This window comes from Microcoleus sp. AT3-A2 (genome assembly GCF_036705685.1).
Taxonomy (GTDB): Bacteria; Cyanobacteriota; Cyanobacteriia; order Cyanobacteriales; family Microcoleaceae; genus Microcoleus.
The window spans coordinates 1-57,671 of the sequence record NZ_JAUBVF010000014.1; the positions used below are offsets into that span (position 1 = coordinate 1).

Genomic DNA, 57,671 nt, shown 5'->3' on the forward strand with positions numbered 1-57,671 from the left:
CGATCGAACGTTCTCAACCAGAATCCGAACCGATTTTAGATACACCAAAGTCGATCGAACGTTCTCAACCAGAATCCGAACCGATTTTAGATACACCAAAGTCGATCGAACGTTCTCAACCAGAATCCGAACCGATTTTAGATACACCAAAGTCGATCGAACGTTCTCAACCAGAATCCGAACCGATTTTAGATACACCAAAGTCGATCGAACGTTCTCAACCAGAATCCGAACCGATTTTAGATACACCAAAGTCGATCGAACGTTCTCAACCAGAATCCGAACCGATTTTAGATACACCAAAGTCGATCGAACGTTCTCAACCAGAATCCCAACCAGTTGTAAAAAATCGGCCACTTAAAAAAAAGCCACAACCGAGTAGCGATTCTCAACCAGAACAGCCACCTGTTACCAAAAAGCGACAAATAGAAAGAAAAAAACAGGATAGCGACAGCAGCGAAACACCACCTGCAGGCGACTCAGAATGAACCAATTACCAATAGCCAATTACCCATTCCCAATTCCTAAATGTTAGTAATGATTAGTAATATTGTCGCAATTTACCGCAAAGAACTACAAAGCTATTTTGCCTCGCCATTAGCCTATGCCATCGCAGCAGTCTTTTGGCTAATCACCGGCTACTTTTTAATAGCCATCCTCCTAGCCCCCGACGGGTTAATTCCCCAAATCGGCCAGCGAGACCAAATGGGAATTACCGAACCTCCGATCGACGTAGCCTACGAATTCCTGCAACTATTCCTGCGAATAATGGGTTCCCTTTCCTTGTTCGTACTACCCGTACTCTCAATGGGACTTTACGCAGAAGAACGCAAACGTGGAACCTTAGAACTATTAGCCACATCGCCCTTAACAAACTGGGCCGTTGCTACTGGCAAACTCCTCGGTGTTTTAACATTTTATACCACGATGTTAGTGCCGCTGCTGTTCTGCGAGGCGATCGCCCTCAGTTCCTCAACCCCACCCGTACCCCCCGGAGTTCTTCTGCTAGGACACGGCGGCTTAATCTTACTAGCAGCAGGAGTATTGTCCCTCGGAATGTTTATTTCCTCCCTCACCGACAGCACAATTTTATCAGCCATCCTCACCTTCACTCTAGTATTATTTCTCTGGGTGATCGATGCAGTCGCCGTCAGTATCGGTGGCCCCTTCGGAACAGCATTAGGACATTTGTCGCTGCTAACAAATTACACCAATCTTGTCAAGGGAGTTTTCGACACCAGCAGTTTAATTATGTTTGCCAGTTACATCATTTTAGGAGTATTTCTGACCGCCCAATCCATAGATGCCTTGCGATATCAGCGTTCTTAAAAACATTAGGTAAGGCAGAGACAGAGAAGGTTATTTTTGCCAAAGTAAAGAGAAGTAAAGAGCAAAGGGAAGGTTATTTTTTCCCTGTTAATCATTCTACAAAATACCTCAAACAATGAGATTTATCAATCCCAAAATCGACTTTGCGTTCAAAAAAATATTCGGTTCCAGCGACAGCAAAGACATCCTGATTAATTTTTTAAACGCCATCCTTTATGAAGCACAGCCAATCATCGAAGACTTAGAAATAATCGACTCCCAACCAGAACCTCAAAATCTCGCAACCCAAGACACACACCTAGATGTCAAAGCCACAATTAACGGCGGCAGAATCGCCCTAGTTGAAATTCAACTGATAAACGTGCCTTCCTTTGGGAACAGAGTTTTGTACAACGCTGCCAGAAGCTACAGCCAACAATTAACAGGAAAAGAACGCTACGAAAGACTAAAAACAGTAATTTCCTTGAAAATTGCCGACTTTGAAATGTTTGAAAATCAGCCAGAATTTTTGTCGCGGTTTGTTTTTCAAGAAAAAGAGCAACAGTTTGAGTGTCCAGATACTGCAATAGAATTAGTATTTATCGAACTGCCAAAATTTACCAAGGAATTAGCAGAATTAGCAACAACAGCAGAGCAATGGATTTACTTTCTCGAAAAAGCCAGCACTCTGGAGACAGTACCAGAAACACTCAGTGCAGTTCCCGAAATTCAGAAAGCTTTTAGAATTGCCACCGAAGAAAACTTCACTCAGGAAGAATTAAATGAGTTGCAGAAGCAAGAATTGTGGATTCAAGACCAGCAGATTGCCATAGATGTAGCAAGAGAACAGGTGACAAAAACCGCTCAACTCTCGTTAATATTGCGTCAGCTAGTGAAGCGCTTAGGCACAATACAACCGGAAACCGAAAACTGCATCCGTCAATTAGGTATACAGGAATTAGAAGAACTAGGAGATGCCGTGCTGGATTTCAACAAGCCGTCAGATTTAACAGCATGGTTGCAGGCTAATGCGATATAGAATAACATCCTCAAACCGGAATTTTGTCACTCAATATTTACATTATGAAAATTAGCAAAACAAATTGGAAATACGTTTTTTTGCTGGGGCCCCTCCTCATCGCAGCGGGGGTAACAGCAGCATTTGTATCTGGAGTATGGGACCCCCTGACAGTCGGTTTAGTTATTGCCGGAGCAGTGACGATCGCACTTTGGCTGCTATATTTGAGTTACGAACAAAGCTTTTGGGGGCAGCGTTCCACTCAAGCCAGCACCAACGCGCTAATTGCTACCCTCGCCGTCTTTGTGATACTCGGAGTAATTAACTTCATAGCCGTTCGCTATCCCGTCCGCATCGACTTAACCGAAAGCCAACAATTTACCCTTGCCCCGCAGACTCAACAAATACTGCGAAACCTGCAACAAACAGTCAAAGTTTGGGTATTTGACCCCATCCAAAACCCCCAAATTAAAGAATTGCTGCAAAGCTACAAACGCGAGGGAGGCGAAAAGTTCCAATTCGAGTTTGTTGACCCTCAGACCCAACCGGGAAAAGCGCGGGAATTTAGTATTACCAGCATCGGAGAAGTTTACCTGCAATCCGGCGACAAAAAACAAGTTCTGCAAAAAGGTGGCACTGCTTTTGGTAGCGACCCAAATCAAGGGCTTTCAGAGATAAAACTTACCAATGGCTTAGAAGAAATCCTGAGCACTCGCGTTGCTACAGTTTACTTTTTGCAAGGCAAAGGAGCCCGCCCGCTACAGGAAGGTCAAGGCGGAATTCAGCAAGCTGAAAAAGCTTTGAAAGATAAATACTACAACGTCCAAACGCTGAATTTGACCGAACGCAAAGAAGTGCCAGAAGATGCAGATGCTTTAATCATTCCGGGGCAGGACAAACCGTTTTCCGATACAGAAATTAAAGCACTAAGAGCTTATCTCGATCGCGGCGGCAGTTTATTGTTAATGGTAGACCCGGCAATTGATACGGGATTGGGCAAATTGCTGGAAGAATGGGGCGTAAAACTAGACGCCCGTTTGGCCATCGATGCTTCGGGCACTGGTCAAAGATTTGGACTCGGCCCCACGGTTCCCACAGTCAGGCGCTACGGCGAACATCCGATTACTCAAAGTTTTGGCAACGGTATTTCATTTTATCCATTTGCGCGTGCTTTGGAAACCTCGCCAGTAGCAGGGATAGAGGAAAAACCGCTGATTTGGACGAGTCAGGAAAGTTGGGCGGAAAGCGATTTGACGACTAAGAAATTGGAGTTTGATCAGAAGACCGATAAACAAGGCCCGCTATTATTAGGTGTAGCTTTAGTTCGATCGTCCACTGACAGCACTCCCTTAAAGCCCTCACCTTCACCCACACCAACTTCGCCCTCGCCTTCACCCCAAGCATCGCCGACAGATTCACCATCGCCGACAGATTCACTATCTCCGACAGATTCACTATCTCCGACAGATTCGCCATCACCTTCACCCCAAGCATCGCCGACAACTTCGCCATCTCCGACAGATTCACCATCGCCGACAACTTCGCCATCTCCGACAGATTCACCATCGCCGACAACTTCGCCATCTCCGACAGATTCACCATCTCCGACAGATTCACCATCACCGACAACTTCGCCAACAGCTTCCCCAATCAGCTATTCGGTGATTGTGTCGCAAGAAGCAACGCCTCCAGCATTACCGACGACTTCGCCAACGCCCACAGCATCTCCCACAGCATCTCCCACAGCATCTCCAGAAAGTTCGCCAACACCCACAGCATCTCCCACAGCCTCTCCCACAGCATCTCCCAGTCCAACGGCAACTCCTTCTGTGCCTTCAACCTCTGGAAAAACATCGCGAATGGTAGTAATTGGCACATCTCAATTTGTGACTAACGGTTGGTTTGACCAACAACTCAATAGCGACGTGTTTCTCAATTCAGTCAGTTGGTTGAGTAAACCAGACCAGCAAAGCTTTTCTATCAGTCCGAAAAAAGCTACTAACCGGCGCATTAACATGACAGCCATTCAAGTAGGATTGCTGGTTTTAGCTTGGCTAATGTGGCCTTTACTCGGGCTGGGAATTGGCGGCGCTATCTGGTGGAAGAGAAGATAAGTTAGTTGACTGTTGACTGTTGACTGTTGACTGTTGTCAGTTGACAGTTGTCAGTTGTTATTAATAACAAACTCCCCAATTCCCAATGCCCAATTCCCAATTCCCAATGCCCAATGCCCAATGCCCAATTCCCAATTCCCAATTCCCAATGCCCAATTCTCAGTTATTATGAAATTGCAGAAAAATACATTAGTATTGATAGCCGTCGCGCTTAGCATGACTGGGTTGGTTGCTTTGTTCGAGATGCAAGTATCTCCGAAACAAGAAGCCGCTAAGGAAGAAAAACAGAAAATTTTTGCTTTTAACTCCGATCGCGTACAATTCTTTACAGTCAAAACTCCCGAAAAAATATTGACTTTTGAACGAGTTTATGCTACAAAAGGAGGCAAGTCTAGCTGGGAAATGAAATTGCCAGTGCAAGCACACGCAAGTCAGGCATCGGTGGATTTTTTGCTAGACAGGCTGGCAACAGGAAAGAGCGATCGCACGATTAATATTACTGCTGCTAAACTGCCAGAATACGGTCTCGACCAACCCCAAGCTACAGTCACAGTAAAACTGGACAACCAGGAAACTCACCGCCTAGTTTTAGGCAAAACAGACTTTAGCGGCCGCTTCTTGTACGCTCAAGCCAATCCGCCGGAAGCGCCCCCTCAAAATTCAGCCCAAAATGTGCCCGTGCTGCTAGTGCCTTTTGACTTTAAAAATGCCGTCCAGCGACCTTTGTCAGAGTGGAAAAAAGCAGAAGCACCCAAAACAGACAAACCGCAAAAACCATCTCCCACGCCAAGTCCTGAGAATAAATAGATGGCAGATTGCTCGAATAGGGTGCGGGGCACAGGACATTCGGTATGACCCGGTAACACTCTGGGATAGAATTTAAAGAACAAATCCCAAAACCTGTTACATCCAACATTCCTCACCTAAAATACAGAAAAGTCTAAACTTAAACTGTATTTAAGTGGCGTGCATTACCCCCAGGAAAGGGCGAATATGTTTCAGACAGCACTCAACCAAGGTACGACAGCAACGGATACAGCGCTTGACGTTGAACTCCGCAAGGTCTTTAAGGTATTTAACGGCGAAACCGCAGTCCGCGGAGTTGACCTCAACATCCGCCAAGGAGAATTTTTTAGCATCCTCGGGCCCAGTGGCTGTGGCAAGACTACGACGCTGCGCTTAATCGCTGGGTTCGAGACTCCCTCGGCGGGCGAATTGATGATTCGCGGCCAGTCGATGACCAACACTCCAGCTTACCGCCGTCCGGTAAATACTGTGTTTCAAAGCTATGCTTTGTTCGGACACATGAATGTCTGGGACAATATCGCTTTTGGATTGCGGATAAAAAAGCTGGGGAAAGCGGAAATTGAAGAACGGGTACGGGAAGTTTTGCAATTGGTGAAAATGGAATCTTTCGCCAACAGGTTTCCCGGTCAAATGTCGGGCGGCCAGCAGCAACGGGTGGCTTTGGCGAGAGCTCTGGTAAATCGACCGGCGGTTTTGCTACTGGACGAACCCCTGGGTGCTCTGGATTTGAAGTTGCGGAAGCAGATGCAGTTGGAACTGTCGAATTTGCATCAAGAATTGGGTTTGACTTTTGTGATGGTGACTCACGACCAAGAAGAGGCGATGAGTCTGTCTGACCGGATTGCGGTGATGCACGAGGGCAGGATTGAGCAAATTGGCTCTCCTGAAGAAATTTATGAGTGTCCCCAGACGGCTTTTGTGGCGGATTTTATTGGCGATACGAATTTGTTTGCGGGTACGGTAGAATCGATCGACCGATCGACTATCACAGTTCGCACATCAGCCAATCTGAAAATAATCGTTCAGCAGTCGGATATGTGGAATGGTGTCACAGGCGACTCTGTTGTGGTCAGCGTCCGGCCGGAAAAAGTATATTTGAATCTCTACCAGCCGGAAGTGTCGGTCAACTGTTTTGAAGGGCGGCTCAAAAATACTATGTACATGGGCACCCACGTTCATTACGTGGTTGAGTTGGCGTCGGGCGATAAAATTACAGTGCGCCAGCCAAATACCGGCGGCTCTTTCCCAGATCCGCACACGCCGATTTACGCTTATTGGGGAACTACTGATTGTCTCGCATTGACCGATAGGAATTAGTCAGTTGGCAGTTGGTAGTTGGTATTAGCCATTAGTCATTAGTCATTAGTCATTAGCCATTAGTCATTAGTCATTAGTCATTTGTTGGTGGTTGGTTCTCCTAACAAATAACATAGGACAATTCCCAATTCCCAATTCCCAATTCCCAATTCCCAATTACCCATTCCCCAATCTTCAATCTTCAATCTCCAAATCTAAAATCTAAAATCTAAAATCTAAAATCTAACTGTGCCTCCGACTAACTTACCAATTTCCAGGATTTTCCCGGCTAATTCTACACGCCGTCAGTTCCTAAAAAATTCGGCGGCGACAATTTCCGGGTTAGCTCTTTCTAGTTGTGGCTGGCGGCTTGCAGACGTACAATCTGCTCCTCCCGTCAAAGGTGATGCCGACCAACTTTTCATCTATACTTGGGCAGGATATACCGATAACGCTTTGCTCGATCGCTTTGCCGAAAAAACCGGCATTCGCGTAGTGGCCGACGTGTTTAGCTCCAACGAAGAAATGCTGGCGAGAGTTCAAGCCGGCGGGGCCCGCGCCTACAGCGTCATTTACCCGTCTGACTACATGGTGGTTCAAATGACGGAACTCGGGCTGTTGAACCCATTAGACCAGTCGATTTTGGGCGGGATCGATCGGCTCAAAAAACAGTTCCAAAACCCTGTTTATGACCCAGGAAACCGCTACAGCGTGCCTTTGAGTTGGGGAACCACAGGCTTAATTTACAACAGCGAACAACTCAAAGAAGAGCCAGAAGATTGGGACTATTTGTGGCAGCACAAACAGGAGTTAGCAAAGCGAATGACGCTGGCGAGTGATGTTCGAGAAGTCATGGGCGCTGCGTTGCGGATGCTGGGCTATTCTCTGAATTCTACGAACCAAGAGCAAGTGAAACAAGCTTACGAAAAGTTGGTGCAGCTCAAACCTGCGATCGCATCTTTTACTACTGATGCTTGGCGGCCTCAAATGCTGACGGGGGATTTGAAGGTAGCTATGTGTTATTCTTCTGATGCTAATGAAGTAATTTCAGATTCAGAGAACGATAAATTGAAGTATGTCGTCCCCAAAAGCGGTTCTTCTCTGTGGACTGACACTTTAGTAATTCCTAAAGGTGCTCCCAATCCCGAAGCAGCTTATAAATGGATTAACTTTATGCTGCAACCGGATGTCGCTGCTTCTTTAGTAGAGCGGCTCAGTTTTTCAACTCCTTTGGAAGATGCTTTTAGTTTGTTGCCGCCGGAAGTCCGCCAAAACGACATTCTTTTCCCTCCGGAAGCTATTTTGAAAAAGTGCGAAGGTGTGGCTCCGGTAGGGAAATTTATGGAAGTGTACGATCGCTATTGGACTAAATTAACCAGCGGCTAATCGTCAAACGTAGGGCGGGTTTTACACGCAATTTCTGATTCTTACCCAATATTTACATCAACCCGCCCCCGTACAGCCGATCGCACACTCTGTCCGTATTATATCCGCGTTAATCCGCGTTAATCAGCGGTTAAAAACTCAAAAAAATTGCTCTATGGCTGTTTCAACTAGAACTCCCCCTCCTCTTCCTCCCAATTCTTCCTTGAAGGCTGAAACTGTTTCCCCGTGGTCGGCGTGGGCTGGGCCGCTGGCATTGCTCGGCCCTTCTGGATTGTTGCTGCTTTTATTATTAGTCATACCAACTTTGGTGATTTTTCAGCTTAGTTTGGTGCCGAATATTAAACCGGGAGATTTGGTGAATCCTTCGGGAATCGGCAATTACCTGCGAGTGTTTGAGCCGCTGAATTTGCAGGTGATGGGTCGATCGCTCTTTTTCGCAACGGGGACTACTATTCTGTGTTTGCTGCTGGGATTTCCCGTGGCTTACTGGATCGCCCTCAATGTCTCGAAAAAGTGGCGGAATTTAACTTTGTTAGGCTTTGTTTTGCCGCTGTGGACTTCTTCGCTGTTGCGATCGTATGCTTGGATTACAATTCTGCGTCCTACGGGGGTTCTCAACTCGCTGCTGGCACTTGTAGGCATTCCTCCTCTGGAATTGCTCAATCAAAGTTCCGCAGTTTTAATCGGCATGGCTTACAGTTATTTGCCTTATATCGTGACAATTCTCTACGCTTCTTTGGAAAAGTTAGACCGCAGGTTGCTAGAAGCATCTCAGGATTTGGGCGCCAATCCGGTGGAAACTTTCTGGAAAGTGACAGTACCTCAGACGATGCCGGGAATTGCTGCGGGTTCTTTGCTAGTATTTATTAGCTGTTTGGGCGATTTTGTCGATCCGGAGTTGCTTGGTGGAGCTTCGAGCATGACGGCGGCTCGTTTAATTTACAATCAGTTTTTGGGGGCGACTCAAAATTGGGGGCTGGGTTCGGCTCTGAGTATGGTATTAATCTTTGCAGTGAGTATCGGAATTGCCCTTTTGCTCAAATATGGCGATCGTAATGCAATCTAAGTTAGTTAACTGTTGACTGTTGACTGTTGACTGTTCCAATAACCAATTACTAATTACCAATTCCCAATTACCGAGAAATGGAAAATACCCCCGAAAATCCACAGGAGGACATACAAGCCGATATGTACTTAAAACCTAAATTTAAGATTTCTTGGCAGGTGATATTTGCCGTTTTGATGTTTTTTTATATGTACCTGCCGATCCTGGTACTCACCTTTTACAGCTTTAACAAATCGCGTTTTAGCGCCGGCTGGGAAGGATTTACTTTAGATTGGTACGTTAAATTATTTAGCGATACGCGGATTTTAATTGCCCTGAGAAACAGTTTAACAGTAGCTGTTTGTGCAGTTGCTATTTCGGCTGTACTCGGCACTTTGATGGCCGTTGGTTTAGCCCGCTACCGCTTTCCTGGCAAGAGTTTATATCAGGGAGTTTCCTACTTGCCGATTATTATTCCAGATATTGCGACCGCAGTTGCTACTCTGGTATTTTTAGCGGCCCTGGCTATTCCTCTGAGTTTGTGGACAATTGTCGCCGCTCACATTGTGTTTTGTCTGGCTTACATCGCCCTAGCTGTTTCTACTAGATTGGCAGATTTAAACCCGTATTTAGAAGAGGCTGCCTTGGATTTGGGTGCAACGCCTGTTGAAGCTTTTATTCAGGTTTTGCTCCCTCAATTAATACCCGGAATTGTTTCCGGTTGTCTGCTGTCTTTTGTCCTCAGCATGGACGATTTTTTGATTGCTAGTTTTACCGCAGGTAGCGGGACTACAACTCTGCCGATGGAAATTTTTAGCCGGATTCGGACTGGGGTAAAACCTGATATTAATGCTCTCAGCGTGCTGTTGATAGTAGGTTCGGGAGGATTGGCGTTTTTAGCGGAATATTTGCGCGGCCGGGGCGAGCAAAAACGGACTCATTAGGCAGTGGGCAGTTGACAGTGGGCAGTTGACAGTTGATTATTTGTGAGTTGTTACCAATTCCCCATGCCCCATGCCCCATGCCCCATGCTGCTACTTAGCTGGTAATTTCACCTTAGTAGCCAAACCTAGTGCTTCCAAAACTTGAATAGTCATCCAAGTGAAGTCAATTTCCCACTTTTCCATCCCGTGACGGGCCGAGTATTGATAAGCATGGTGGTTGTTGTGCCAGCCTTCGCCGTAAGTCAAAAGCGCAACCCACCAACAGTTAGTAGAACTATCCTTTGTTTCGTAAGTGCGGTAGCCAAATTTGTGAGTGGCGCTGTTAACAAACCAGGTGCAGTGATACACCAAAACTAAGCGTACAAAAATTACCCACACTACAAACGGCCAGCCTGCTGCTAAGTAAAGCAAGACGCCAAAGACGATTTGCATCGGGAGAAAGTAGTTTTGCAAAAATTGGTAAAATGGATCGCTCGAAATGTCTTTTGTGCAGCGGGCAATTTCAGCGTGAGCTGGACCTTTATATAGCATCCAGCCGATGTGACTCCACCAAAAACCCTTTTGGGCATTGTGAGGGTCGAGCGCATTTTGGTCAGAGTGGGTGTGGTGCAGTCGGTGCAGCCCAACCCAATCAATTATTCCTCCTTGACAGGCAAGGGCTCCGCAAAATGCTAGAAAGTATTCTACGAATTTTGGTGTCTGAAAGCTGCGGTGGGTGAGCATACGATGCCATCCGAGAGTTATTCCCAAACCGCCGGTTATCCAGTGCATAAATACTGTTAAACCAACTGCTGTCCAATTGAAGTTACTAGGTAGCAGGGCGAACAAAGCGCCGATATGAAGTCCTGCTAAACTAATAACGTGCTTCCAATTGTATTGGAGTTTTTCTTGAGTTGCTATTGTCATTCTTTTTTTGATTTCTGATGAGATGCCGACCGGGATTCACGCATAATAGTTTGGATTGAGCAGTGAACTTTTTTTGCTGCACACTTGCCCAAACTAATAAAGAATCAATGATAGATTTGGGATTAGGATTGAAAAAGATTTACGGTTGTATTTTGAAAATAAAAAATTTGGTGGCCAAACAAATTTTTTTGTTCCCAATTATATTATAACTGATTCTGGTTTTGGTTGGGTCGATCGCACCATACGGATCGATCTCTGTTCAACCCAACCTATACCGATCGCAAAGACAGGATTAGGCATTGGTCACCAGCCATTAGTCCAAAACTGATGAGCGACAACCAATGACTAATTGCCGATCTCTATTTTTCTGCTAATTTCACTTTGGTTGCCAAACCCAGCGATTGCAGCAATTGAATTGTCATCCAGGTGAAGTCGATTTCCCACCATTGCAGGCCGTGGCGAGCCGAGTATTGAAAGGCGTGGTGGTTGTTGTGCCAGCCTTCGCCGTAGGTGAGCAGAGCCACCCACCAACAGTTCGTCGAGCTATCGCCCGACTCGTAGGTGCGGTAGCCGAATTTGTGGGTAGCGCTGTTAACCAGCCAAGTGCAGTGGAACACCACCACGATCCGCATAAACACGCCCCAAACCACGAAAGACCAGCCGCCTAATAAATAAAGCAAAACACCGAAGACAACTTGGATGGGGATAAAATATGCTTGGAGAAACTTGTATACTGGGTCGTCGCCGATGTCTTTAGTAAAGCGAGGGATTTCAACTCTGATCGGGAGATCCGAGAGCATCCAACCCATGTGGCTCCACCAGAAGCCTTGATTGGAATCGTGGGGATCTGTTTCGGTGTCGGAATGTATGTGGTGTAACCGGTGCATTCCTACCCAGTCGATCGGGCCACCTTCGCAGGAAAGCGTACCGCAAATAACTAGAAAATACTCTAGCCATTTCGGTGTTTGAAAACTGCGGTGGGTGACGAGGCGGTGAAATCCGAGAGTAATTCCTAAACCACCTGTTACCCAATGCAGGAATACTGCTAGCCCGACCGCAGACCAGCTAAAATTACCCGGCAGCAAAGCAAATAAAGCACCGATGTGCAGAAAGGCCATAAAGCCTACGACAGGCCAATCAGGAGAAGTTTTTTTGGAAGTTGCAATCGTCATGAATATATTATGTTTACAAACTAGGGGCCGCATCTACGCCATAATGAACAGCGCGCACGCAAAGGGTGAGCGAGGTATAGATGAATAGCGTTTCACGGCTACAGGAAGCAGAACAGGCACTCTTTCAGATTTTTTCTGGTATTGACACTACAGTCAAGCAAAATCTTCAACGAGTCTTAAAAGCTTTTCGCAGCCACCGGGTTGGAGTCCACCATTTTGCAGGGGTTACGGGTTACGGCCACGATGATTTGGGTCGGGAGACTTTGGACGGAGTGTTTGCCGAAGTGGTAGGGGCCCAGGCCGCGGCTGTCCGGGTACAGTTTGTTTCAGGTACTCACGCGATCGCCTGTGCTCTTTTTGGCATCCTGCGTCCTGGTGACGAAATGTTGGCAGTGGCTGGTTCTCCCTACGATACTTTAGAAGAAGTGATCGGCTTGCGGGGGCAAGGTCAAGGTTCACTGCTTGAGTTTGGCATTAGTTACCGTCAGTTGCCTCTAACTCGCGAAGGAAGTGTGGATTGGCAGGCATTGAGCTCTACTATTTCAGCAAAGACTCGCCTGGTTTTTATCCAGCGCTCTTGCGGCTATTCTTGGCGGTCGAGTTTGTCTATTTCTGAGATTGAAAAAATCGTCGCCATAGTCAAACATCAGAATCCTAGCACAATTTGCTTTGTTGATAATTGTTACGGGGAGTTTGTTGATGATTGCGAACCTACTGCTGTGGGTGCGGATCTGATGGCTGGTTCTTTAATCAAAAATCCGGGGGGTACGATCGTCCCTGCAGGCGGTTACGTGGCCGGGAGGGCTGATTTAGTGGAGGCGGCAACTTGTCGCTTGACGGCGCCGGGAATCGGCAGCAGCGGCGGTGCAACTTTTGATTTGAATCGGTTGCTGTTTCAGGGTTTGTTTATGGCTCCCGGTTGTGTGGGGGAGGCGATGAAGGGAAATCATTTGACGGCTTATGTTTTTTATAAGTTGGGTTATCGAGTGAATCCTATGCCTTTGGCTAGAAGACGAGATGTGATTCAGGCGATCGAATTCGGTTCTGCTGATAAGTTAATTGCTTTTTGTCGCGCCGTTCAGCAAAATTCCCCCGTTGGTTCCTATTTAGATCCGGTGCCGGCTCCGATGCACGGGTATGAAAGTCAGTTAGTGATGGCTGGGGGTACTTTTATTGATGGGAGTACGTCGGAGTTTTCGGCTGACGGGCCTCTGCGGGAACCTTACGTGGCTTTTTGTCAGGGGGGAAGTCATTGGACTCATGTATCGATCGCCTTGGAGGATGCGATCGAGGCTGTGGGCCCCGCTAATAAGTAAGTTGTAGGGGCGGTGCTGTACCGGGGTATCTCTGGGTTTTCATGGTGATTTTTGGGGATTTTTTGACCGCAGATGCAGGCAGATTGACACTGATGAACGCAGATTAGAAGATGTATCCGGGATCGGCTGCTGGGAGTTGGCTCGCCTTCGATCGCGCCGGCACCGGTACACAGAAGCAGAGTTAAAATTAATATCGCTGTATTTGCGAGTTTACTCGGCTTTTTTGAGTGCTTGAATATCGCCTTGCATAATTATGCTGACATTGCGCGAAATCTTGTCTATTTCCCAATCCCACCACCTAATTTCTAATAGTTCTGCAACTTCACCATCGCTAAAACGCTGTTTGATTGGATGGGCGGGGTTTCCACCCACAACGGTGTAAGAAGGAATGTCTTTTACTACAACGGATTTGGCAGCAATAACGGCACCGTCGCCGATTTTGACTCCGGGCATAATCAGCGATTCATAGCCGATCCACACATCATTGCCGATGACGGTATCGCCTTTACTTGGCAGTTCCATTAATAAATTCATGGCTGTTTCCCAACCGTTGCCAAAAACCGGAAAAGGGTAAGTTGAAATGCCGTCGAGTTTGTGATTTGCACCGTTCATGATGAATTTGACGTTGGTGGCGATCGCACAAAATTTGCCAATAATTAATCGATCGTTTCCGTAGTTATAAAGTACATTTTTTTCAAAGTTTTCTGGATCTATTGGATCGTCGTAATATGAGTAATCGCCGACGATAATGTTGGGGGATTTAATAAAGTTTTTGATGAAGCATACACGCCGCTGATCGGCCATCGGATAGGGTCGGTTTGGATCGGGCCCAATTTGTGTCATAAGTTTCAAGCTTTATTCGTTAAGCGGCTGGATTGATGTACTGTTAATCCGAGTTAGGTTTGCTTCTGCTTCATTAACATAGACTAATAGAGTTTGTCAAGGGGTGGGCGAGAAATTTGGGGTCGATCGCCCTGCAAGAAATGAGACAAAATGGTAAAAGCCAACATCCATCCGTGTTGCGAAGCGGTTAAAAATCCCAAATTAATATTAAACAAGCGATCGCAGTGAGATAATTTATGAGAGTACGAACCTACGAAATCGGTGATACCCAACAAATTGTAAAACTGTTTTACGACACCGTACACGAAGTAAACATCCGCGATTACACACAAGCACAAGTAGATGCTTGGGCTCCAGCCGATATCGATATTGAAAGTTGGACTAAAAGTTTAAGCAGTAAATTTACTTTCGTAGCAGAAGAGGGTGAGAAAATTGCAGGTTTTGGGGAATTAGAAGCAAGCGGCCATATCGATCGCTTTTACTGTCATCAAGATTTTCAAAGGCAAGGAGTTGGTAGGCTAATTTTAAAACAAATTGAGTCAAAAGCCAAAGATTTAGGAATTAACAAGTTATTTACCGAAGCCAGCATTACAGCTAGACCTTTTTTTGAAACCCAGGGATTTATTGTGATTAGAAAACAAGAAGTAGAACGCAGAGGACAAAAATTCATCAACTTTGCGATGGAAAAAAATATATAAACAACGATTTGTGTAAAATTAGATCGAAGAGTTTTATCCAGGAGTTGCGATGGTGACGGAAGCTACAAATGTGCTGGGCGGAAAGTTAGAGACTTGCTGCACTTCCCCAATGACAGGATATTATCGGGACGGCAAATGCAATACAGGTGGTGGCGACTTTGGGGCTCACACTGTTTGTGCTCAACTTACAGAAGAGTTTTTGCAATTCACCAAGTCGAATGGAAATGATTTGAGCACTCCGGTTCCCGAATTTAACTTTCCCGGTTTGAAGCCTGGGGATTGCTGGTGTTTGTGCGCTTCTCGCTGGAAGGAAGCAATGGATGCGGGATGTGCGCCGCTTGTGGTTTTGGGTGCGACTCACGCCCTGACTTTGGAATACGTTTCTTTGGATGAATTGAAGCACCATGCTGCTGATTTGTAGGAGGATGTGGGTGTGCGATCGCTTTTAGTCAATAAGGGCGATCGGGTTTTTCTGATGAATAGCAAATTTATCCTTCGTAACTGAAATATTTAAGTGCGATCGGGCGTCACTGTAAACTTTTATGGTTTAAATTGTGGTTTCCACTTACAGATAGACTCTGGCTTGAGTGGGCAAGTTTTGGGAGCGATCGGATTTCCGCTGAGTTGTAACCAAGTCAGGTTAGTTAAGGATTGCAATCGTTTGATGTCATTGATTTGATTGTTTTCGAGATTTATCGCAGCCAGTTTAGTCAAAGATAGCAATGGTTTGATGTCGCTGATTTTATTATTGTTGAGGTCTAACCAAGTCAGTTTAGTCAAGGATGCTAGCGGTTTGATGTCACTAATTTGATTGTTGCTGATGTCTAACCAAGTCAGGTTAGTCCAAGATGCCAGCGGTTTGATGTCGCTGATTTGATTGTTGTTGAGTTGGAGAGTAGTCAGGTTAGTCAAGGATGCTAGCGGTTTGATGTCGCTGATTTGATTGTTGCCGACGGAGAGTGTAATCAGGTTAGGCAAAGATGCTAGCGGTTTGATGTCACTGATTTGATTGTTACTAATGTGGAGTGTAATCAGGTTATTCAAAGATTCTAAAGGTTTGATGTCGCTGATTTGATTACCCCAGAGGAAGAGTGCGGTGAGACTCGAAAGTTTCTGATTAGCCGCATCGCACTCAGTAGTTTCTGCTTCCTTCAACAGCACCTCAACTGTATGTTTAGCTTCTGGACTCAAAGAATCTTTTTCGCGACACCATTCAGCAAATGTTTTGTTTCCAGATCGCACTTCTGCAGCCTTCGCAGACAGTCCATTTCCAGATAATGCTAAAAGCACACAACAAGTAAGTGCGATCGACCTTGGTAAATTGATATATTTCTGTGCCACTATAAGTGTCATAATCTTATATATCTAATTGAACGTTAAAGCCATCTTGCACCACAAACACAACCAATAATTGATTCAGTTTTTTTCAAAGGACTTAAGCTTTGAGGCAGAGGTTTCAACCCCTGCCGGACTGAAGGAAAGAGGGCAATATCATGTACCTGCAAAATACCTCTTAAAAACTCTCCGAATCACCTCACTCAGGCAACTTATACTGCCCCACAATCCGCTTAGCATATTCCGGCACATGAGCCTCTAATTTCTCCGGGTAATTGCGCTTCACGTACAGATAATTGCGAGTGAAATGAGAATCAATCGAAAACCGAGCATATTCCAAACCCTTCGGCCCAATTCTCTCAATAAAAACTCCCATTAACTTCGCCGCCCACATCGGCAAAGTCACTCCTTTTTCATAAGCAGGAATGCTTTGCTGAACCGCCTCTTTTCTGTTTCCCTTAGACATCACCGGCTGAGTATTTAGCTGATTCGTTACCAAATCTAACATTTCTTGCCCGGTGTCATTTCGCACCACAATCCACTGCCAGCCAAAGGGTGCGCCCATGTAGCCCACAACCAAATCTGCTAAAGAATTGACATAATCAAAACAGCTCAAACAAGAAGGAGCAAAAACATCCTTCAATTCCTTAGTATTCAAGCCAAAAAACGGCACTTTCTCTTCCGAACCATCTTCGTGTTTGAAGTGAACGTTAAAGTCTTGCATAAACTCGTAAGAAACCACCGTTTCAGGAGAGCGGCTAGTCGTGTCTAGGAATTTCTGCAAGCCTGCACGGCTGACATTATCTACGCAGGGAGTTCCCAAAACGTAGAGCTTTTCTAAACCGAGTTTTTTCTCGACTGTTCGCAAAGCTTGAATTTGACAGCCGACGCCAATTACTAACAGCCGCTTCATCCCAGATTCTTCGATTTGTTCTAATACGGAAAGATTGGGAGAGAGAGTGGGTTTGTTGACTTTAGCTGCGAGAATCTCTTCACGATTCCTAGCAATAATCGGCATCGGTTGAAAGCGGTCTTCCTTAGTATTTTGGACGCAAACAACGCCTTCTACAATTCCTTTTTCGAGCATTTCAATGGCAATTGTGCTGACGATCCCCGTCCACTGAGCGCCCTCGATCGGCTCTTTTTTCCGAGCCGCCATCATATTTTGACTGACTCCGAAATACCAATCGTCGGGATTGTCGAGATTGCGCGATCGCCCGTGAATCTCTTCTTCTAATTCCGCGATATGCTGTGTTAAGAAAGCACAAGATTCCTTGACATAATGGATGTAATATGTATCGCACAAACCGCACTCGCTGCAAAGTTCTTTAGCGGGGCGGCGGCTACCCGGTTTGAGGGCCTTGGATTTTTGGTGTTTAGTAGAATCTGTTGCGGTCATCTAAATTACTTATTTTATGCAGATATGGCTTTTGTTAGGATATCACAGCAATTTCCGTTGATTTACCTCCTTTATTCTTTCTTTCATTCCTCCCAGGCGGACGCAAGCTTGTGCGGGAGCAAATTCGGTTCGCCCGAAATTGGCGGTTTTCAAAGCTTAAAAAATATTAGTCAGGACTTACCTAGCTTGCGCTAGAAACCCGGTTTCTTCCTGAATACCTCACTGTTAAACCTAAGATTTATGGTAAAAACCGGGTTTCTTTGTGTAGTTTTGGTAAAAAAAAAATCGGTTTCAAAGAATCGCAGTGCGTCCAGGAGTGTTTGTGTAAGTCCTATTAGTATCAATCCGGATAAAGCGGGCGATCGCGGGAATACATAGCCAAATAAAGCTATAAAAAAATGGTAAAAATGTTTGTGACAACAGCCCTCGCTGGCATCATGATGAATCTCGCGATTTCGAGCTTTGGATTTGCTGCTTTAATTGGCCCTGTTCCCGCTATGAATCAAACTGTTGCGACTCTAGAAAGAATGCTCAGCGCGACACAAAAGCCGGCGGCCCTGAACTATTCGCGCCTGGGGATTGGCGGCGTGCGGTTGGGGATGTCTGTAGAAGAGGCAAAACGTAAGTTGGGAAAACCGCAGCGCGACGAAACTAAATCTGCTGGATCTGGGCTCGGTGGCAAGATTCGTACGCTAACCTACCCAAGATTGACCGTAGCAGCATGGGAGGGAAAAGTTTATTTAATTTCTACTACCAATCCCAAGTTTCTGACAATTGATGGTGTGAAGCTAGGAGATAACAGCCAAAAAGTCGTTAAAACTTACGGTTACGGGTCGCAATCAGTGCAAGGTGGAGTGACTCGATTGACTTACAGCAATGACCAAAAGGCTTCTAATTTGATTGTGGAAATTAAGGGCGATCGCGTGCAAAAAATTATTGTGAGCACGCAGCTCAACTGAAATATTAAACAACTGTGCAAAAGTCCGGGTTCACAAGTTGGTAGTAATGACTTTATTCCTTATTTATGAGGATTTTTAGCCTTTCTGTGAGTTGACTGGAGGGCTTTTTCCTGATGTGCGATCGCCCGATTCTTTTTAATCCTCTTCATCATCATCCGACAATATTGCCATTTCCTCAGCAATTAGTGTCTGAAAATCCTCTCCGCAGTGAACGTTCAGATGAATTGCAGAGAGGAAGGAAGTCTGCTAGAATTTCAGCTTTTTGTCGATCGCTCAAATCAGGTAACTGAAGCTGATGGAGTGAACTACCCAGCGTTCCCCTTCGGAAGATCGTGGGCTTCTATTTTCGTAGGGGAGTACCTTAGATTGGACTTACGCTCCACCTTTGGACTTACCTTCCCTCCAACAGCAGAAACGGCTGTTCCATCCGTCTTTACCATTCTGATACCTTCATTCCTGATATTTATTGCAGCATTGCCATCTCTGTCGTGATGAGTGCCGCAGTGAGAGCAAGTCCACTCACGTACATCTAGAGGCATTTCTGAGACTTGATGCAAACAAACAGAACAGGTTTTAGAACTAGGGAACCATCGATCAATTTCTACGAGCTTACCGCCATTGCGCTCTAGCTTGTAGCTAAGAAAATTGACAAACATTCCCCAACTAGCATCAGATATAGCTTTAGCTAAGCAATGATTACGAACCATGCCTTTAACATGAAGACTTTCTACTACGACAACTTGGTTTTCGTTGACTAGCTTTGCACTTAGCTTATGCAGAAAATCTTGCCGACAATTGGCTACCCGTTCGTGTACATTAGCAACTAATTTTTTAGCTTTCTTGCGAGAATTACTGCCATCCTTTTTGCGAGATAGACTTTGCTGCTTACGTTTTAGATTACATTGATGTTTGACAAAATATTTGGGATTCTCAAACTTGGAAACTTTAGCGCCATCAGAGACGATCGCAAAGTGTTTTAATCCTAAGTCAATCCCAGATATTTTGCCAGAAGTTGAAATCTCTGGATTTTCACCTTCAACCTCAAACAAAATCGCAGCGAAGTATTTACCTGAAGGGTCTTGGCTCACCATGACCGTTTTAATATTTCCATCAATCGGTCTATGTAATTTCGCTTTAACTACTCCAAGTTTAGGAAACTTGAGTTCAGTGTTAGAAATGATTTCCACATTTTGGGGATAGTGAACTGACTGCTTATGCCTTTTCGATTTGGACTTAGGAAACCTAGCCTTTTTCTCAAAAAAGTTTTTATAGGCAGTCGTGAGCTTAAGCGTAGTGGCTTGCAATACTTGGCTATAGCAATCGCTTAACCACTTATACTCCTCTTGCTTCTTTAGCTTTGGCAGTAAGGCATTTAACGCAGATTGTCCAACTCCTTTACCCGTCTCTTGATAGACTTCAATGGACTTGTTAAGCGCATAATTCGACCACCAACGAGCGCAACCAAAACTCTGTGCGAGATGTTTGCATTGCTCATTAGTAGGGTATAAACGAACTTTGACAACTTTGCGTAGCATTTACTTACTACTAATTGCTGTCTACAGTAATCTTATATCAAAGATATTGCTGATCTGCAAAGATAATTGCAAAACAATCTGAGATTTAGTCTCACACCCATACAAAAAAGTAGAGGTGCGATCGATCGCATCTCTACAATAATTCTAAATAAGGTGCACCGAGTGCACCCTACCAATTAGCGGTTCTGGGGAACAGGAGCACTCGGTGCTCCAGAAAAAGTCGCCTCACCAGTCTTAGCCCGCTTTTTGATCAAGATAGGCTTGACGCTGTTTTCTCCACCAATCGGGGGATCTTCTTGTTGAGCGTAATCCGCGCCCATCCAAGCAGGACGGCTTTGGTCGAAAGCCATTTGCAAAGCAGCAGCGGCGATCGCGTGGGAGTCGTACTCCTCAGATAACTGAGACACCAGAGGCAAGAAAGATGCCATCCGTTCGCCAGCCAAAGCTTCGCGAACTTTACCCTGCATCTTTTCCAACTGACGTGCTTCAATTTGCGCCCGTGTCGGAATGTTTCGCACCGTCAAGCTCGATCGCACGTGGCGTTCAATCAAGCGCAGTTTGCGGCGATCGACCGGTTGAATCAGCGTAATCGCCGTTCCTTCGCGACCAGCCCGGCCCGTGCGTCCGATCCGGTGAACGTAGCTTTCCACACTGTCGGGCAAATCGTAGTTAATCACGTGAGTCAAGTGATCCACGTCCAAACCCCGCGCCGCAATATCAGTTGCCACTACCCAGCGCACCTGACATTGGCGGAACCGATGCAACAAACGTTCCCGCTGTGCCTGATTCAAATTACCGTGATACTCGTCAACGCTGTGACCTGCTGCTTGCAGTTGGCTGGTGAGTTCTGCCGCCGATTGCCGAGTCCGCACAAAAATCAGTGCAGATTCCGGGTCTTCCATTTCTAAAATTGGCTGTAGGGCTCTTGCCTTCGACCAGCCACGGGGAATCATGTACACGCCTTGGCTGATGCGCTTTGGCGTTGCTTTTGGCTGTTCTACGGTGACGTTGACTGGGTTACGCAAATGCCGCGCTACCAATTTCCGAATGGAAGCTTCCATCGTCGCCGAGAAAAATGCCGTTTGACGTTCTTTTGGTGCAGCATCCAAGATTTTTTCCACATCCTGGATAAAGCCCATGCTCAGCATTTCGTCAGCTTCATCCAAAACCAGCCACTTTACCTTGTCTAGTTTCAGGCTGCCGCGGCTGAGCATATCCAATATGCGTCCGGGTGTACCGACAACAACGTGAACGCCGCGCTTCAAACGCTGCATTTGACGATCTATCGATTGACCGCCGTACACCGTCAGAACTTGCAGAGAGCGACCCACTTTTACCGGGCCGTCGCTGCTGATGCCGCTCAAATCGCGGATGGCTTCAGTTACTTGCATCGCCAATTCGCGAGTCGGCGTCAGCACCAGTGCTTGCACTGCAGTTACATCTAAATCAATCCGCTCCAAGATGGGCAACGAGAATGCTGCCGTTTTGCCTGTCCCTGTTTGGGCTTGACCCACAACGTCGCGACCTGCTAACAGGTGCGGAATTGCTTGTACTTGGATGGGAGTAGGTTCTGTAAAGCCTAGTGTTTCCAGATGGAGAACGAGTTCTTCCGAAAGACCTAAGCCTTCAAACAATAAATTCATTAATGCTCCTAATAACGAGTCTTAGCCTTCTAAGTTGCCCAACTCGGATGCGGATTTCTGCTCGGCGGCAGGAACTCATAAGAGTTCTTTATGGTGCTGCGCCTGCGCGCACCTTCTTAAATAGCAATCGAGTATAGGGCAGCTCCGTCGATGGTGACTAAATTTACCAATTCGACAGCCGTCTTTGATTTTGTGACATCACCGATACCAACCGCCAGGGGTCGGGTTATAGGCTTCCAACATTCTTAAAACAGGACATTGGACTTCCTTTGAGGTACTTGCAAGCTTTCCCTCGTAGGCATTTTATAGTGAGGATCATGACCAGCCCCACTTAACTACATAGTAGTAATAGGTTTTTTGGTTCAGGCGCTATCCCGCAATCCGTCGCCTGCGGGATTGAGCAGGGGATGCAGCGACCGTTACCGCCTATCCATCTCAACACTCTTTCGGGATACCGTTGTGGTGTAGGGCGGACGGCGAAGCAATCTCAAATTCTCCCCGCTTATTTCTGGCTTGCTACTATCATAACTCTTTACATTCAGAAACAAAACATTAAATTCGTTAAAATTTTCCGATCGTTCTGTAGAGATAACCGCACCCCGAGGGGGAGCGTCGATTGCCAGATAGGGGCTAAAAAAGTTTAGGCTCCCTTTGCTACATATCTTTGCACAATATTGTACAAACCGTTACTTTTGCTGCACAATCCGCTAATCATTTTTGGCTGGTGTCCGGTTTTTGTTCGCCACACCGCCGATCGCGACAGTTTCAGCAACACTTACACTTGACCGTAGAGGTCGTAGACATCTGCACCAGTAATTTTCACAGATACGATCGATCCCAGTCGCGCTTCTCCTGTCACATAGACGAGTCCATCTACTTCTGGGGAAAACCGAGCGGATCTACCAATCAACTCACCTGTCTCTGGTTGTTCTTGTTCTATCAGGACATCAACTACCTGACCGACAGACTCTTGATTCTTCTTCAATGATATAGGTTGTTGTGCCGCCATTACCGCATTGCGCCGCATTTCCATTATTTCTGCAGGTATTTGCTGGGGCAAGCTGAAGGCTGGGGTTCCTTCTTCTGGCGAAAATACAAAAACTCCTACGTGATCGAATTCGTGGCGCTTGACAAATTCCAGCAAGTGTGATGCGTGTTCGTCGGTTTCGCCTGGGAAGCCGACAATAAAAGTTGTTCGCATCACAGCGCCGGGAAGTGCTGCTTTGAGCCGATCGACTATAGCATCATTGATCCCAGCTTGAAAAGGCCGATTCATCGCCCGCAGAATTTCCGGGTGCGAGTGTTGCAGGGGTAAATCCAAATACGGCAAAACGTTGGGCGTTTCGCGGATGGCTGCGACAACTTGCGGAGTCAAACCTGTAGGATAGGCGTAGTGCATCCGAATCCAAGGCACATCTACTTTACCCAAAGCGCGAAGCAGTTCGGCTAGTTTCGGTTCGCCATAAATATCTTTGCCGTAGTTGGTGGTAATTTGAGAAATTAAGATAATTTCTTTTACCCCTTCCGACGCCAATTGCTTAGCTTCCGCGACGATAGATTCGATCGTCCGCGACCTTTGATTTCCGCGCAAGTGCGGGATAATGCAAAATGCACAGCGATAGTCGCAGCCTTCTGCTATACGCAGATACGCGACACCTTCCGATGTCGTGCGGTAGCGGGGAGTAGTTTCGTCAGCGATGTAAGTAGGTTCTGAAGAGACGAGGGAAACTCGATCGCCCTTTTCCACCTGCTGCATAACATCGACGATTTTATGATAGTCGCCAGTGCCGACAATTGCGACTGCTTCCGGCAATTCGTCCAGCAATTCCTGCTGAAAATGCTGTGCCATGCAGCCGGTGATGACTACTTTTTTATTAGCTTCTGCCAATTCTACCAAGGTGCGGACCGACTCTTCTCGCGCCGCTTGGATAAAACTGCAAGTATTGACTACAACATAATCGGCTAATTCTTCATTAGAATCGACTTGATAGCCCGCTTGAGCCAGCAAGCCAATCATGTGTTCGGTATCGATGCGATTTTTTTCGCAGCCGAGGTGAGTAAATGCGATCGTTGGCTTCGTTGCCATGCAGTAATAGTTAGTGTTGCGCTATTTCTAAGAACGTTTTATGATATCACACAATTTAAAAAATTGCAATGTGTATGTGGAAGCTCTGGACTGTTGTGGTGTTCGCAGTTGTTGTGTGATATTTGTGCGATCGTGGGCGAGATGAGAATTTTTAGGCTTTGTGCGATCGTACTTTCCCGCTTTTTCGATGCCATATTTTGACCCAATTGTCAGGTTTTGGTGTCGTCGGAAGGCTTCGACAATCTTACGCCCTTTGCATAATTTCGACTTGCTAGTTCGGCAAGCCAGCAAGAAAAATCTTCTCTGCTGTTAAGCTCAATTCTGGAAAAGCCAGCGACTCAACATTCTCGCTTCCCCTAAACTGTTTTACCTGATACTCCCCATCTACTAGCTGGTAAATCGAGAGAGTGGGTTGTTTGGGATTGCCGATAAACTTGCGACCGCCTAAACCAAGATAGTCTACAATCCAGTATTCGGGAATGCCCATTTCTTCATAGTCGGAAGCTTTGAAAAAATAATCATCCCGCCAGTTCGTACTGACCACCTCTACAGCTAGTCGCACCGAAGAGCCCATCGTGATGACTGATTCTTTTTTCCAGCGCGGTTCGCTTGCAAGTGCGGTTCGGTCTAGGACAATTACATCTGGCTGGTAGCCAGATTCGTTACGCGCCAGCTTGAGCAAGCAATCACCAGGGATTGAGTAAGGCAATTGCAGTCGCCTGATTTCAAAATTGATTTCGCCCGAAATGAAACCTGTAACGTCGGAATGGTCGCCAGTTCCTAAAGGCATTTCAACAATTACTCCATTGTGTAGTTCGTACTTGTGGACAGAGTTCTCTGGATACCAAGCAACGAACTCATCAAACGTGATTGTTTTGGATATGGTTTGGATCATGTTGCGGTTTCCTCTGTCTGGCGATTAGTATGCGGAAAGCTAAAAGATTACACAAGGACTTACGACAACGTTGTCCGCAGTCCTTGACATAGGAAGTGAAGTTTGCTATTTTATGTGACCCACAATGTCAAAATACAGATCGCGCCGATCGACTGAATCTGAAATTAGTATCTAGGCGATCGACCGTTGTGAGCGAACGCACTCGATTAGAACAAATCTGCTGAGATTGACAAAGTGCGATCGTCATTTCAGAAATTTTGTGATGTTTTAGCTACTCTTATCCCGAACTTAGGTTAAGTTATGTCCTTCAAATTCTCCCATTGCTCCAACTCGAGCAGGATCAGCTAACACAACCCAACTTTTACCTAGAAACACCGATAAGTCAGCAAATTGCTGGGTTGATCAATCTTGAAAAGTTTGAGTCATTAGTTTCATCCTCACATTTATTTATATTAAGGCATTTTGCAGCATACTCTGAAACAAAGTATCCAGAGAAATTCCTGATGCTTTGGCCATAACCGCAATCACGCTTTTTTCGGCCAAACAACAGTACAGCCCCGCTTCTAAAAACCAAGGTTTTCCATCGGGGTCGATGCGAAAATCAAATAAACTGTAGTGGCGACAGCCCAAAGCGATGTGGCATTTTCTGGCCTCGGCCCAAACTCTCTCGGTAATCGGATCGATCTTGTCAACTACCCACGGCTTGGTACTATTTTTAGTGGAACCAGTCAAGCTACCATCCTCATTTTGTTGGAGCTTATCGGCATAAGTCCGAATCGGTTGGGTATCAGGATCTACAGGATACTCTTCCAGCGGCAAACAGACTAACTCGCCAGCTTGGACAATAATCCCACAGCGAACTTCTCTACCCAATTCAATGAATTTTTCTACTAGCACTTCCTCTGAATGAGTCAATGCTGTCTGCAACGCCGCATCATAGTCAGCAGCATTTTTAACTAAGGCAACTCCCAGAGAATTATCCGCATTCAGTGGCTTGAGCACCACCGGAAAATCAATCGAAGGTCTCACGCCCGCGCGGACAACTTCTCCCAATGGTACGCTTACCCCAGCGGCCGCTACTACTGCCTTAGCCTTCGCTTTGTCAGCAGTCAGTGACATCACCTCTGGGGTATTACCCACGTAAGGAATATTCAGCAGATCGAACAAGGCTCGGTATTGAGTCATGCCGGGGATGCAAAACATCTGCGGTACCATTACGTCAATCTTTAGCTGTGTCAGCACCTCTACAGCGCCCGCTAGAGACATGGGATTAGCAGCCGCGATCGCACTCGGATCGAGAGAGGTGGGAAAACGCCATTGGCCACCGGGAGAAATATAGGCTATATGAAATTCATAGAGTGCTGGATTAGCAGTTTGCTCCAGACAATATGGGGCATAAAAGCGCGACAATTTATCGTAAAATTCACTGTCTGCCGCTCCGACTAAATGCAAAACCCGTAATACTGACATACTCAATCTCCCCCTATTTACAGAATTATTCCACTATGAAAATAAACTTTCATCCACTCTTTCGGCTGACGCAAATTTCTCCATAACAACAAGGGAATGTGCCAATGATGCACCATAAAAAACGGTAGCGGATCGTCCCACTCGAAGATGGCATCTTTGCCTTGGGCGATTATTTTTAACCGCTCATAAACTTGCTTGGGCGACCACAAATGAGTCACCAATCGCCAAATTTCATGGTAAATCCAGTAAGTCGGGCGACTAGATGCCAAAGGCTGCACTGTCTGCGGTAAAGGGTCCGGTTCCAAATAAGCTTTTGCCACATCGGGATGGTTGTAAAACATCGTGATGGCTGTATGGGTGCGCGGGTTGCATTCGATCGCGTAAATCTCTCCATCATCCGCCGCTTCAATGAAATCAAAAGAAACTTGTCCAGTCAGATTGAGACTCTTGGCAAAATGACGAATCCAATTTTCGATATCCGGGCGATCGACATTCTGGTAATTGAGCTGAAACGCCGATGATTTGCAGCAACAGTGCAACTGAAGATGACCGTTACGGACGGTACTGTGAGTGCAGTATTCTTGCCCTGGAATATACTCTTGCATAATCCAAGGTTTACTCTCGGAAATTGGTAATGAGTTGACAAAAGCGGCTGTTTCTGCTGGGGTCGCGCAGGGTAACTTAGTGAGATCAAACCTGTGGAAACAATCGTAGGGAATACTTTTGATAATATATGGACGCTGTGCGTCACTAAAATCAAAATCGATTACTTGTTGGGGATTAGTAATGCGGTAGGACTTTGGAACTCGCAGCCCCAACGCTTCGGCGGCGGTGGTCAACTCATACTTATCATCCAAACGTTGCAGAGTTTCGACATCTAGCTGCATTACCGTACAGTGAGGAGAAAGTACCTTTTTGGCTTTGGCATCGTAGTAACTGCCCTCTGGACTACTGACGGGAACGTAAACATTAACTTTCTCTTGTTGGACAATTTTTAAGAGTGCTTGAGGGTATTCCTCTGCCTGGAGATTTGGTACTGTGTAAAAGCGATCGACTGCCCAAGAGAATCGATTACCCATCAGCCTGTATTCGTGGGTTTCAACCAAAATTACCCGATGACCGGCCTTATGGAAGGATCTCGCTAGCTGTAATGCTTTGGTCGTCTTGCCGCCGTTAATCAAAATCGTTTGGGGAGAGTCCGCGATCGTTCGAGACTGAAACGGTTTGATGATGATCGATCTCAGTAGGGCGATCGCAGTTAAAGCGAGATTCAGGGGCAGTACCAATAGCAGCAAAATAAAGGTTGCTATGGTTTTGACTGATGTCTGGAAGCGCCTAGTAGTCGTCGCGTTTGTTTCCTGTTCAGATGGCATCGCTGCCCTTGAAACGGTTTCGATCATACTTTTTTACTAAGTAAATACTCTAATTAGCGGTGGTTTTTGAATGATTAAACCGCTGTTGAAGCTATGCAGGTGCACAGTCTCCAGAACAGAGAGATGAATCATGTCGGTGAAGCGCGGATTTGAGATTACGCACGGGTGGTTAAAAACCGGGTTTTTTGACATCGGACTTTGTTACAGCCCGCCGAATAGGGCAAAAAACCCGGTTTCTTTGGTTTTGACGCCTAAGTTTTGTTCTACTAAACGCGCCCAATTAAAGTCCATCCATCTCTGGGCGGCAGTAACACTTGCTCTAGGCGCGGATCGTCAACTAGAGCCTGTCTGATGTGAGATAAGGGCTATCAATTGCTATAGCCATCCTAAATCATTTGTGAATTTCTTACTCCCTCCCCTTACTAAGGGGAGGGCTGGGGTGGGGGAAAAAATTTACAACTCCTGCAAGGATTGCTATAGTCCGAGGCGACTCATTAACCCTGATAAATCACAGGGAAAATCGCTAACTGCGGAGCCGACTAAATGCAAAACCCGTCATACTGACCTACTCACTCTCCCCCTATTTCCACAAGTTCACCAATATTAAAATCAATCCTAATCCACTCATTCGTCTTCTGTAAATCTGCCCATAACAACAAGGGAATGTGCCAATGATGCACCATCAAAAACGGCAGCGGATCGTCCCACTCGAAGATGGCATCTTTGCCTTGGGCGATTATTTTTAACCGCTCATAAACTTGCTTGGGCGACCACAAATGAGTCACCAATCGCCAAATTTCATGGTAAATCCAGTAAGTCGGGCGACTAGATGCCAAAGGCTGCACTATCTGCGGTAAAGGGTCTGGTTCCAAATAAGCTTTTGCCACATCCGGATGGTCGTAAAACACCGTGATGGCTGAATGGGTGCGCGGGTTGCATTCGATCGCGTAAATCTCTCCATCATCCGCCGCCTCCATGAAATCAAAGGAAACTTGTCCTGTCAGATTGAGACTCTTGGCAAAGTGACGAATCCAATTTTCGATATCCGGGCGATCGATATGCTCGTAATTTATCTGAAACGCCGACGATTTGCAACAACAATGCAACTGAAGATGACCATCACGAATTGTACTGTGAGTGCAGTATTCTTGCCCTGGAATATACTCTTGCATAATCCAAGGTTTACTCTCGGAAATTGGTAAAGATTTCACAAACGCGGCCGTTTCCGGCTCAGTTGTGCAGGGTAACTTCGTCAGGTCTAACCTGCGAATAGAATCGTAGGGAATACTTTTGAGAATATATGGACGCTGTGCGTCACTAAAATCAAAATCGATTACTTGCTGGGGATTAGTAATTCGGTAGGACTTCGGAACTCGCAGCCCCAACGCTTTGGCGGCTGTTGCCATCTCATATTTATCATCCAAACGTTGCAGAGTTTCGACATCTAGCTGCATTACCGTACAGTGAGGAGAAAGTACGCTTTTGGCTTTGGCATCGTAGTAACTGCCCCCTGCACTGCTGACGGGAACGTAAACATCAACTTTCTCTTGTTGGACAATTTTTAAGAGTGCGTGAGGGTATTCCTCTGTCTGGGGATTTGGTACTGTGTAAAAGCGATCGACTGCCCAAGAGTAACGATGACCTGTCAGCCAGTATTTGTGGGTTTCAACCAAAATTACCCGATGACCGGCCTTATGGAACGATCTCGCTAGCTGTAATGCTTTGGTCCTCTTGCCGCCGCCGACCAAAATCGTTTGGGGAGAGTCCGCGATCGTTCGAGACTGAAACGGTTTGAGGATGATGGATCTCAGTAGGGCGATCGCTGTTAAAGCGAGATTCAGGGGCAGTACCAATAGCAGCAAAATTAAGGTTGCTATGGTTTTGACTGTCTGGAAGGGACTATTCGTCGCGTTTGTTTCCTGTTCAGATGGCATCGCTGCCGTTGAAACTGTTTCGATCATAATTTTTTACTATTACTAAGTAAATACTCTAATTAGCGGCGGTTTTTGAATGATTAAACCGCTGTTGAAGCTACGCAGGCGCAGAGTCTCCAGAACAGAGAGATGGATCGTGCCGATGAAGCGCGGATTTGATATTACGCACGGGTGGTTAAAAACCGGGTTTTTTGCTCGGACTTCGTTACAGCCCGCCTGGGCAAAAAACCCGGTTTTTTTGGTTTTGACGCCTAAGTTTTGTTCTACTAAACGCGCCGAATTAAGGTCAATCCATCTCTCAGCGGCAGTAACACTTGCTCTACGCGCGGATCGTCAACTAGAGCCTGGTTGAATTTGGCGATCGCCACTCCGTTCTCAGTAGCAGTACCCGACAAATATGGCTGTCCCTGCATCAAAGTGTTGTCGGCGCAGATCAAGCCATTGGGAGCCAACAGCCCAGTGGTGAGTAGTAAATCGAGATAATCTCTGTATCCAGCTTTATCGGCATCGATAAATACCAGATCGAAAACTTCTCCATTCTCCGCCAATTCTTTCATGGTTTCTAGAGCCGGTGCCACCTTCACTGAGATTTTGTGACCGGCTGTAGATTCTTGAAAACACTTCTGGGCAAATTCAGCTACATAAGCATCTACTTCGCAGGCTACCACCACTCCATCCACCGGCAGTGCTTCCGCCATTGCTAGTGCTGAGTACCCGGTAAACATCCCTATTTCCAGTACGCGCTGCGCTTTGGTGAGATGGACGAGAAATTTCAGCATTTGGCCTTCGAGATGACCCGATAGCATTTCCTGTTCCAACTGCCGCACTGTCTCGCCGTCAGAGAATCGCTTACTCCAATCTTCTGATTGAGTGCGCTTCACTAACGTGGCTAAGGCAGGAGATTCCGGCGTGGTACAAAGATCCAGGTACGGATCGAGACCATTTGCCAATTCGTAAGCTTGTTTTAATTCAGCCTTGAAAGCTCGATCGAGATTATCGATTTTTTCTACTTGCGAGGCGAGACTTTCGAGTTTAGCCGCTAAAATCCCGACTGGGGTAACGGGTCTCATGGTCATACCCCGGCTGTGGAACGAGTTCCAACTTTCTGCAATACCACATACATATCCTCGCCATCACCATTGCGCGGATAGCCTTGACAGATTTCTCGATGCACCGCTAGGGCTTCATCCAACTCAGTTCGAGTCAAATCGTTCATGAAAAAGCAGTCACCAATGGGGCAGGGAGCTGCAGCGCGTTGGAGACCGTCGCGGGTACGACTGATCGATGTTGTGGCTTTCCAGAGCAGTTCTGATGTGAGATAAGGGCTATCAATTGCTAGTCCGAGGCGGCTCATTAATCCTAAGATCCGATCGCGAGCGGCGATCGAAATGTAGCCCCGCTGCCCAGCAATAGTCGCCGAAAAAGCCATATCGATGGCGACACTGTGGCCGTGGAACATCGGAATTTCCGGTGTTAGTTCCAGCGTCGGACTCCAGGTGTGACCATAGGCAATCACCCGATCCAAATCTAGCTCGTGGAGGTTTGGTACTTCTAAGGCCAGCATCGACTGAATCGCGTTGTAGGTTAAGCGATGGGCCACTTCTCGCAGTTCAGATGTGCCGTCTAAATAACCAAAATGGCTATGCAGCAATGCTTCGCCGTAGTTTTCTAACAACTCGAAGATTTCTTTGTTGCCTACTACGGCGATCTTAATTAACTCTGCCATGCCGTTTCGTATTTGGTCGATCGGCAGAGTTTTCAGAAAGGAGAAATCTAAAATTACTTTCTGCGAAGCGTGGTAAGCACCGAGGCGGTTTTTCAGCTTACCGTGGTTCACAGCTACTTTGATTGCCACACTGGCATCAATTAGCCCAATTAAGGTTGTCGGTACGCGAATGTAGTTAGTCCGACGGCGATAGGATGAGCAGGCAAAACCAGCTACGTCAGTAGTCAATCCACCACCGACTACCAAAACAGGCTCCTTCCGCACGAGTCCGAAATCAACGAAGGCATCTATGATGCTTTCAAAAGTTTTTAACGTCTTATCAGGTTCCTTGATATTAACTGGAAAGACTGTTAAATCTATCTCGTGATGCTTGAAATAATCCTGCATCTGTGCACCGTACAGACGATAGACTGTTTCATCTACAACCATTAAACAGCGACCGAATTGGCGGTAACTATCGGCAATCTCAGGATTCTCCAGCTTGAAAGCACCATCGACGTATAGCAGGCTGAAATCTATTTTTTCGTACCCCTCAATCTGAAAAGCTCGATCGGTAGCTGTAAAGGTAGCTTGAATGTCACCCATAAAATTTTTGCACTTTCGTGTTGATAAGTAACTGTAAGTATTCAGGTAGTAGCAAAAACGCTGAATTCTTTTGCAGGAAAGCTTTCTAGGCATTCGATTGACAAAATTGTCATTCGATAATATAATCTCAACAATTAATCTAGAAAGTTGTTTTCAGAGCTGTTTATTAAGAAGAGGTTAAATACTTATCGTACAGCATTTATAATGAAATCCCTGCTAGGAGCGAGTTTAGATAACCTCAATACTTACACCTCAGTTAACATAACGGATTTCTGATATTTATTCAACCTTATTCAACAAAATTCCATAATACCTCTTTGGGAATAGACGATAATCTAGCTATTCCACATTATTCAAAAGTTTAGGAGGAGATCGGTCTTTGAGAAGGTATGTGTGCTCCAGAACAGGAAGTGAATCAAATGCTGGCACTTGTCTAAATCTGAATTTGGAATTGTGGCCATTGTTGGCAAAATATGCTTTGTAGAAATTACAGTATTCGATCTGACGATACATCAGGGGCGATCGCCAAATTCGCTTCGCCCGACAGCACTTGAACAGCAGCAGACGCAGGTAATGGATCGTCAGAATTTCCGCCCAAAGCATAAACTTGAGGCATCAAAGTACCGATTTCCAATTGGCAAGATATTGGTCTAATTTGTCGATCGGCCAAGAGTGGAATTTTTACCTTGGGGGCGGGCTTCCTCATCGCCCCACAAGAGTCTTAAGATTTTTCCCGATGCAAATCTTGATGTTTTTTGAGCTTAAAAATACTGCTAAGCGAACTTACGAGGGGATTTGATCCGACGATACATCAGGGGCGATCGCCAGATTTCCTTCGCCCGAAAGCACTTTACCAGCAGATCCAGTAGTTAACCGCTGATCGTAAGAGTGTGTTCCCAAACCCTTAACTTGGCGCATCAAAGTGCCCATTTCCAAAGCACTCATCGCATAATTCCAGCCCAAATTGCTTTTAATTCCAGCCCTTTCCAAAGCTTGCTGCATCGTGTCAGTCGTCACCACCCCAAAAATCACCGGCACCCCTGTCTGAAAAGCAGCAGCAGCAATTCCCTTAGCAACCTCACCAGCCACAAAATCGAAATGAGGAGTTTGGCCGCGAATTACCGCACCCAGACAAATTACCGCATCGTAGCGGTGAGAAAGAGCAGCTTGGCGCGCCACCAAAGGAATCTCAAAACTTCCTGGAACCCAAAAAAAGTCCACTTGAGAGCCATGAGGATTAATATCAACCCCGTGGCGTTTCAAACAATCTTGACAGCCCTCCAAAAGTTTGTTAACCACCAAATCGTTAAAACGACCGATGACAATAGCAAATCGCAAAGATTCGGTATGAGTAAAAGTTCCCTCGAAAACAGTCATAGTGCTCTAGTTTAGATTTTAGGTTTTAGATTTTAGATTTTTGTTGGTGAGAAGGCAAAAGTCAGAAAGCAGCAGCATCTCATCTGAATCTCAAGTGCAAAAAAATACAGGATCGCGCGGTCTGGAAAAATCCTAGCTTCTGCCGAATGCCTTTCAATCGCTGGTGAATGCCTTCATCCTTCTATCTTTTACCTTCTTTCTCCGATAGACTTGGGTGAAATTAAACGACTAAAAAGTTCAATACACCCACTGCAATAACCAGCAAAAACCACAGACCAGACCCGGCATAAATCAGGGATTTAGACTGATTCCAGTTTTGGGGAGAGGCATAAGCCACTGGCACGCCAACGACCATCACAAAAGACAGCAGTACCAGACCCAGTAAAACCACTTGAAACAGAATTGATAACATCTTTTCTCCTTTCGATATAACCGTGCGTTGATCGGAAATAGTTTCCCAGAACCGAAAAAAATCTTCCAAATTCTAGTTTTTGACAGTTTCCCGATAGTCGATCGAGAAATTGTCGGTTGATTGATACGAAAGAACCCAGGCAAATTCGGGCGTTGCGCGAACAGGCGTCAGCGGCTCTTAAGATTTTTATCAATTTTATCATTGTTCGTTACAGCACAGAAAACTGGAAAGGTTAACTTAAAGCCCGATCGACACATCCGGTTTCAGAGGGCGAGAAATTGCTACTGTTTGAGTTAGAGATGCGGGATTTTCGGCTATGGACTTAGTTTTGTGCCACACAACAGCAGATTTTGACGCCTTGGGGGCGGCGGTGGGACTTTGCGTGCTGCGCCCCGGTAGCAGGATCGTATTGACGGGCGGGTGTCACCCGACAGTGCGGGATTTTTTGGCGCTACACCGCGACGAGTACCCACTGATTGAACGCCGATCGGTCAATCCGCAACAAATTCGATCGATTAGTATAGTTGATGCCTCACAGCGCGATCGCTTGGGAAAAGCCGCCGAGTGGCTGGATTTGCCACAAGTGAGCGAAATTGCTATTTTCGACCACCACCTAGAGGCGCATTCAGACATCCCCGCTACAGTTACGCAGATCGAAGCAGTCGGAGCCAGCACGACATTAATTGTCGAAAAACTCAAAAATCAAGCAGAAAACAGCGACACACCCTTCCGCCTTCTCCCTTCGGAAGCAACAGTAATGGCCCTCGGCATCCACGTCGATACAGGTTCCCTCACCTTTGAGGGCGCAACTGCGCGAGATGCAATAGCTTTGGCGTGGTTGATGGAACAGGGAGCGAGTTTGGGGGTAATCGCTGAATATGTAGAACCCGGTTTGTCTCCTCAATTGCAAGATTTGCTGAGAGAAGCGCTGAATAATTTGCGATCGGAAACTTTGCAAGGTTACAGCGTAGCCTGGGTGCTGCTATCCACTGAAGCTTACGTTCCGGGGCTTTCTTCCCTGGCTTCTCGCTTACTCGATTTAACTGAAACCGATGCTCTGCTGTTAGGTAATGTTTATAACTTTGGCGAAAACGACAACAACCGCAACATCGATTCCGAATCGCCAGTTTCCAATCGATTAACTATTATCGGTCGATCGCGCATCGAAGGAACAAACCTCAGCGAATTGTTCCAACCCCTCGGCGGCGGAGGCCACGCCCGCGCCGCTTCCCTCGCCACCCGCGATGTTGACCCCCTGCTGACTTTAAATCAGTTAGCTGACGAACTCAAAACTCAAATTCCCCACCCTCCGACAGCGCGCGAGTTAATGTCGTCTCCCGTGCGGAGTATTCGCCCGGAAACATCGGTGGGGGAAGCTCACCGTATCCTCCTACGTTACGGACATTCGGGGCTTTCTGTGGTCGATGCGGACGATCGACTAGCTGGCATTATCTCGCGCCGCGACATTGACATTGCCCTGCACCACGGTTTCAGTCACGCCCCGGTGAAGGGTTACATGACTCCGCAGCTAAAAACGATCGCCCCAGATACCTTGCTGCCGGAAATTGAATCTTTAATGGTGACATACGATATCGGGCGCTTGCCAGTATTGGAAAACGGTCAACTGGTAGGAATTGTGACTCGCACTGATGTGTTGCGGGAATTGCACCAGCAAAAAGCGCGAGACAGGGGAAGTAGTGCAGAATTTTCTAATTGTCCCGTGCCCGAATCGGTTGAGCAGTTGTTGCGATCGCGCATAAGTGCCGAATTGTGGCAATTATTGTCGATCGCCGCCAATATTGCCCAAAATCGCGGCTGGCAACTTTATCTGGTTGGTGGAGCAGTCCGGGATTTACTCTTAGCCACGGATGATACACTGGCGCTAACAGATATCGATTTGGTTGTGGATGGAAAGTGCGGTTCCGACGATTCCGGTGCTGGTGTCGAGTTAGCTTCCTCGCTGCAAAAACTTTACCCAGAATCGCGTTTGGACGTTCACGGTCAATTTCAAACCGCCGCGCTTTTGTGGCACAAAGACTCTCCTTTCGGCTCCCTGTGGGTGGATATCGCTACGGCTCGTACTGAATTTTACCCTTATCCGGCTGCAAATCCAGAAGTTGAAGCGAGTTCAATTCGCCAAGATTTGTACCGCAGGGATTTTACAATTAATGCGCTGGCTGTGCGTTTGGGTGTTCCTCGCAGCGGCGAATTGTTAGATTTTTTCTGCGGTTTGCTGGATTTGGAATCGAAGCAAATTCGAGTTTTGCACGCCAATAGTTTTATCGAAGATCCGACGCGAATTTATCGCGCTGTGCGGTTTGCTGTGCGGTTGGGATTTGAAATTGAGCCGCAGACGGAAGGATACATCCGCAACGCTTTGGCTAGCGGGATTTATTACCGAATTCAGGGGGAAAATGGCCGAGCTCCGGCTTTGGAAACTCGACTCAAAAGCGAATTGAAATACATTTTGCAAGCTCATTACTGGAAAGTTGCTTTGCAAATGCTGGGAGATTTGCAGGCTTTGCGCTGTATTCATCCTACTTTGGAGTTGGATCGGGAGTTGTGGCGGCAACTGCGTTTGCTCGATCGATGTTTGCAAGGAAAGAAGAAGGAAGAAGGAAGTTCGGCAACGGATTCTGTAACGGATGTAAAGGAGGCCAGGAAGGAGGAGGGAAGAGGGAAAAAGAAAGAAGGAAGAGGGAAGAAAGAACAAACTATCCCCAATTTCCAATTTCCAATTCCCAATTCCCGATGCCCAATTCCCGATGCCCAATTCCCGATGCCCAATTCCCCATTTCCCATTATCAATATTCCCGATTGGCAGATGCGGCTGGAAGTTTTGATAGCTTATTTAGCGCCGGAATATCGCGGGAAGGTGGCTGCAAATCTTCAGTTACCTGCTGACAGTATTAAGCGGTTGGAAGTTTTAGAAGCCGGAAAGAACCAGTTAGCAGAGAATTTGCCTAAGTGCGAGTTGCCAAGTCAATTGGTGTTGCTGTTGAGAAATTATGAGTTGCCGGTGTTAATTGCGATCGCCCTACAAAGTCCGCGAAGTGCCCGCCGCCAAATCTGGGAATATCTCACCAGGTGGGCGAATGTTGAGCCGCCTTTAAATGGCAACGATTTGAAGGCTTTGGGTTATAAGCCGGGGCCTGGGTTTAAACGAATGTTGGATGATTTGTTGGCGGCGAAGTTGGATGGCGATTTGGGCGATCGGGCTGCTGCTATCTCTTTCTTAGCACAACGTTATCCTCAAACTTAGTAAGGTGCGTCAGCAGCGCGTTATTTATTATATAATAGATTAGCTAATTGCTGACGCACTCTACTAAAATTTAAGTTTTCAATCCTAAACAGCCTAACCAGGCGATCGTACATTATTGATATTTCGAGAATTAAGGTGAAGAAACATCACGCTCCTGCTTTAATCGCAATTGTCCTTTACAAAACCTTTGTGGCTTCCCTCTTGGCAGTAACTTCAATTGCTTTGCTTTTTGCCTTAAAAAATCCTCAATTTTTAGAACGAATTTCGCAATCTTATTTGTTAGAAACCAAACTAAAAATTATTGAATTTATCTTAGAAAAACTTATAATTCTCAACCCTCACAAATTATTTTTTGGCGGACTTGCCGCAGCGCTTTATGCAACTTTAACTGCTGTTGAAGCCGTTGGTTTGTGGTACGAAAGAGACTGGGCAACAATCTTAGTTTTAGTGCTGGTAAGCATTAGTATACCCCCTGAAATATATGAATTAGTTCACGGGATCACGGTACTTAAGTTAGCGGTATTTATCACAAATGTAGCCATCTTATGGTATTTGCTCCACCATTGGCCGAAGCATGGTAAAGGAGCTTAAAGTTTTGATTGTTCAGAGGAAACTCACTGGATTTTATAAATGTCAGCATTTTCCATTTTAATTTCATAAAACGGCTGCTCAGTCAAATAAAAACCTCAATCTTTACAAAAATTTTGTGATTGTAAAGATTCTATAAAGCTACGAGGGGTTATACCCCCTATGAGTTATACTGACATATATATAGATGCACCCTGATGGCTTTCCCGTTCCACAAGAGCGGGATTTTTATTGGCAAAATATTGTATTAAGTTTTAAGACATCTGGTAGAGATAGAATTGGTGGAAAATTTCAATAGAACGATCGCCCGATGCAAAAATAGCACAGCTAGCGCAAAAACGATGTTTCGGAGCGATCGAACCTCACCCCTAACTCTGCGAAATAACTCAAAGGCGGTAGCATAGTTTGGGAACCGACATCAATGGAAGCTCAGCTTAGCGTTCACAACAGCGCTGCAACAGGGCGAAGACAGCATAATTAATAGTTGATTGTGCTCTAATTTTTGAATTTTTATGGATTAAGAAGATTTCACGCAGGAGGTTAGGTCAATTTTCTGGAATTCCCAACTGGATGATGCTTAGTTTCACCAACTTTTAAGTTTTTTTACTGAATCTTGTCTCCGATAATCAACCATCTTTGTCACTTAAGCAGTGTCTTTGCCAGTTGGGGGTAACGAATGTGAGTTATAAAACAATTAAAAACCCGGTTTCTTCTTGAAGAAATCGGGTTGTTGAAATCGATGGTGAAGCGCGATTTTCTGTCTAAACTATTCGGAAAATAAAAGGGTAGCGGTAAGGTTGGTTAGGATTTTGCAAAACGTGGAGGATAGCCATTATTGTCAGTCCCCAGTGCAGCAGATAACCGAGGGGCACTAGGATAAAGCCAGCTAGACCGAAAGTGACGACAGTTAACGCCACAATTACGGCGCTGTACACCCATACATTAAGGTGAAAATTGATCGCTTCTGTGGCGTTTTCTTTGACAACGGGGTCATCTGATACTAACAATACAGCGATCGGCGCTCCGATCGAGAACAGTAACGTGCTGAAAAAAATCGCCCCGTGGCACACCAGTGATAGCAGCTTTCGCTTGTCAGAGTCGTACATATTACTTTTCCTTGACTTTATTGATAATTTTACCTTTAATAGCAACTGTAGCACAGGCTATAATGGCGATCGGGTGATGATTCCCCTACCTAATTTGTGATGACAACAGAACTCGAAACTGAACTGCTAACTGCTGTTGAGCGCCGGCGCAACTTTGCTATTATCTCGCACCCTGACGCGGGTAAAACTACTTTGACAGAAAAGCTGCTGCTGTACGGAGGTGCAATTCACGAAGCAGGTTCTGTGAAAGCGCGGCGGGCTCAGCGACACGCTACCTCTGACTGGATGGCGATGGAACAGCAGCGGGGAATTTCTATTACTTCTACTGTTTTGCAGTTTGAGTATAAAAAATATCACATTAATCTGCTCGATACTCCGGGACACCAAGATTTTAGCGAAGATACTTATCGAACTCTGGCGGCGGCTGACAATGCGGTGATGCTTGAGGATGCTGCTAAGGGTTTGGAACCGCAAACTCGGAAGTTATTTGAAGTTTGTAAGCTGCGAAGTCTGCCTATTTTTACTTTCTTTAATAAGCTCGATCGCCCTAGTCGAGAACCTTTGGATTTGTTGGACGAAATTGAGAAAGAATTGGGGTTGCAGACTTATCCGGTAAATTGGCCGATAGGTACGGGCGATCGCTTTAAAGGTGTTTTCGATCGCAGGGCGCGCAAAATTCACTTATTCGAGCGGACTAAACACGGTTCTCGCGCTGCTGTTGATACCGTCATCGAATTAGGCGATCCGCGCATTGAAGATTTGTTGGAACAAGACCTTTACTATCAGCTCAAAGAAGAGTTAGAACTGCTGGATGAGTTGGGAACTGAACTCGATTTAGATTTAGTTCGGGCTGGAAAAATGACGCCTGTTTTCTTTGGCAGCGCGATGAGCAATTTTGGGGTCGAACTGTTTTTAGATGCGTTTTTAGATTACGCTATGAAGCCGATCGCCCGCAAGAGCAGCGCCGGAGACTTGCCGCCAACTTATGAAGATTTTACCGGGTTTGTGTTTAAATTGCAAGCGAATATGGACCCAAGACACCGCGATCGGGTGGCGTTTATTCGGGTTTGTACGGGCAAGTTTGAAAAGGACATGAACGTGACTCACGCTCGCAGTGGTAAAACGGTGCGTTTGTCAAGACCTCAAAAGTTATTTGCTCAGGATCGGGAGTCGATCGAGGTTGCGTATCCGGGCGATGTGATCGGTTTGAACAATCCGGGGGTATTTGCGATCGGGGATACTATTTACACCGGCCAAAAACTGGAATATGAAGGGATTCCCTGTTTTTCTCCCGAACTTTTTGCTTTTTTGAGAAATCCCAATCCTTCTAAGTTTAAGCAGTTCCGCAAAGGCGTTTCTGAGTTGCAGGAAGAAGGCGCAGTGCAAATTATGTACTCGGTTGATGAGTCGAAGCGCGAGCCAATTTTGGCGGCTGTCGGACAGTTGCAATTTGAAGTTGTGCAGTTCAGAATGCAGTCGGAATATAATGTGGAAACGACGATCGATATGTTGCCTTACAGTGTAGCTCGTTGGGTTGACGGCGGTTGGGAGGCGCTGGAAAAAGTTGGGCGGCTGTTTAATACGGTGACGGTGAAAGATACTTGGGGAAGGCCGGTTTTGCTGTTTAGAAATGAGTGGAATTGCCGCCAGGTGGAAGGGGAGCACCCTGTTTTGAAGTTAAATGCGATCGCCCCTGTGGTTTCGGGTTTGGCTGTTAGCGAGGAGTGAGATTACCGCAGGCAAAGGACACAACACTGTTGTGTCCATACAAATGATATTTATTCGGATTAAATACGCCGGATATAAGAAGTTACAATCACGGCTCTAACAGTTTTTCTAAGATGGTGTAAATGTCTTTTTTGTCACCATCTTTACGTCTCCCTAGTCCCACGACAACAACTACAACTCGATCTTGTTCGACTTGATAAACTATACGATAGCGCTGTCCAACAGCTCGGATGCTGCGAAATCCTGATAGGTTATTTACAAGGGCTTTGCCTTGCTTTTGTGGTTCAAATTTTAGTTGATCAATGCGATCACGCAATTTTTCCTGTTCTCGTCGATCTTTGACTGCCTCCAACATTTCCAGTGCCAGTGGCGTAAGCTGGATCTCATATTCGATCGCATTTTCTTCGTGATTCATAGCCCCAATTTTGCTTTGGCATTTTCCCAGGAAATAGTTTCCCCTTGGCGTACTTGGGTGATGCTTTGGCGCAATTTGGCAACGAATTCTGTATCGGTGAGAATATCTAAGGTTTCTAACAGTTCAGTCAAATGCGTGTAGCTCATTGCAGCCATAACGGGAACGCCATCTTGAGTGATGATGATAGGCTCATTGATAAGTTCTTGGGGTAGGTTCGGAAGCTGCTGCTGTGCTTGGGCAATGGTGAGTCGTTTGGACATGGTTGTACTAAAGCAACATTACTTTTAATTTAGCATTTCGGCCCAACTAACTCGTTACCAGCGTCAGCGGCTGGTAACGAGTAAATCCAAAATCTAAGATCCAAAATCTAAAATCTCAAATCGGTTGACGGCTGGCCCCCTATGCGGCTACGCTGTGAATTGAGAGGTTGCTTTGCTTGTAGAGGAGGCAGCCCGCGTCGCCCAAAAATCTAGTTGCACTGCCCAAAGCTGCTACCAACAGCAATGGACAGCTAACCGCCAAACTGGGACTAGCAGTCTGGAGGCTAACGGAGTATCTTAACATCCTCTGTAGCCGCCCTGCTATGTGTTGAAATGCGGGGCGGCTGGGTTTTTGGGTTTTTCTAGAAAACCCAAAACCAGGAGAACATATTATGTCACAGGAATTCGTGCCTGACGACAACTTTTCCGATCGCCCAAATGACGACTCAGCAGCAGTATGCGAACAGGAAGTGGTGCTGTTAACGGTTGTCGGTTCGCCCAAGGGTGTCCGGGAAACCATACTCACTTTGTACCGACTGGGATTTGCAGAAGTGGGCGATTGGAGTCCCCTACAACGTGCGGCGAATCCGAAGCAGGTGATGAGCGTGCTGATCCGTCGGAAGCGGGCTGATGGTACATCGCCGAGACAATCTGGGCGGTAAGCTGCAAGGTTAAGTTGTTTTTAGGGCTTACGCATGAAGCCAGAAACCCGGTTTTTACTAGAATACTTGGTTGTGACCCACACATTCGGTAAAAAACCCGGTTTCTTTGTCGGAGTGCGTAAGTCCTATTAATCTGATATCTTGCACCATTATCAACTACCTGTTTAGGAACGGGCATCTTGCCCGTTCCACAAGACTCAATTTTATTGTGGAACGGGCATCTTGCCCGTTCTTAACAATGGTGCAAGATGTGAGATTAATCTTATTCCAAACGTTTTAATAACTCTTTAGGTGATAGAATTGGTAAGGTCGCATCAGCAAAATCTCCTGCATCGCGGGTTACAATAGCCTCCAAGTTATCTGACAGCGCACAAGCTAACTGCACGGCATCTTCAAAATCGGTTAAATTAGATGCAAATGCTATTGCCAAAACGTGGCGATCGACTGCAGATACTTTCATTAATGCTAGTGTTTCAGCAATAGCTTGCCTAGCGCGATCGAGGCTGCGAGTTTGCCTTCTGACAATATAGAAGATATTTGTTAAGGTTGTTGCCGTTACATATCCCTCAATTTGCTCATTTTCGATCGCCTCAAATAAAGCATCAGCATCTTCTACAAACGGTTCTCGTTCTAGCAAACTATCGAGGATAATGTTGGTGTCTATTAATACCTTCATTTTAGGTATTTCTCCACCAAACGTTCTTCTAGCATGGCTGCCACTTCGGCATCTGTTGGAGGTGGCGTATCGGTTTTTGCGAGCCCTCTGAGTCGCTTGGCTGCACCTTGGCGATCGGGGCGTAATCTAATTTTAACTTCGGTATTTGTTGGGGGTGGTGTATCAGTTTTTGGTAGCCCCGTCATGGGTTCCACGAAGTGATCTGGTAGGGATTGTGGGGGTCTGAGTTCCCGTCTGATGGACTCAACAATCGCATTGACTAGAGCTAATCTGTCGGTAACTGATAGTTTGTGAGCTTCTCGGCTTAAGGGCAGCCAAGGTATTTGCGGTATTTGGGATTCGTTCATATTTTTGATATTTTGATATTTTGATATTTTATAGGGCTATTGTAGCAAATTTAGGGCTTACGCGCGGGTGGCCAGAAACCGGGTTTTTATGACAATATTTGGTGGTGATTCGCAAATTTGGGAAAAAACCCGGTTTCTTTGTCGGAGTGCGTTCAGGACTGCGCGGGTGGGCAGAAACCGGGTTTTTATGTGGGGCCAGTAGTTTGTGTGACGACTCGTTATCCTTATTGTGTGTTGAATTTGGAGTGATTAGTCTGCCAGACTGATGTGTGGCGCTAGACAAACGAAGTCCGCACAGGCGGACTTTCTGTTTTTAAGTCTTGGATGAGGTACGGGAAGTGCGAGCAGTCTTTGATGCACTATTCGTGTGGTTGTGATAAAATGCAAGTAAACTAACTTTCGTTAGTGCAAGTCAGCCAACTGCTGCGAGGTTAAATGCTATGACACAGTTTGTTTTGGATAGCTTTGAAGAAGCTCTCACCTCTAGTATTAAAACGAAAATAGAGGAAGCTAGGCAAAAGCTCGAAACGGAATTTGTTAGTGCTGAATTTGAGAGTTTAATATCCACACTTACTACTAAAATTGATGAAATAAATAGTTTAGCCCCTTCCCATTGGAAGAATATCGAATTATTTAACCACGAAGACGCGAAGGATACGAAGTCAGAGGAAAGAAGTAGTAGATCATCTGCCGAGGAGGGAGTGATACGTGAACGTTTAACTGCTGAAGAGTTATTTGTAATATCAAAGAAGTTTCAAGAGGTTAACGAATTCGTACTTTATGACATTGGCAACTATGCTTGGAAAATATCTTTAGACGAAAAGTTAAAGGAGGTCATAAAAAAATTCAGTGATGATTGTAGTAAGGATTTAAAGACTTGTCAAATATTGTATGAGGCTCTGGGTTTGATTAATTTAGCGAGCACTACAAAAGATGGGATAGATGCCTGCCTACATTATGTTAGAGCATATCAACTATTTCGAGAACTTGCTACTAATTATTGGGATAATATTCCGGTTGAAGGTCGGCCACCTTTTTCAGTCCTTCATACAAAAATATTAGAAGCGGGAACATCTTCGCTTCTTTCAGTATTTGCAAAAGATAAAGACCTTAAATTACTCAAGAAAAAGCAACTAGAAAATCTGTCTATTTCTCTAGAAGAAATATCGAAATTAAATCCTTTGAATGGGATAAGAAACTACTTACCAGAACTAGAAAAGCTGGTCAATGTAGCTGTGGAGCAAACTAGGCAGTGGATAGAATTGGGTATTGATATTAGCGATCCATGTGTGATAACACCTTTAGAAGAGACGGCAGACAAATATCCAGCAATTGCTGAATACTGCAACGATCGTTTAATAGAATTGGTGAAAGAACAAATGAATCAAATGAAAAATTCTTTACCAGATGTAAACGAAGAAGTTTTAGATGAGTTTTGATGATAAAATTTTAAGGAAAAAGTATGATTAAGTATTTATGACTTGGGAAAAATTTTTAGCGGAAGGAGATTATGCTGTAACACTTATTCGCAATGGACTGAGGAAACGGGGAATTAATACAGGAGAGTCTATTCTTACTCAGTTTAATACTGACGAAGATATTCCTGTGTATGATAATTTAGGCAATAAAATTTTTTGGATATCTGTAAAAACAGTATTTCAGTCTATTACAGATCCGATTCGACAAATACCGCCCGGTTATAAAGGTTGGATGTGCGGTGAAGTAGAAAGTAAACAATGGGTAAACCCGCCAGCAGTAGTTATTTGGTACTGTCGAAATACCAAAATAGCTTGGGGAGCAATAACGCCAACACGTCCCAGTACAAAGTGGATTATTTATCCAGATAGATACGGTACAAAAATAGATAAACGCAAAACAGCAGCGACAGGTGAAACTCATTATATTTACCCTTCTTATTGTGTGCCAACTTCTGAAATAATTAGTAAAGATGAAGTTATCAACTATATTCAGCAGTTATCCATATCATGTTAATTCACAATGATACAAAGCTTGTCAGGTGTGGAAATAAAAATTGCCGCCAACAACATCAATCAATGTTGGAGTGCGTCAGCCGATCGCACTTCGCGATCTACATAACTCAGCAACCGATCCGTTAACTCCGCAGTCTTATTTTCAAACTTCGGAATCCGCGCAAAATCCGACGACAGCAACTCAATTCCCCGCTTTCTTTCTGCCAGCACCACATCCGCGCACAAACCCAAATAAAACGGATGTATTTGCAAATTATCCCAACTCTCATCAGGATTGACGCTGGCATATCTAATCACCGCCTCAGCCAAATCTGCCTTGTCAATCTCGACTTTGTGCAGGTAATCCCTAGCATCGGCGGGAGACAAATGCCAAACTAATTGTTTCTCTATATAATCTTTGGGAATTGGAAACTTCGACGCATTCGGCCACCGCAGTTGTGTGACAGGACAATCTCGCCCCGCAACCGCAACCACAATCCCCGCTTTGAAATCCAGCGCCCTCAGCAACCGCCGAAACCACTCATCTTGATACCAAAATTTTATTCCCTGAAAACTGCGTTTTTCATCCCACAATTTCTCGTGAGTATCGAACAGCATGACGAGGCGTTCTGGTTTGTGTTGGCCAGCCATTGCCGCATTCAAATCATCTGCAAACAATTTCGGCAAACAGTCGATTAACTCAGTATCAATATCTTTGCGGCGAATTTCCTCGGCCTTGTCGTCGCTGACCCCCAAGCGATTTTGAATTAATTTCATCGCTCGCTTAATCCCGCCCAATTTATCTATGCCTTTAAGCACCGCTACAGCTTGCGCCACCACGGGAAATTCTGCAAAAGTTTCAATTACAGGTGTCAACAATTCCATGACATCATTGGGGAAAAGTTGTTCTAGAGTTGCGTTTGACTCGCCTTTGTTCAGCAAATACCAAAAGCAAGCAAAATCATAATTGGGAAACTTAAATTTATATCTCTTTGCTGCTTCTGCCAGATTGCGCCGCAACATCAGCAAGCCGTAAAATCTATCTTGCGGTTTATCTTCTTTAATCGGTATCAATCCGAAATCGTGCCTGACTACGGGTATGGGAGTATAAGTTTTGGCTTCACGCACAAAATTAGCAACTTCGGCGACTTGTGATTCTGGGAGTGCGCGCAATTGTTGCCAAACCTGCGGCGAAAATCTTTTGCAGCAGTTAACCTGTAAGTGTTTTAGCAGCAATGACTTGCCGTTGCCTCCATCGCCGTAAAAATACAAAATTTGTTCGCGGGGCGGGTCTTCGTTTAAATAAAAGGCAAATCGGCGGGTAAATTCGTGTCTGTCTGTGAAGAGTTGGAGTTGGCGATCGTCCGCAATATATTCGCTTTCAAAATCGTCGTCTTCGATCGGCATAAATGTATTGGTGAGGACTTAATTCAATTGTAGATTAAAACCCGGTGATTGAAAGAGCACCGGAATAATAGAGGAGACGGCAATGCCGTGTCCCTACCCCCAAAATAATATTGTAGGGACTAAGAGGAGACGGCAATGCCGTGTCCCTACCCCAAAATAATATTGTAGGGACACGGCACTGCCGTGTCCTAATTTCTGTGTTAAAACCGTAATCTATCGATCGCCCAAGCTATCTTAGACAAGGCGCTAGTGCAATCACTGTTATGGCATCTCCAAACCATCAAAATTCGGCGGATTTATCTGCAAAACAAGCTCTAGAGGCTGGGTTAGCTGCTTTGAAAGCGCGGGATTACGATCGGGCGATCGCCCTTTTAGAATCCGTTACCCAAACCGCAGCTAATCAGCCGTCGGGAATCCGCGCGCAGATGGGGTTGGTGGCTGCGTACAAAGCAACCGGTAATGTCAAAAAGGCGATCGCCCTGTGCTCTTCCCTCGCCAAAAGTCCCAACCCTCAAGTCAAAACTTGGGCCGATCGCGCTTTAACAGAATTAACCCCTCCTCGCCCCCCAAAACCACCGGAAAATAAACCTAAATCCGCAGAAACTCCCCCCGAAACAGGCTTTGTCGCCTTTGATGCCGGAACAAAATCGCCGAAAAAAACGATTGGGGGCGATGGCTTACGCCCCGCTTCGCTACGACCGACCGCAGATAAAAAAACAGGATTTTTACCTTTAGAGCCTGCTGTAGAGCCTGGAAACGCCAAATCACAACATATTTCCCCGCTACCTCCACCCCCCACAAGCCAGACTTCTGAACCGGAAAACTCGACCGAAACCGCACCCGATACAGAAATTAGCGGCGAAAATAGTTCCGGTTCCCCAACAGATATCCCCGGAGTCGCCAGCCCAGATACTTACCAACTCACTTGGCGCGAAGCAGGGCGCGCGAAAAGCCCGCGCGCGCTCAAACCGCTGAAGTTGCTGGAGTTTCGGCTGCAAGCCGTTGCAAGTGCGATCGCCCTATTTTTCCTAGCCCGGTTTGTCCTGCAATTCTTGCTGACAAACACTAATTCTCTGTTGGTTCAGCTTTACATATTCACTAGACTGCCTATTTTCGCGCCGATTCAGCTTTTTTACCGCGATCCAACTCCGTTTGTTCAGATGGTTTTTGGATTGCTTTTGGCCTCGTCTCCCTGGCTGATAGACGCGCTGCTGAAACTGTTTTGTGGCATCGAAACTCTGCGCGGGTCAGTTTTATCCAAGCACAGCAAGGAAGCTAGTCGGGTAATGCGAAGTTATTGTACGAAGCAAAATATGCCGGTGCCGGTGTTGAAACTCTTGCCGCTGAATGTTCCTGTAGCTTTCAGTTACGGCTGTTTGCCCCGTTTTGCTCGGATTGCTGTGAGTCGCGGGCTGTTGGAACAGTTGACGGATGATGAAATTGCTACTATTTTCGCGCGGGAGTTGGGCCATATCTCTCACTGGGATTTTGCGCCGATGTCCCTGGCGCTGCTGGTGATTCAGATTCCTTACCTGATTTATTGGCAGGTGGCGCACTGGCAAGAGCGGTTGTGCGATTTAATGACGATCGAGTTTTTGCGTTCTGCTGTCAAATTTGTGGCCGCTGCAATTTCTGCTACGAGTTATGGGATTTATAAGTTGTTGCGCTGGCCGATGTTGTGGCTGTCGCGCCGCAGAGTGTATTTTAGCGATCGCACTGCTGCAGAAATTACGGGTAATCCTAACGGTTTGACGCGGGCACTCGGTAAAATTGCGATCGGCATTGCTGATAATATCGAGCAGCAAAAACAAACTAGCTTTTTCCTCGAAAGTTTCGATCTATTGTTACCTGTAGGCGTTGGACAAGCTGTAAGCCTTGGTTCTGCTGCATTACACGCGCCGCTGGAACAGATTTTGCTGTGGGATGTCAGCAATCGCGAGCGCAATTGGTTGACGGTTAACCGCGCGCATCCTTTGCTGGGAGAGCGTTTGAAGCTGTTGGCTCTGTATGCTCAATTCTGGAAGCTAGAGACAGAGTTAGATTTGGCAAACGCGGGAGTGCAAGAACAACCCAGGAAAGGAAAATTATCTCTGTTTAAGTCAATACTCGAATTTAAAGATTCAAAACTATTTTTACAGGGTGCGCCGTTTTTTGGAATTCCGATGAGTTTGGCGATAGTGGGAGTGCTTTGGCTGATTGGGGGGATTTTTTCGAGGACGAGTATCTGGCAGTTGGATTGGCTTTGGGGCGATCGATCGATTATTTGGGGCTGTTTGCCGATCGGATTTTCTATCGGTACTTTGATGCGGATCAATTATTTCTTCCCGGATATTATACCGCGAGAAACCGCTTCGCCGAGTTTGCCGGAAATTTTGTCAAATCCCGATACTTTACCGCTGGATGCTGAACCGGTGCGACTGGAAGGGCAACTTTTGGGTCGATCGGGTATGAGTAATTGGCTGGGACAAGATTTGATTTTGCAGACGGCGACAGGGTTGGTGAGGTTGCACTATGTTTCGAGGTTTGGCTACATTGGCTCTTTGTGGCCATTTTTGTTCAAAGAGACTACTCGCCCTAGCGATTTGATCGGAACATCTGTTGTGGCGACTGGTTGGCTGCGCCGGGGTGCTACTGTGGCGATCGACCTTGAAAGTCTCCGCAGTCAAGGAGGGAGAGTCAGTGACAGCGGACATCCGATTTGGTCTGCGATTTTGGCTTTTGCTGCTGCTATTTGGGGCGCATACATCATTATCCAGGGCCCAAGGTGAGGAATAGTTGTCCGATTGTGGCCTGAGTCGCCAACAACGCGCATCCTCGATCGGTGTTGAGTTAAACAGGGGATTGGCGATCGGATTCTGGAGTTGCTCCCTACGCACCCTACAGTCTATCCGTTACATCCGTTACATCCGTTACATCCGTTACATCCGTTACATCCGTTACAAAATCCGTTGCCGAACTTGCCTCTTCATTCGTAAAGAAAAGTTGCTTTTTTGCCCGCAGTCTGTTACATTAGTTTACAGGAATTGGATTGAACCAAATAGCGCGATAACTTCAGTTGGCTAAAATCCCTTAAGGCATTGCGTAAAAATTGTCAACATCCCAACACAGCAAGTACAGCCAGCCGCTTGTCGGCTGTTTTTTTTCGATCGCTATTTTTGCTGTGCCGGATGAATTCTCAAAAGTGATTCAGATGTGGTTTCCGTTAAATTCAGACTGAAATCTTCCTAAATAACTAGCTCTGTTACCAAGGCTGTGATACCTTTAAAGAATGCTCGGACTCTGCCGGGCCAGATTTAAGGGATACCGGGTAAGTTAGTAGTTCTCAGCATTAGGAGCGAGATTAGGAACGAGGTAAGATTACTGGCTGAAAAAATGTTAGCCATTTTATCCATCACTGTATTAAACTGAATACTGGCATTCCGATCGCTTGCAATTGACATCCTTGGACATAAATTTCTACACGGCGCTGGCTATAAACATTCTGAATCAAAACCGGAAGCAAGTAATACAGAATAGCCAATAGCCTAAACATTTGAGTGATGACTAAAAGTTTACACAACAACCTGAGATTTAAAAGCTCTCTGCATCGGCGGTTAAGTTCCTGCCTTATCAGAGTAAATCATCTTTTTGTTCTAAAAGGTGGGGGGATCTGTCAAGGTTGGTGGGAGGAATGCGCCAATTCTCGGGTTATGTGGTGTTTGCCTGCAGTCAATATGCAGTTGACTTTAGGTAATTCTGTTCGAGCAAATTAATTAAAATCCAAGTCTGGAGGAATTTTTCATGTCTATTCGTCTTTATGTTGGCAATCTACCGAAGGAACTCGATCGCCAAGAATTGCAAGAAGTTTTTGCACCGGAGGGCGAATCTGTTACCACAAAGGTAATTACAGACCGCAAAACTGGAAAATGCAGAGGATTTGGTTTTGTGACGGTGCTAACCGACGAACAAGCCGACCAAGTTATTGAGAAATACAATGGCTTGATGTTCAAAGAAAACCCGCTGAAAATAGAGAAGGCATTGCCCCGCTCTAAGGGTAAATCTGAGAAGGGCGAAGACGATCAGCAGCAGTCGCCGCAGTCACCACAGTTGGCGTCGGCGTCGGCGTCTGTGCCTATGCCTGTACCTGCGCCGCAGCAACAGCAGCGCTCGTCAGCTCCTCCTACCCAAGGTGGAGGCGGTTCCAGCAAAAGCAATCGCCGTCGGGGTGACAACAACAAGTCTCGCCGCAATCAGTCAGCAACAACGGTGTCGAGCGCTGATTCGGGCTCGGTGCAGCCAGATCCGCGCTGGGCGAGTGCTCTGGAAGAACTCAAGCAAAGATTGGTGGAAGCTCAGACTACTAATTAGTCGAAAATGGCGGCTAATTGCTGCTGCCTCTCGACTGTGGTTGACTGAATGTATCTGGAAGTGCGATCGAGAATGGATCAAAAAACCCTGTTCTCGATCGCACTCTTTTCTGGTAAAAAACCTCTAATATCTAGCAGTGCGGTAAAATAAGTGCGATCGGGCAAGTAATGAAAACTCAAGTCCTAACTACCAAAGAGTTGGATTTTGGTCGATCGAGCGGACACGATGCCATATTCTGAGAATGGTTGGCAAAAAAACCCGGTTTCTCTGAAAATAGAGGGTTGAGCAGCGAGACATCTAGAAAGAAACCAGGTTTTTAGCCTGTCTAAACAAGTCCTTTTTATTCGATCGGCCCGAATTCGATTGTCTCAATAAACTCAAAAATCTTGTTCATAATTCCCTCAACTTCAGACTCCAGGGAACCCAATTCATCCCCCTCCTGATAAATGCGCTGACAGCTTACCGTGTAGCAAAAATCATCAGCAATAAAAGCCATAAGTCCCCGGTAAGCATCCAACCGAGTCAGAGGGCGATCGTTTTCTTGCACGCTGATAGTTGCACCCGCAGGCAAATCTAAAACCACGAAATAAGCTTCTTCATCTTCTAAATATTCCGCGTGGAGTAACTTAGAATTGGGAACATTAGCAAGAATTGCCTGAGAAACAAAATTGTCGAGAAAAGACTTGAGATAACCTTCCTCGCCAACCGACTCGATTGTTTCTTCAACTTCACCAGCAACAGGGAAATAATCAATTTTCAGCAAAACGCCAAAGTCGTCAGAAAATGCGACACAGCCTTCTTGCTCATCAATTTTACCGCCTCGTTGATCGTCCACTGGAATGGGAACGCTAAAATTGCCTTCAGGAGATACGTACCATGCCGCATCGAAATCAGACTCTTCGCCCTCTACTTCCGAGTAAGCAGCAATTACATCCTCAATAATTTCTGCTGCTTCCTCGTCTTCCACACCTAATGCTTGTTGGAATTCCTGAAGAAAAGCCTGGTGCTTCTGAGAGATTTCGCCATCTGCGACAAACATTGCTGCGGTTATTGCAAAAGTATCCAAAACTAACTCATCGGGCATGGATTCCCCAGCAGTATTAAATAATGCTCCTAAACCGTCTTGGGCGACAATACCGGCGAGTCTTTGAAACATTGCTGACATATCATCTTCCGAGTATTCAGCAAATATTTCTGATTCCCAAAGTATGCTTTCTAAGATATCAGCATCCGTATCAGGGGAATTTGCCTCTGCTGCCACAAATGCTACCGCTGCTACGGATTCTTCTAAAGTCAAGCTTGCTTCGGATTGGTCTTCTGAATTGAATATTTTATCAAACTTGCTCACAGGTTTTGCCCCGCTAGTGTTTAGTTTTGCTATTCATAGCAAATTTATGACATAAAAAGATAGTCGTCAGGGATACATTTACTTTTTGGAAAATCCCGCCAGTCAATGTGGGGTGCGTCTAGCCTTACACCTTACCACTGGTGAATATCAAATCTCCAATTAATTTACCAAGGACTGCCAATTATTGTGAATCCGGCCCAAAACGTCGGGTGAGAGAAATCTGCATTTGCTACTTGTGTGGCTTGATTAATGTCGATCGCGCCTTGAGTTCCCCGCAATTGACCGTCTTTTACTACAATTTGTTTGTGGATCATTGCCAGTTGAGCTTTTCTGAGGGCTTCAGCTTTAATGTTTTCCGCTCGCAAATTGCCATAAAACTCGGTCATCAACGCCAAAGTGCCGATATCATTAACTTTCCACAAACTCGCCAAAGCTGATTTTACACCGCTGCGGACAGCCAGTCCAGCAAATCCCATTTCTGCTGTATTGTCCCCGATCGCAGTTTCGCACCCACTCAGCACTAATAACTCGACTTGTTGGCGATGGTACCACTTCGCCGATCTAAATTCATCCAGCGCCAAAGAGCGATCCCACAAATGAATCTCAGCTTCCTTGCGTCCGTTTTCGCCTTGAGGAAAACTGGCGTGAGTAGCTAAGTGAACGATTTCAAATGCCTGTTGTTCTCGCTGTTTTCTCAGGTTTTGCAGGGTAAATTCTTGATTGAGAAAAGAGCGGCCTTGCCACAAGGGAAATGCTGCTGGATTTTGCGTTTCTGTTCTCCTCCCGGCGATCGCAGATAATTCGATCGGCACCGCAGCCAAACGTTCTTTCTTGGTGTGTGGAAACTCTGAAGCACCCATTGCTAAAACTTCGGCATTCAGCAAACTTTGATAATTGGTGTTAGTCAAGCTGATGCTGGGAATTGAACCTAGACTGTATTTTTCTATTAAAAATTGGTTGCCATCGTGCAAAGCTGCTATGGGCAATTGGCGCAAACCGGCATCAAATGCAAAAATGAGCGTGTCGATATTTAATGATTCTAAATTTTGAGAAATCGGTGCAACTAACCATTTGTAAAGTTCCTGGGCGCTTGGCAAATATCTTGTATCTTGCGAATCCAAAGGATTCCCTAAATATTCCTGCAAATATTTCACAGTTTTCTTTAATTCTATTATTGTGGTGATCGCGACTTTTTTGATAATTGGAGGGCCATCTGGAACTACTAAAATTAGCCACAAGTCTCTGATTCCTGCCACAGCGTAAACAATTACAGCTTGCTTCCCGGTTTCTTCCTTAATTGTTTTCAGAGTTTCTCTCAGATATTGAACGTTAATTTTTTTATCTGTAAAGTTTTCCCCATAATAATTTTCGTAGTCTTGCTCAAAGAGTTGGTCAATTAGAGCAATAGCATCATTAGCATTGCCTTGTTCTAAAGTTTGTTCGACGAGCGACCTGCTAATTTGTGAGGGAAAGAGATTTGGGATATCTGCAGGTAAGGGATTTTCTGCGATCGGAGTTGTTACGGGCGCTGGAGTTGGTGCGGGTGTTGGAGTTGGTGCGGGTGCGGGAATTGTTGCGGGGGCTGGAGTTGGTGCGGGAATTGGAGTTGGTGCGGGAATTGGTGCGGGCGCTGGAGTAATAGTCGGTGAATCTTGAACTGGCGCTGTATTTATTGCAGCTATTCTCTCCCAAACATCAGAAATATTGAAATCAAATGGTTCAGAATTAGCAATCGGTAAACTAGGAGTTTGCTCGATTATTTCCGGCGGAGTTTCTGCGACTGAAACAGTTAAATTGTCAGTAGATGTCTGTGTGGAAATCGGGTTATTAGCTTCGGCTCCGGCAATGGTGTTAACTGACGGGGTGTAAGGAAGTTCTAGGGAGATAATTGTTTCATTGTTACGCTGCCAATCTAATTCGGTATTTCCCGTTTCAGCATTTTGGCTAATAGAAGTTTCAGCACCCAATAAATCGCCAATTAAAAAAGCTAAATCCTGTTGGGGAGTTTGGCTTTGGCTGACAGCGGGCGCGGGTACGATCGCACTTGCAGGCACAGGTACGATCGCACTTGCAGGCGCGGGTACGATCGAGCTTGCAGGTGCTAGCTGAATCTGAGTTACAGGCTGGGTTACAGAGGCAATAGGGGCTGCGGGCGCGGGATTTGGTGCGTTTGAAGGTTGGGGGGCGATCGCAGGTTGAGTGCCGAGGGAGGAGTTGATTTGGGAAACAGAGGGAAGGGTAGGCCTCGAAGCTATGCGGGCAGCAGCGTTTGGGGTTGTGGGTGTTGAGGGCTGTGTGGGGCGCGCGCGGGGTGGCAGTACGAATGAATCGGGCAATTCAGGTAGTTGGATGTTGAGGGGAAAACCAGGTATCGGATCGGGTGTTGCCGAAGGTGCGATCGAAGTTTGGGGTGTTGCCGAAGGTGGGATAAATATTTGGGGAATTGGGAAAAGTGCGATCGAGCTTTCGGGTGTTGGGGATGGTGCGATCGAGCTTTCCGGTGTTGCCGAAGGTGCGAGGGGTAAACGCGGTTGGATTTGCGGGGAGGGCGTGCCTGCGGGCGCTGGAGTAGCTGCGGCTGTGGGTGCAGGCGCTGGAGTAGCTGCGGCTGTGGGTGCGGGCGCTGGAGTAGCTGCGAGTGTCGGTGCGGGCGTGGGAGTAGCTGCGAGTGTCGGTGCAGGCGTGGGAGTAGCTGCGAGTGTCGGTGCAGGCGTGGGAGTAGCTGCTGGTGTGGGTGCCGGTGTTGGAGTAGCTGCGGGTGTCGGTGCAACTATTGGCGGCGGTACGGAAATAATTTGAATGCGATCGCCATCCTGTTTGTGAGTATAAGGATAGGCAATATACGGCAAAATTGTTTGAATAGGATCAGAATTTCCCCTAGTAATTGCACCCGCCGTTCCATTGGTGGCAGAATCACCGACAATAAACGGCGTTAATCCTGCGCCTCCGTGGCGGATAATTATAGTACCGCCGCTGCTATCTCCAGGACTTCCAGCGGTAGAAATGCTAGCATTGATGCCGTTGCTGTCTGTGAAGGAATTGAGCGATCGAAAAAACCTTCCCATCCGAATCTCGACATTGCCTCCCGTACCCTTGCCGAGACTACTTTGAGCGTTAATTTGACTCACCGTAATATTGCCCGCAGCACTGCGGTTATAAGCCGTGACATTCCCTGCATTCCCCTGCGCCGAAGAGTCAATTTCACCAACAGTAATACTTCCGGTAGCGTCGAGCAAGATACTGCCACCATTACCAGCAGACGAGGTATTGATATCGCCCGCAGCAATATTAGTTCCAGCGCTCAAAGCAATATTACCGCCAGTGTTAGGGGAAGTCGCATCGAGATTACCTGTGGTGATTTCTCCGTTCTCACTAAACAAAGAAATTCCGGCGGGTGACTTAATATTTTGGGCGGTAATATTATTCGTAGTAATAATGTTAATTGCACCGGAATTTTTGGTGATATCATCTTCAATATTGATGCTGTTGAGGGCAGTCGCTTTGCCAACATCTTTACCAAAATCCACACTTCCCGCCTGGGGTTGAACAGTCAGACTGTAAGGCCCGTCAACAGTAGACTTAAAAGTAATATCGCCAGTATCTAAGATTTTGACCGACAGGTTGTCACCTAATGTTACCGGAGCGTTAAAAGTAATGTTATTGCGGTTGGTTTCGATCTGGCCACTGGCAGTAATAGAGTCATTTGCCTTAACATCAATATTGCCACCAGTCACAGTAATACTAGGAGCGAAAGTGCGGGAATTAATATCAGATGTCGAAACTGTTCCGCCAGCAATTATGGTGATATCTCCGCCCTTGCCATTTGCCGCAGCGGTAATAATTGGGCCTGCTGTTGTGTCGATATTACCGCCGCTTTGAATGCGAAGATTGCCGCTATTGGCGTTGAACCCACTTAATAATAAAGCGCTACCAATTCCTGCCGTACTGATGTTGGTTCCAGCTTCGAGGGAAATATTGCCGCCGTTGTTGCCCCCGATCGCATTGATGATTCCGGCGGTAGTGTCGATCGCCCCGCCGCTTTTAAACGTGATTGAGCCGCCGTCTTGATTGCCGATCGCCCGGATGTCGCTGGTAGTAATATTTCCCCCAGCATTTAGATTAACATTGCCGCCTGTGTTAGTTTTAAGATCGGGAGATGAACCGTCATAACTTGTCAATAGCTGACCTGTAGTAATATTGCCGTTGCTGTTAGTAAACTTTAGATTTCCGCCCTGGATTCCCGATACTAATACATCGCCTATATTAATGTCACCGCTGGCAGTAGATAAAGTAACATTGCTGCCATTGCCCTTAGCAGAATCACCTGCGATCGCGGTTCCTGTTGTCGGTGTTGTGATGCCGGTGCTGGCTTGAAGAGTGATATTTCCAGCAGCGCGATCGCCCGTGACATCCATCGTTCCGGTATTTATGGAACCGGCAGTGCTCGTAAGTGCGATCGGGCCGCCGTTTTGATTCGCCGTTACATTGAGATTGCCAGTCGTAATATTGCGATCGGCACTCAAAGTAATTGACCCACCATTTTCCGGTAGAAAAATCGTAGCATTTCCTGAATCCTGAGAGCTGGTTGCATTTACTTTCCCTGTAGTGATGCTGCCATTTGTGCTAGTAAAATTAACAATCCCGCCTTGCAATTTACCATAGTTTAATACGTTACCTGTTATAATATTTCCACTGGTAGAGATAGTAATATTGCCGCCCTTTTTACCGCTGTCTGAAGAATTATTGAGATCGCCAAGCTGGATATTGCCATTTACGCTTGTAATATTAATATCTGCACCATCTGCTGTAGATTCACCTATACTCTCTGCACCTATATAACTTACGTTAACGTTACCATTTGCCTGTAAAGTTACAGAACCAGGAAAGCTGGATAAACCGCTATTTCCAGTGGTTATATGTACTCCGCTTGGAGGAAAAATAATAGATCCCTGTTCGCTGATGATTGTAACATTACCACTACTGCCAGTAGGTACTGTATTAGGAACTCCTCCTGCAAAACTCTCTATGCAAAAACTAGGGGAGGTACAGTCTAAAGTGATATCGTTTTTTGCTTTGAGAGTAATATCACCCGCTCCACTTGACGCGAAAGAAGCTATACTTTCTCTAATAGTAAAGCTACCACCAGCATTAACAGTAATATCACCGCCCTTGCCATTCACAGCGGTGGCTATAGCCCGAAGTGCTCCTGTTGAAATATTTCCTCCTGCAGTCAAAGATATAGAACCAGCATCGCCTCCAAAATTATCTGCGTTAATGTTTCCTGTTTGAATGCTGCCTGCCGCTTGCAAAGTTATAGGGCCAGTTTGACCAGTTCTTGGGAACAAATTAGGATCGGGAAACGTATCAATTTTTCCTACTACTTGAATGTCACCGCCCGATCGCAAAATTACCGATCGCGAACTTCCCAAGATAAATTCATCACCCGTAGTAGCACCAGCATAAGTTGCATCTGGACTCGTAATTACGATATCTCCATTAAAAGTAATATTTCCTGTACCAGAAGTCGTATCTACCTTGATAGATGCACCCGTGTAACCCCCAGAAATATAATCACCATCTTGTATAAATGGAGGATCGTACAGACTAATAAAATTCGCAGGTTTCCCGGATAAATCAACAATCGATGTGTTATTTCCGCTCCTAAAGTGAGAATCTGTAGATATAATGCCATCACTCACTAAAGTCAAATTTCCGCCGCTGACAAACGGCGTTTGCGAAAGATGATTCAGCGCCAAAATATCGATACTTTGATTTCCCTGAATGTAGAGATTTCCGCCAGCATTAGCCACAAACGGATTTGCCACACTATCGCGCACCCGCACTGTATCGTCAGCCAACAAATTTAAATCGCCAGTTGTACGCAACTGACTTTCAACTAATGTCAAATTGCGATTAGCTGACAGCGTTGCAGTCTCCGCACTTACTTCTTTAGCAGCGACATCTCCATTCTCT

At 45.9% G+C, this 57,671-nt stretch carries 46 protein-coding genes and 1 pseudogene (1 of these 47 running past the window's edge); 21 read left to right on the top strand and 26 right to left on the bottom strand.

Annotated features, from left to right (window positions below):
* From QUB37_RS10935 to QUB37_RS10975, 9 genes and pseudogenes are all read left to right on the top strand, one after another.
* A pseudogene (locus QUB37_RS10935) lies at window positions 1-488 on the top strand (ATP-binding cassette domain-containing protein); the annotation flags it as partial.
* Between the two features lie 40 nt (window positions 489-528).
* Window positions 529-1,329 (top strand): ABC transporter permease, encoded by an 801-nt coding sequence (locus tag QUB37_RS10940; RefSeq protein ID WP_333161783.1) that lies wholly within the window; start codon window positions 529-531, stop codon window positions 1,327-1,329.
* 115 nt (window positions 1,330-1,444) lie between these two features.
* Entirely contained in the window at window positions 1,445-2,347 is a 903-nt protein-coding gene (locus QUB37_RS10945; protein ID WP_333161785.1) for an Rpn family recombination-promoting nuclease/putative transposase, read from the top strand.
* Window positions 2,348-2,391: 44 nt separating this feature from the next.
* Window positions 2,392-4,440: a Gldg family protein gene (locus tag QUB37_RS10950; RefSeq protein ID WP_333161787.1), complete on the top strand. Its 2,049-nt coding sequence runs from the start codon at window positions 2,392-2,394 to the stop codon at window positions 4,438-4,440.
* 120 nt (window positions 4,441-4,560) lie between these two features.
* Entirely contained in the window at window positions 4,561-5,247 is a 687-nt protein-coding gene (locus QUB37_RS10955) for a DUF4340 domain-containing protein (RefSeq protein WP_333161788.1), read from the top strand.
* 186 nt (window positions 5,248-5,433) lie between these two features.
* Window positions 5,434-6,564 carry an ABC transporter ATP-binding protein gene (locus QUB37_RS10960; protein WP_333161790.1) on the top strand — a complete coding sequence of 377 codons (1,131 nt, stop codon included), beginning with the start codon at window positions 5,434-5,436 and terminating at the stop codon, window positions 6,562-6,564.
* 228 nt (window positions 6,565-6,792) lie between these two features.
* Complete coding sequence (locus QUB37_RS10965) at window positions 6,793-7,929, top strand: spermidine/putrescine ABC transporter substrate-binding protein (RefSeq protein WP_333161792.1); 1,137 nt, start codon at window positions 6,793-6,795, stop codon at window positions 7,927-7,929.
* A 154-nt stretch (window positions 7,930-8,083) separates the two neighbouring features.
* Entirely contained in the window at window positions 8,084-8,995 is a 912-nt protein-coding gene (locus QUB37_RS10970) for an ABC transporter permease (protein ID WP_333161794.1), read from the top strand.
* A gap of 77 nt (window positions 8,996-9,072) precedes the next feature.
* The gene (locus QUB37_RS10975; protein WP_333161796.1) at window positions 9,073-9,918 is read left to right on the top strand and encodes an ABC transporter permease; all 846 of its coding nucleotides are present in this window, start codon (window positions 9,073-9,075) and stop codon (window positions 9,916-9,918) included.
* Between the two features lie 90 nt (window positions 9,919-10,008).
* Here the strand turns inward: QUB37_RS10975 and QUB37_RS10980 are convergent, their stop codons facing one another.
* Together QUB37_RS10980 and QUB37_RS10985 are read right to left on the bottom strand one after the other, a co-directional pair.
* On the bottom strand, window positions 10,009-10,824 hold the full coding sequence (locus tag QUB37_RS10980) for a fatty acid desaturase (RefSeq protein WP_333161798.1): 816 nt from the start codon (window positions 10,822-10,824) through the stop codon (window positions 10,009-10,011).
* Window positions 10,825-11,183: 359 nt separating this feature from the next.
* Window positions 11,184-11,996, bottom strand: coding sequence for an acyl-CoA desaturase (locus tag QUB37_RS10985; protein ID WP_333161800.1), 813 nt, complete (start codon window positions 11,994-11,996; stop codon window positions 11,184-11,186).
* 80 nt (window positions 11,997-12,076) lie between these two features.
* Here QUB37_RS10985 and QUB37_RS10990 point away from each other — a divergent pair, with 80 nt between their 5' ends.
* Window positions 12,077-13,312, top strand: a complete 1,236-nt coding sequence (locus QUB37_RS10990; RefSeq protein WP_333161802.1) for a methionine gamma-lyase family protein — start codon at window positions 12,077-12,079, stop codon at window positions 13,310-13,312.
* A 210-nt stretch (window positions 13,313-13,522) separates the two neighbouring features.
* Here QUB37_RS10990 and QUB37_RS10995 read toward each other — a convergent pair whose 3' ends face one another.
* Window positions 13,523-14,155, bottom strand: a complete 633-nt coding sequence (locus QUB37_RS10995; protein WP_333161804.1) for a Vat family streptogramin A O-acetyltransferase — start codon at window positions 14,153-14,155, stop codon at window positions 13,523-13,525.
* A 236-nt stretch (window positions 14,156-14,391) separates the two neighbouring features.
* Between QUB37_RS10995 and QUB37_RS11000 the strand changes: the two genes are divergently transcribed.
* Both QUB37_RS11000 and QUB37_RS11005 read left to right on the top strand, forming a co-directional pair.
* Window positions 14,392-14,853, top strand: coding sequence for a GNAT family N-acetyltransferase (locus QUB37_RS11000; RefSeq protein WP_333161806.1), 462 nt, complete (start codon window positions 14,392-14,394; stop codon window positions 14,851-14,853).
* Window positions 14,854-14,902: 49 nt separating this feature from the next.
* Window positions 14,903-15,274 (top strand): DUF2237 domain-containing protein, encoded by a 372-nt coding sequence (locus tag QUB37_RS11005; RefSeq protein ID WP_333161808.1) that lies wholly within the window; start codon window positions 14,903-14,905, stop codon window positions 15,272-15,274.
* 119 nt (window positions 15,275-15,393) lie between these two features.
* Here QUB37_RS11005 and QUB37_RS11010 read toward each other — a convergent pair whose 3' ends face one another.
* Together QUB37_RS11010 and QUB37_RS11015 are read right to left on the bottom strand one after the other, a co-directional pair.
* Complete coding sequence (locus QUB37_RS11010) at window positions 15,394-16,206, bottom strand: leucine-rich repeat domain-containing protein (protein ID WP_333161810.1); 813 nt, start codon at window positions 16,204-16,206, stop codon at window positions 15,394-15,396.
* Window positions 16,207-16,387: 181 nt separating this feature from the next.
* Window positions 16,388-17,587 (bottom strand): Coenzyme F420 hydrogenase/dehydrogenase, beta subunit C-terminal domain, encoded by a 1,200-nt coding sequence (locus QUB37_RS11015; protein WP_333161812.1) that lies wholly within the window; start codon window positions 17,585-17,587, stop codon window positions 16,388-16,390.
* A 398-nt stretch (window positions 17,588-17,985) separates the two neighbouring features.
* Between QUB37_RS11015 and QUB37_RS11020 the strand changes: the two genes are divergently transcribed.
* Entirely contained in the window at window positions 17,986-18,546 is a 561-nt protein-coding gene (locus tag QUB37_RS11020) for a hypothetical protein (protein WP_333161814.1), read from the top strand.
* A 305-nt stretch (window positions 18,547-18,851) separates the two neighbouring features.
* On the opposite strand, the gene QUB37_RS11025 is transcribed toward QUB37_RS11020, so the two are convergent.
* The 12 genes from QUB37_RS11025 to psbZ all read right to left on the bottom strand — a co-directional run bounded on the left by QUB37_RS11025 (window position 18,852) and on the right by psbZ (window position 33,582).
* Window positions 18,852-20,081: an RNA-guided endonuclease TnpB family protein gene (locus tag QUB37_RS11025; RefSeq protein ID WP_333161816.1), complete on the bottom strand. Its 1,230-nt coding sequence runs from the start codon at window positions 20,079-20,081 to the stop codon at window positions 18,852-18,854.
* 176 nt (window positions 20,082-20,257) lie between these two features.
* Window positions 20,258-21,724 (bottom strand): DEAD/DEAH box helicase, encoded by a 1,467-nt coding sequence (locus QUB37_RS11030; RefSeq protein ID WP_333085686.1) that lies wholly within the window; start codon window positions 21,722-21,724, stop codon window positions 20,258-20,260.
* Window positions 21,725-22,499: 775 nt separating this feature from the next.
* Window positions 22,500-23,810: a 30S ribosomal protein S12 methylthiotransferase RimO gene (gene rimO, locus QUB37_RS11035; RefSeq protein WP_333161818.1), complete on the bottom strand. Its 1,311-nt coding sequence runs from the start codon at window positions 23,808-23,810 to the stop codon at window positions 22,500-22,502.
* Window positions 23,811-24,081: 271 nt separating this feature from the next.
* Window positions 24,082-24,705 carry a Uma2 family endonuclease gene (locus tag QUB37_RS11040; RefSeq protein ID WP_333161820.1) on the bottom strand — a complete coding sequence of 208 codons (624 nt, stop codon included), beginning with the start codon at window positions 24,703-24,705 and terminating at the stop codon, window positions 24,082-24,084.
* Between the two features lie 447 nt (window positions 24,706-25,152).
* Window positions 25,153-26,175 carry an ATP-binding protein gene (locus tag QUB37_RS11045; protein WP_333161822.1) on the bottom strand — a complete coding sequence of 341 codons (1,023 nt, stop codon included), beginning with the start codon at window positions 26,173-26,175 and terminating at the stop codon, window positions 25,153-25,155.
* Between the two features lie 17 nt (window positions 26,176-26,192).
* Window positions 26,193-27,575: an ATP-grasp domain-containing protein gene (locus QUB37_RS11050; RefSeq protein ID WP_333161824.1), complete on the bottom strand. Its 1,383-nt coding sequence runs from the start codon at window positions 27,573-27,575 to the stop codon at window positions 26,193-26,195.
* A gap of 542 nt (window positions 27,576-28,117) precedes the next feature.
* Window positions 28,118-29,509, bottom strand: a complete 1,392-nt coding sequence (locus QUB37_RS11055) for an ATP-grasp domain-containing protein (protein ID WP_333161826.1) — start codon at window positions 29,507-29,509, stop codon at window positions 28,118-28,120.
* Between the two features lie 239 nt (window positions 29,510-29,748).
* Window positions 29,749-30,552 carry a class I SAM-dependent methyltransferase gene (locus QUB37_RS11060; protein WP_333161828.1) on the bottom strand — a complete coding sequence of 268 codons (804 nt, stop codon included), beginning with the start codon at window positions 30,550-30,552 and terminating at the stop codon, window positions 29,749-29,751.
* A gap of 2 nt (window positions 30,553-30,554) precedes the next feature.
* On the bottom strand, window positions 30,555-31,793 hold the full coding sequence (locus tag QUB37_RS11065) for a sedoheptulose 7-phosphate cyclase (protein WP_333161830.1): 1,239 nt from the start codon (window positions 31,791-31,793) through the stop codon (window positions 30,555-30,557).
* 487 nt (window positions 31,794-32,280) lie between these two features.
* Window positions 32,281-32,499: a hypothetical protein gene (locus QUB37_RS11070; RefSeq protein WP_333161832.1), complete on the bottom strand. Its 219-nt coding sequence runs from the start codon at window positions 32,497-32,499 to the stop codon at window positions 32,281-32,283.
* Between the two features lie 77 nt (window positions 32,500-32,576).
* Entirely contained in the window at window positions 32,577-33,170 is a 594-nt protein-coding gene (gene ribH, locus QUB37_RS11075; protein ID WP_333161834.1) for a 6,7-dimethyl-8-ribityllumazine synthase, read from the bottom strand.
* A 220-nt stretch (window positions 33,171-33,390) separates the two neighbouring features.
* Window positions 33,391-33,582, bottom strand: a complete 192-nt coding sequence (gene psbZ / locus QUB37_RS11080; RefSeq protein ID WP_015177377.1) for a photosystem II reaction center protein PsbZ — start codon at window positions 33,580-33,582, stop codon at window positions 33,391-33,393.
* 316 nt (window positions 33,583-33,898) lie between these two features.
* Between psbZ and QUB37_RS11085 the strand changes: the two genes are divergently transcribed.
* Window positions 33,899-36,844 (top strand): CBS domain-containing protein, encoded by a 2,946-nt coding sequence (locus QUB37_RS11085; protein WP_333161836.1) that lies wholly within the window; start codon window positions 33,899-33,901, stop codon window positions 36,842-36,844.
* A 135-nt stretch (window positions 36,845-36,979) separates the two neighbouring features.
* Window positions 36,980-37,435: a DUF2127 domain-containing protein gene (locus tag QUB37_RS11090; protein ID WP_333161838.1), complete on the top strand. Its 456-nt coding sequence runs from the start codon at window positions 36,980-36,982 to the stop codon at window positions 37,433-37,435.
* 758 nt (window positions 37,436-38,193) lie between these two features.
* Here QUB37_RS11090 and QUB37_RS11095 read toward each other — a convergent pair.
* Window positions 38,194-38,538, bottom strand: a complete 345-nt coding sequence (locus tag QUB37_RS11095; protein WP_333161840.1) for a DUF4870 domain-containing protein — start codon at window positions 38,536-38,538, stop codon at window positions 38,194-38,196.
* Between the two features lie 99 nt (window positions 38,539-38,637).
* On the opposite strand from QUB37_RS11095, the gene prfC reads away from it, so the two are divergent.
* Window positions 38,638-40,266 carry a peptide chain release factor 3 gene (gene prfC, locus QUB37_RS11100; RefSeq protein WP_333161842.1) on the top strand — a complete coding sequence of 543 codons (1,629 nt, stop codon included), beginning with the start codon at window positions 38,638-38,640 and terminating at the stop codon, window positions 40,264-40,266.
* Window positions 40,267-40,354: 88 nt separating this feature from the next.
* Here prfC and QUB37_RS11105 read toward each other — a convergent pair whose 3' ends face one another.
* From QUB37_RS11105 to QUB37_RS11115, 3 genes are all read right to left on the bottom strand, one after another.
* Window positions 40,355-40,681, bottom strand: coding sequence for a type II toxin-antitoxin system RelE/ParE family toxin (locus QUB37_RS11105; RefSeq protein WP_333161845.1), 327 nt, complete (start codon window positions 40,679-40,681; stop codon window positions 40,355-40,357).
* Window positions 40,678-40,941, bottom strand: a complete 264-nt coding sequence (locus tag QUB37_RS11110; protein ID WP_333161847.1) for a type II toxin-antitoxin system Phd/YefM family antitoxin — start codon at window positions 40,939-40,941, stop codon at window positions 40,678-40,680. Before QUB37_RS11110 ends, QUB37_RS11105 begins: the two co-directional genes overlap by 4 nt.
* 139 nt (window positions 40,942-41,080) lie before the next feature.
* Window positions 41,081-41,245: a hypothetical protein gene (locus QUB37_RS11115; protein WP_333161849.1), complete on the bottom strand. Its 165-nt coding sequence runs from the start codon at window positions 41,243-41,245 to the stop codon at window positions 41,081-41,083.
* 88 nt (window positions 41,246-41,333) lie between these two features.
* Between QUB37_RS11115 and QUB37_RS11120 the strand changes: the two genes are divergently transcribed.
* Window positions 41,334-41,603 (top strand): hypothetical protein, encoded by a 270-nt coding sequence (locus tag QUB37_RS11120; RefSeq protein ID WP_333161851.1) that lies wholly within the window; start codon window positions 41,334-41,336, stop codon window positions 41,601-41,603.
* A 262-nt stretch (window positions 41,604-41,865) separates the two neighbouring features.
* Here QUB37_RS11120 and QUB37_RS11125 read toward each other — a convergent pair whose 3' ends face one another.
* Window positions 41,866-42,279, bottom strand: coding sequence for a PIN domain-containing protein (locus tag QUB37_RS11125; protein WP_333161853.1), 414 nt, complete (start codon window positions 42,277-42,279; stop codon window positions 41,866-41,868).
* Window positions 42,276-42,626: a hypothetical protein gene (locus QUB37_RS11130; RefSeq protein ID WP_333161855.1), complete on the bottom strand. Its 351-nt coding sequence runs from the start codon at window positions 42,624-42,626 to the stop codon at window positions 42,276-42,278. Before QUB37_RS11130 ends, QUB37_RS11125 begins: the two co-directional genes overlap by 4 nt.
* A 440-nt stretch (window positions 42,627-43,066) precedes the next feature.
* Between QUB37_RS11130 and QUB37_RS11135 the strand changes: the two genes are divergently transcribed.
* Complete coding sequence (locus QUB37_RS11135) at window positions 43,067-44,065, top strand: hypothetical protein (RefSeq protein ID WP_333161857.1); 999 nt, start codon at window positions 43,067-43,069, stop codon at window positions 44,063-44,065.
* A 37-nt stretch (window positions 44,066-44,102) separates the two neighbouring features.
* Window positions 44,103-44,618 carry a hypothetical protein gene (locus tag QUB37_RS11140; RefSeq protein WP_333161859.1) on the top strand — a complete coding sequence of 172 codons (516 nt, stop codon included), beginning with the start codon at window positions 44,103-44,105 and terminating at the stop codon, window positions 44,616-44,618.
* Between the two features lie 59 nt (window positions 44,619-44,677).
* On the opposite strand, the gene QUB37_RS11145 is transcribed toward QUB37_RS11140, so the two are convergent.
* Entirely contained in the window at window positions 44,678-46,003 is a 1,326-nt protein-coding gene (locus QUB37_RS11145; protein ID WP_333161861.1) for a hypothetical protein, read from the bottom strand.
* Between the two features lie 263 nt (window positions 46,004-46,266).
* Here QUB37_RS11145 and QUB37_RS11150 point away from each other — a divergent pair, with 263 nt between their 5' ends.
* Window positions 46,267-48,771, top strand: coding sequence for a zinc metalloprotease HtpX (locus QUB37_RS11150; protein WP_333161863.1), 2,505 nt, complete (start codon window positions 46,267-46,269; stop codon window positions 48,769-48,771).
* A gap of 1,012 nt (window positions 48,772-49,783) precedes the next feature.
* Complete coding sequence (locus tag QUB37_RS11155; protein WP_333161865.1) at window positions 49,784-50,350, top strand: RNA-binding protein; 567 nt, start codon at window positions 49,784-49,786, stop codon at window positions 50,348-50,350.
* Between the two features lie 340 nt (window positions 50,351-50,690).
* Here QUB37_RS11155 and QUB37_RS11160 read toward each other — a convergent pair whose 3' ends face one another.
* On the bottom strand, window positions 50,691-51,698 hold the full coding sequence (locus tag QUB37_RS11160) for a tellurite resistance TerB family protein (RefSeq protein ID WP_333161867.1): 1,008 nt from the start codon (window positions 51,696-51,698) through the stop codon (window positions 50,691-50,693).
* Between the two features lie 164 nt (window positions 51,699-51,862).
* Window positions 51,863-57,671 carry the 3' portion of a CHAT domain-containing protein gene (locus QUB37_RS11165; RefSeq protein WP_445300020.1) on the bottom strand. It continues 818 nt past the right edge of the window, so only the last 5,809 of its 6,627 coding nucleotides appear in the window; the start codon falls outside the window, past its right edge; the stop codon is at window positions 51,863-51,865.

Coding starts and splice junctions, on each gene's coding strand:
- QUB37_RS11125 (WP_333161853.1), bottom strand. CDS start 42,279: ATGAAGGTATTAATAGACACCAACATTATCCTCGATAGTTTGCTAGAA.
- QUB37_RS11045 (WP_333161822.1), bottom strand. CDS start 26,175: ATGTCAGTATTACGGGTTTTGCATTTAGTCGGAGCGGCAGACAGTGAA.
- QUB37_RS11155 (WP_333161865.1), top strand. CDS start 49,784: ATGTCTATTCGTCTTTATGTTGGCAATCTACCGAAGGAACTCGATCGC.
- QUB37_RS11130 (WP_333161855.1), bottom strand. CDS start 42,626: ATGAACGAATCCCAAATACCGCAAATACCTTGGCTGCCCTTAAGCCGA.
- QUB37_RS11145 (WP_333161861.1), bottom strand. CDS start 46,003: ATGCCGATCGAAGACGACGATTTTGAAAGCGAATATATTGCGGACGAT.
- QUB37_RS11010 (WP_333161810.1), bottom strand. CDS start 16,206: ATGACACTTATAGTGGCACAGAAATATATCAATTTACCAAGGTCGATC.
- QUB37_RS11120 (WP_333161851.1), top strand. CDS start 41,334: ATGTCACAGGAATTCGTGCCTGACGACAACTTTTCCGATCGCCCAAAT.
- prfC (WP_333161842.1), top strand. CDS start 38,638: ATGACAACAGAACTCGAAACTGAACTGCTAACTGCTGTTGAGCGCCGG.
- QUB37_RS10955 (WP_333161788.1), top strand. CDS start 4,561: ATGCCCAATTCCCAATTCCCAATTCCCAATGCCCAATTCTCAGTTATT.
- QUB37_RS11050 (WP_333161824.1), bottom strand. CDS start 27,575: ATGATCGAAACCGTTTCAAGGGCAGCGATGCCATCTGAACAGGAAACA.
- QUB37_RS11030 (WP_333085686.1), bottom strand. CDS start 21,724: ATGAATTTATTGTTTGAAGGCTTAGGTCTTTCGGAAGAACTCGTTCTC.
- psbZ (WP_015177377.1), bottom strand. CDS start 33,582: ATGTTATCAATTCTGTTTCAAGTGGTTTTACTGGGTCTGGTACTGCTG.
- QUB37_RS11065 (WP_333161830.1), bottom strand. CDS start 31,793: ATGGGTGACATTCAAGCTACCTTTACAGCTACCGATCGAGCTTTTCAG.
- QUB37_RS11140 (WP_333161859.1), top strand. CDS start 44,103: ATGACTTGGGAAAAATTTTTAGCGGAAGGAGATTATGCTGTAACACTT.
- QUB37_RS10960 (WP_333161790.1), top strand. CDS start 5,434: ATGTTTCAGACAGCACTCAACCAAGGTACGACAGCAACGGATACAGCG.
- QUB37_RS11115 (WP_333161849.1), bottom strand. CDS start 41,245: ATGTTAAGATACTCCGTTAGCCTCCAGACTGCTAGTCCCAGTTTGGCG.
- QUB37_RS11060 (WP_333161828.1), bottom strand. CDS start 30,552: ATGAGACCCGTTACCCCAGTCGGGATTTTAGCGGCTAAACTCGAAAGT.
- QUB37_RS10940 (WP_333161783.1), top strand. CDS start 529: ATGTTAGTAATGATTAGTAATATTGTCGCAATTTACCGCAAAGAACTA.
- QUB37_RS10980 (WP_333161798.1), bottom strand. CDS start 10,824: ATGACAATAGCAACTCAAGAAAAACTCCAATACAATTGGAAGCACGTT.
- QUB37_RS11070 (WP_333161832.1), bottom strand. CDS start 32,499: ATGAGGAAGCCCGCCCCCAAGGTAAAAATTCCACTCTTGGCCGATCGA.
- QUB37_RS10975 (WP_333161796.1), top strand. CDS start 9,073: ATGGAAAATACCCCCGAAAATCCACAGGAGGACATACAAGCCGATATG.
- QUB37_RS11085 (WP_333161836.1), top strand. CDS start 33,899: ATGGACTTAGTTTTGTGCCACACAACAGCAGATTTTGACGCCTTGGGG.
- QUB37_RS11150 (WP_333161863.1), top strand. CDS start 46,267: ATGGCATCTCCAAACCATCAAAATTCGGCGGATTTATCTGCAAAACAA.
- QUB37_RS11005 (WP_333161808.1), top strand. CDS start 14,903: ATGGTGACGGAAGCTACAAATGTGCTGGGCGGAAAGTTAGAGACTTGC.
- QUB37_RS11015 (WP_333161812.1), bottom strand. CDS start 17,587: ATGACCGCAACAGATTCTACTAAACACCAAAAATCCAAGGCCCTCAAA.
- rimO (WP_333161818.1), bottom strand. CDS start 23,810: ATGGCAACGAAGCCAACGATCGCATTTACTCACCTCGGCTGCGAAAAA.
- QUB37_RS11095 (WP_333161840.1), bottom strand. CDS start 38,538: ATGTACGACTCTGACAAGCGAAAGCTGCTATCACTGGTGTGCCACGGG.
- QUB37_RS11105 (WP_333161845.1), bottom strand. CDS start 40,681: ATGAATCACGAAGAAAATGCGATCGAATATGAGATCCAGCTTACGCCA.
- QUB37_RS11135 (WP_333161857.1), top strand. CDS start 43,067: ATGACACAGTTTGTTTTGGATAGCTTTGAAGAAGCTCTCACCTCTAGT.
- QUB37_RS10990 (WP_333161802.1), top strand. CDS start 12,077: ATGAATAGCGTTTCACGGCTACAGGAAGCAGAACAGGCACTCTTTCAG.
- QUB37_RS10950 (WP_333161787.1), top strand. CDS start 2,392: ATGAAAATTAGCAAAACAAATTGGAAATACGTTTTTTTGCTGGGGCCC.
- QUB37_RS10985 (WP_333161800.1), bottom strand. CDS start 11,996: ATGACGATTGCAACTTCCAAAAAAACTTCTCCTGATTGGCCTGTCGTA.
- QUB37_RS10970 (WP_333161794.1), top strand. CDS start 8,084: ATGGCTGTTTCAACTAGAACTCCCCCTCCTCTTCCTCCCAATTCTTCC.
- QUB37_RS10995 (WP_333161804.1), bottom strand. CDS start 14,155: ATGACACAAATTGGGCCCGATCCAAACCGACCCTATCCGATGGCCGAT.
- ribH (WP_333161834.1), bottom strand. CDS start 33,170: ATGACTGTTTTCGAGGGAACTTTTACTCATACCGAATCTTTGCGATTT.
- QUB37_RS11000 (WP_333161806.1), top strand. CDS start 14,392: ATGAGAGTACGAACCTACGAAATCGGTGATACCCAACAAATTGTAAAA.
- QUB37_RS11025 (WP_333161816.1), bottom strand. CDS start 20,081: ATGCTACGCAAAGTTGTCAAAGTTCGTTTATACCCTACTAATGAGCAA.
- QUB37_RS11040 (WP_333161820.1), bottom strand. CDS start 24,705: ATGATCCAAACCATATCCAAAACAATCACGTTTGATGAGTTCGTTGCT.
- QUB37_RS11110 (WP_333161847.1), bottom strand. CDS start 40,941: ATGTCCAAACGACTCACCATTGCCCAAGCACAGCAGCAGCTTCCGAAC.
- QUB37_RS10945 (WP_333161785.1), top strand. CDS start 1,445: ATGAGATTTATCAATCCCAAAATCGACTTTGCGTTCAAAAAAATATTC.
- QUB37_RS11020 (WP_333161814.1), top strand. CDS start 17,986: ATGGTAAAAATGTTTGTGACAACAGCCCTCGCTGGCATCATGATGAAT.
- QUB37_RS11055 (WP_333161826.1), bottom strand. CDS start 29,509: ATGATCGAAACAGTTTCAACGGCAGCGATGCCATCTGAACAGGAAACA.